The 56,706-nt window shown below is 68.7% G+C and carries 53 protein-coding genes and 1 tRNA gene (2 of these 54 only partly in view); 37 read left to right on the top strand and 17 right to left on the bottom strand.

Annotated features, from left to right (window positions below):
• Positions 1-24: the 5' end (the start) of a YkgJ family cysteine cluster protein gene (locus J2851_RS11060; protein ID WP_209766318.1), read on the bottom strand. It extends 759 nt beyond the left edge of the window; the window shows 24 of its 783 coding nt (coding positions 1-24); it begins with the start codon at positions 22-24; the stop codon falls past the left edge of the window.
• Between the two features lie 3 nt (positions 25-27).
• On the bottom strand, positions 28-1,083 hold the full coding sequence (gene pyrC / locus J2851_RS11055; RefSeq protein WP_209766317.1) for a dihydroorotase: 1,056 nt from the start codon (positions 1,081-1,083) through the stop codon (positions 28-30).
• 117 nt (positions 1,084-1,200) lie between these two features.
• Between pyrC and hisS the strand changes: the two genes are divergently transcribed.
• Together hisS and J2851_RS11045 are read left to right on the top strand one after the other, a co-directional pair.
• Positions 1,201-2,550: a histidine--tRNA ligase gene (gene hisS / locus J2851_RS11050; RefSeq protein ID WP_209766316.1), complete on the top strand. Its 1,350-nt coding sequence runs from the start codon at positions 1,201-1,203 to the stop codon at positions 2,548-2,550.
• Between the two features lie 920 nt (positions 2,551-3,470).
• Positions 3,471-6,521, top strand: coding sequence for a transglycosylase domain-containing protein (locus J2851_RS11045; protein WP_209766315.1), 3,051 nt, complete (start codon positions 3,471-3,473; stop codon positions 6,519-6,521).
• A 264-nt stretch (positions 6,522-6,785) separates the two neighbouring features.
• On the opposite strand, the gene J2851_RS11040 is transcribed toward J2851_RS11045, so the two are convergent.
• Entirely contained in the window at positions 6,786-7,043 is a 258-nt protein-coding gene (locus J2851_RS11040; RefSeq protein ID WP_209766314.1) for a hypothetical protein, read from the bottom strand.
• Between the two features lie 240 nt (positions 7,044-7,283).
• Between J2851_RS11040 and J2851_RS11035 the strand changes: the two genes are divergently transcribed.
• Positions 7,284-7,508, top strand: a complete 225-nt coding sequence (locus J2851_RS11035; RefSeq protein ID WP_209766313.1) for a hypothetical protein — start codon at positions 7,284-7,286, stop codon at positions 7,506-7,508.
• A gap of 299 nt (positions 7,509-7,807) precedes the next feature.
• On the top strand, positions 7,808-7,969 hold the full coding sequence (locus tag J2851_RS11030; RefSeq protein WP_209766312.1) for a hypothetical protein: 162 nt from the start codon (positions 7,808-7,810) through the stop codon (positions 7,967-7,969).
• Between the two features lie 80 nt (positions 7,970-8,049).
• Here J2851_RS11030 and J2851_RS11025 read toward each other — a convergent pair.
• Positions 8,050-8,134 (bottom strand) — tRNA-Leu (locus tag J2851_RS11025).
• 190 nt (positions 8,135-8,324) lie between these two features.
• Here J2851_RS11025 and J2851_RS11020 point away from each other — a divergent pair.
• Entirely contained in the window at positions 8,325-8,492 is a 168-nt protein-coding gene (locus J2851_RS11020) for a hypothetical protein (RefSeq protein ID WP_209766311.1), read from the top strand.
• Between the two features lie 24 nt (positions 8,493-8,516).
• Here the strand turns inward: J2851_RS11020 and J2851_RS11015 are convergent, their stop codons facing one another.
• Both J2851_RS11015 and J2851_RS11010 read right to left on the bottom strand, forming a co-directional pair.
• Entirely contained in the window at positions 8,517-8,762 is a 246-nt protein-coding gene (locus tag J2851_RS11015) for a hypothetical protein (RefSeq protein WP_209766310.1), read from the bottom strand.
• Positions 8,763-8,864: 102 nt separating this feature from the next.
• Positions 8,865-9,647, bottom strand: coding sequence for a competence/damage-inducible protein A (locus J2851_RS11010; RefSeq protein WP_209766309.1), 783 nt, complete (start codon positions 9,645-9,647; stop codon positions 8,865-8,867).
• Positions 9,648-9,735: 88 nt separating this feature from the next.
• Between J2851_RS11010 and sfsA the strand changes: the two genes are divergently transcribed.
• From sfsA to J2851_RS10990, 4 genes are all read left to right on the top strand, one after another.
• Complete coding sequence (sfsA, locus tag J2851_RS11005) at positions 9,736-10,461, top strand: DNA/RNA nuclease SfsA (RefSeq protein WP_209766308.1); 726 nt, start codon at positions 9,736-9,738, stop codon at positions 10,459-10,461.
• Between the two features lie 66 nt (positions 10,462-10,527).
• Complete coding sequence (gene map / locus J2851_RS11000; RefSeq protein WP_209766307.1) at positions 10,528-11,361, top strand: type I methionyl aminopeptidase; 834 nt, start codon at positions 10,528-10,530, stop codon at positions 11,359-11,361.
• Positions 11,362-11,444: 83 nt separating this feature from the next.
• Positions 11,445-12,251: a RadC family protein gene (gene radC, locus J2851_RS10995; RefSeq protein WP_209766306.1), complete on the top strand. Its 807-nt coding sequence runs from the start codon at positions 11,445-11,447 to the stop codon at positions 12,249-12,251.
• 264 nt (positions 12,252-12,515) lie between these two features.
• Positions 12,516-12,941 carry a tellurite resistance TerB family protein gene (locus J2851_RS10990; RefSeq protein ID WP_209766305.1) on the top strand — a complete coding sequence of 142 codons (426 nt, stop codon included), beginning with the start codon at positions 12,516-12,518 and terminating at the stop codon, positions 12,939-12,941.
• 210 nt (positions 12,942-13,151) lie between these two features.
• Here the strand turns inward: J2851_RS10990 and J2851_RS10985 are convergent, their stop codons facing one another.
• Positions 13,152-16,442: a bifunctional diguanylate cyclase/phosphodiesterase gene (locus J2851_RS10985; protein ID WP_209766304.1), complete on the bottom strand. Its 3,291-nt coding sequence runs from the start codon at positions 16,440-16,442 to the stop codon at positions 13,152-13,154.
• Positions 16,443-16,812: 370 nt separating this feature from the next.
• On the opposite strand from J2851_RS10985, the gene purB reads away from it, so the two are divergent.
• Positions 16,813-18,108, top strand: a complete 1,296-nt coding sequence (purB, locus tag J2851_RS10980) for an adenylosuccinate lyase (RefSeq protein ID WP_209766303.1) — start codon at positions 16,813-16,815, stop codon at positions 18,106-18,108.
• A 77-nt stretch (positions 18,109-18,185) separates the two neighbouring features.
• Here the strand turns inward: purB and J2851_RS10975 are convergent, their stop codons facing one another.
• Positions 18,186-18,506, bottom strand: coding sequence for a DUF1476 domain-containing protein (locus tag J2851_RS10975; protein ID WP_209766302.1), 321 nt, complete (start codon positions 18,504-18,506; stop codon positions 18,186-18,188).
• A 168-nt stretch (positions 18,507-18,674) separates the two neighbouring features.
• Here J2851_RS10975 and J2851_RS10970 point away from each other — a divergent pair, with 168 nt between their 5' ends.
• The 5 genes from J2851_RS10970 (at position 18,675) to J2851_RS10950 (ending at position 22,131) form a co-directional block, all read left to right on the top strand.
• Positions 18,675-19,451 (top strand): NRDE family protein, encoded by a 777-nt coding sequence (locus J2851_RS10970; RefSeq protein ID WP_209766301.1) that lies wholly within the window; start codon positions 18,675-18,677, stop codon positions 19,449-19,451.
• A gap of 146 nt (positions 19,452-19,597) precedes the next feature.
• Positions 19,598-20,362, top strand: coding sequence for a phosphoribosylaminoimidazolesuccinocarboxamide synthase (gene purC, locus J2851_RS10965; protein WP_209766300.1), 765 nt, complete (start codon positions 19,598-19,600; stop codon positions 20,360-20,362).
• Between the two features lie 62 nt (positions 20,363-20,424).
• Entirely contained in the window at positions 20,425-20,667 is a 243-nt protein-coding gene (purS, locus tag J2851_RS10960) for a phosphoribosylformylglycinamidine synthase subunit PurS (protein ID WP_209766299.1), read from the top strand.
• A gap of 136 nt (positions 20,668-20,803) precedes the next feature.
• Positions 20,804-21,439 carry a DNA-3-methyladenine glycosylase family protein gene (locus J2851_RS10955; protein WP_209766298.1) on the top strand — a complete coding sequence of 212 codons (636 nt, stop codon included), beginning with the start codon at positions 20,804-20,806 and terminating at the stop codon, positions 21,437-21,439.
• Positions 21,436-22,131: an MOSC domain-containing protein gene (locus J2851_RS10950; protein WP_209766297.1), complete on the top strand. Its 696-nt coding sequence runs from the start codon at positions 21,436-21,438 to the stop codon at positions 22,129-22,131. Before J2851_RS10955 ends, J2851_RS10950 begins: the two co-directional genes overlap by 4 nt.
• A 63-nt stretch (positions 22,132-22,194) precedes the next feature.
• Here J2851_RS10950 and J2851_RS10945 read toward each other — a convergent pair whose 3' ends face one another.
• The 3 genes from J2851_RS10945 to J2851_RS10935 all read right to left on the bottom strand — a co-directional run bounded on the left by J2851_RS10945 (position 22,195) and on the right by J2851_RS10935 (position 25,471).
• Positions 22,195-23,400, bottom strand: a complete 1,206-nt coding sequence (locus tag J2851_RS10945; RefSeq protein WP_209766296.1) for an MFS transporter — start codon at positions 23,398-23,400, stop codon at positions 22,195-22,197.
• A gap of 147 nt (positions 23,401-23,547) precedes the next feature.
• On the bottom strand, positions 23,548-24,732 hold the full coding sequence (locus J2851_RS10940) for a hypothetical protein (RefSeq protein WP_209766295.1): 1,185 nt from the start codon (positions 24,730-24,732) through the stop codon (positions 23,548-23,550).
• Positions 24,725-25,471 (bottom strand): hypothetical protein, encoded by a 747-nt coding sequence (locus J2851_RS10935; RefSeq protein ID WP_209766294.1) that lies wholly within the window; start codon positions 25,469-25,471, stop codon positions 24,725-24,727. The genes J2851_RS10940 and J2851_RS10935 overlap by 8 nt, the downstream gene beginning before the upstream one ends.
• A gap of 358 nt (positions 25,472-25,829) precedes the next feature.
• Between J2851_RS10935 and J2851_RS10930 the strand changes: the two genes are divergently transcribed.
• From J2851_RS10930 to J2851_RS10850, 17 genes are all read left to right on the top strand, one after another.
• The gene (locus J2851_RS10930; RefSeq protein WP_209766293.1) at positions 25,830-27,074 is read left to right on the top strand and encodes an ammonium transporter; all 1,245 of its coding nucleotides are present in this window, start codon (positions 25,830-25,832) and stop codon (positions 27,072-27,074) included.
• Between the two features lie 231 nt (positions 27,075-27,305).
• The gene (gene purQ, locus J2851_RS10925; protein WP_209766292.1) at positions 27,306-27,995 is read left to right on the top strand and encodes a phosphoribosylformylglycinamidine synthase subunit PurQ; all 690 of its coding nucleotides are present in this window, start codon (positions 27,306-27,308) and stop codon (positions 27,993-27,995) included.
• A 32-nt stretch (positions 27,996-28,027) separates the two neighbouring features.
• Positions 28,028-30,208 carry a phosphoribosylformylglycinamidine synthase subunit PurL gene (purL, locus tag J2851_RS10920; RefSeq protein WP_209766357.1) on the top strand — a complete coding sequence of 727 codons (2,181 nt, stop codon included), beginning with the start codon at positions 28,028-28,030 and terminating at the stop codon, positions 30,206-30,208.
• A 244-nt stretch (positions 30,209-30,452) separates the two neighbouring features.
• Positions 30,453-30,764 carry an STAS domain-containing protein gene (locus J2851_RS10915; RefSeq protein ID WP_209766291.1) on the top strand — a complete coding sequence of 104 codons (312 nt, stop codon included), beginning with the start codon at positions 30,453-30,455 and terminating at the stop codon, positions 30,762-30,764.
• A complete protein-coding gene (locus J2851_RS10910; RefSeq protein WP_211114285.1) occupies positions 30,749-31,126 on the top strand; it encodes a response regulator in 378 nt (125 codons plus the stop codon). The genes J2851_RS10915 and J2851_RS10910 overlap by 16 nt, the downstream gene beginning before the upstream one ends.
• Positions 31,127-31,157: 31 nt before the next feature.
• A complete protein-coding gene (locus J2851_RS10905; protein ID WP_209766289.1) occupies positions 31,158-33,422 on the top strand; it encodes a chemotaxis protein CheA in 2,265 nt (754 codons plus the stop codon).
• 9 nt (positions 33,423-33,431) lie between these two features.
• Positions 33,432-33,983: a chemotaxis protein CheW gene (locus J2851_RS10900; RefSeq protein WP_209766288.1), complete on the top strand. Its 552-nt coding sequence runs from the start codon at positions 33,432-33,434 to the stop codon at positions 33,981-33,983.
• A gap of 130 nt (positions 33,984-34,113) precedes the next feature.
• The gene (locus J2851_RS36305; RefSeq protein ID WP_209766287.1) at positions 34,114-37,041 is read left to right on the top strand and encodes a methyl-accepting chemotaxis protein; all 2,928 of its coding nucleotides are present in this window, start codon (positions 34,114-34,116) and stop codon (positions 37,039-37,041) included.
• A gap of 34 nt (positions 37,042-37,075) precedes the next feature.
• Positions 37,076-37,972, top strand: a complete 897-nt coding sequence (locus tag J2851_RS10890; protein ID WP_209766286.1) for a CheR family methyltransferase — start codon at positions 37,076-37,078, stop codon at positions 37,970-37,972.
• Positions 37,969-38,640 (top strand): chemotaxis protein, encoded by a 672-nt coding sequence (locus J2851_RS10885; RefSeq protein WP_209766285.1) that lies wholly within the window; start codon positions 37,969-37,971, stop codon positions 38,638-38,640. The genes J2851_RS10890 and J2851_RS10885 overlap by 4 nt, the downstream gene beginning before the upstream one ends.
• Positions 38,641-38,643: 3 nt before the next feature.
• Entirely contained in the window at positions 38,644-39,723 is a 1,080-nt protein-coding gene (locus J2851_RS10880) for a protein-glutamate methylesterase/protein-glutamine glutaminase (RefSeq protein WP_209766284.1), read from the top strand.
• A gap of 11 nt (positions 39,724-39,734) precedes the next feature.
• Positions 39,735-40,913 carry a methyl-accepting chemotaxis protein gene (locus J2851_RS10875; protein WP_209766283.1) on the top strand — a complete coding sequence of 393 codons (1,179 nt, stop codon included), beginning with the start codon at positions 39,735-39,737 and terminating at the stop codon, positions 40,911-40,913.
• A 63-nt stretch (positions 40,914-40,976) separates the two neighbouring features.
• The gene (locus J2851_RS10870) at positions 40,977-41,282 is read left to right on the top strand and encodes an STAS domain-containing protein (RefSeq protein ID WP_209766282.1); all 306 of its coding nucleotides are present in this window, start codon (positions 40,977-40,979) and stop codon (positions 41,280-41,282) included.
• Between the two features lie 41 nt (positions 41,283-41,323).
• Positions 41,324-42,088: an ATP-binding protein gene (locus J2851_RS10865; protein WP_209766281.1), complete on the top strand. Its 765-nt coding sequence runs from the start codon at positions 41,324-41,326 to the stop codon at positions 42,086-42,088.
• A gap of 32 nt (positions 42,089-42,120) precedes the next feature.
• Complete coding sequence (locus J2851_RS10860) at positions 42,121-43,314, top strand: fused response regulator/phosphatase (protein WP_209766280.1); 1,194 nt, start codon at positions 42,121-42,123, stop codon at positions 43,312-43,314.
• Positions 43,311-44,486, top strand: a complete 1,176-nt coding sequence (locus tag J2851_RS10855; protein WP_209766279.1) for a PP2C family protein-serine/threonine phosphatase — start codon at positions 43,311-43,313, stop codon at positions 44,484-44,486. The genes J2851_RS10860 and J2851_RS10855 overlap by 4 nt, the downstream gene beginning before the upstream one ends.
• Positions 44,487-44,490: 4 nt before the next feature.
• A complete protein-coding gene (locus tag J2851_RS10850; RefSeq protein WP_209766278.1) occupies positions 44,491-45,129 on the top strand; it encodes a DUF3800 domain-containing protein in 639 nt (212 codons plus the stop codon).
• A gap of 198 nt (positions 45,130-45,327) precedes the next feature.
• Here the strand turns inward: J2851_RS10850 and J2851_RS10845 are convergent, their stop codons facing one another.
• Together J2851_RS10845 and J2851_RS10840 are read right to left on the bottom strand one after the other, a co-directional pair.
• Entirely contained in the window at positions 45,328-45,945 is a 618-nt protein-coding gene (locus tag J2851_RS10845) for a chemotaxis protein CheC (protein WP_209766277.1), read from the bottom strand.
• Positions 45,946-45,950: 5 nt separating this feature from the next.
• A complete protein-coding gene (locus J2851_RS10840; protein WP_209766276.1) occupies positions 45,951-46,310 on the bottom strand; it encodes a response regulator in 360 nt (119 codons plus the stop codon).
• 117 nt (positions 46,311-46,427) lie between these two features.
• On the opposite strand from J2851_RS10840, the gene J2851_RS10835 reads away from it, so the two are divergent.
• The 3 genes from J2851_RS10835 to J2851_RS10825 all read left to right on the top strand — a co-directional run bounded on the left by J2851_RS10835 (position 46,428) and on the right by J2851_RS10825 (position 48,339).
• A complete protein-coding gene (locus J2851_RS10835) occupies positions 46,428-46,901 on the top strand; it encodes a putative toxin-antitoxin system toxin component, PIN family (protein WP_209766275.1) in 474 nt (157 codons plus the stop codon).
• Between the two features lie 156 nt (positions 46,902-47,057).
• Positions 47,058-47,498, top strand: coding sequence for a hypothetical protein (locus J2851_RS10830; protein ID WP_209766274.1), 441 nt, complete (start codon positions 47,058-47,060; stop codon positions 47,496-47,498).
• A gap of 256 nt (positions 47,499-47,754) precedes the next feature.
• Positions 47,755-48,339, top strand: a complete 585-nt coding sequence (locus J2851_RS10825; protein WP_211114284.1) for a DedA family protein — start codon at positions 47,755-47,757, stop codon at positions 48,337-48,339.
• Positions 48,340-48,411: 72 nt separating this feature from the next.
• On the opposite strand, the gene J2851_RS10820 is transcribed toward J2851_RS10825, so the two are convergent.
• From J2851_RS10820 to J2851_RS10805, 4 genes are read right to left on the bottom strand one after another with little or no spacing between them, the layout of a single operon-like run.
• Positions 48,412-50,079 (bottom strand): FliM/FliN family flagellar motor switch protein, encoded by a 1,668-nt coding sequence (locus tag J2851_RS10820; protein WP_209766273.1) that lies wholly within the window; start codon positions 50,077-50,079, stop codon positions 48,412-48,414.
• A gap of 34 nt (positions 50,080-50,113) precedes the next feature.
• Complete coding sequence (locus J2851_RS10815) at positions 50,114-51,271, bottom strand: PP2C family protein-serine/threonine phosphatase (protein ID WP_209766272.1); 1,158 nt, start codon at positions 51,269-51,271, stop codon at positions 50,114-50,116.
• Between the two features lie 9 nt (positions 51,272-51,280).
• Positions 51,281-52,045 carry an ATP-binding protein gene (locus J2851_RS10810; RefSeq protein WP_211114283.1) on the bottom strand — a complete coding sequence of 255 codons (765 nt, stop codon included), beginning with the start codon at positions 52,043-52,045 and terminating at the stop codon, positions 51,281-51,283.
• Positions 52,035-52,340, bottom strand: coding sequence for an STAS domain-containing protein (locus J2851_RS10805; protein ID WP_209766271.1), 306 nt, complete (start codon positions 52,338-52,340; stop codon positions 52,035-52,037). Before J2851_RS10805 ends, J2851_RS10810 begins: the two co-directional genes overlap by 11 nt.
• A gap of 260 nt (positions 52,341-52,600) precedes the next feature.
• Between J2851_RS10805 and J2851_RS10800 the strand changes: the two genes are divergently transcribed.
• Together J2851_RS10800 and J2851_RS10795 are read left to right on the top strand one after the other, a co-directional pair.
• Positions 52,601-54,970 carry a PAS-domain containing protein gene (locus tag J2851_RS10800; protein ID WP_209766270.1) on the top strand — a complete coding sequence of 790 codons (2,370 nt, stop codon included), beginning with the start codon at positions 52,601-52,603 and terminating at the stop codon, positions 54,968-54,970.
• On the top strand, positions 54,967-56,706 hold the 5' portion of the coding sequence (locus J2851_RS10795; RefSeq protein WP_209766269.1) for a hybrid sensor histidine kinase/response regulator. The gene runs 1,227 nt beyond the window's last position; the window shows 1,740 of its 2,967 coding nt (coding positions 1-1,740); the start codon lies at positions 54,967-54,969; its stop codon lies beyond the right edge, outside the window. The genes J2851_RS10800 and J2851_RS10795 overlap by 4 nt, the downstream gene beginning before the upstream one ends.

Here is a 56,706-nt window from a genome sequence, read left to right as displayed (position 1 = left end):
GAGGGCGTCGAGGCCGCCCGCCACCGGTCAGGCCGCCCCGGCGAAGGACCAGCGCATGGTCTCGCCGCTGCGGAAGGGCAGCACGGCGTCGCCGTCGGCGGTCAGCACGATGTCCGGCGTGGTGGACTCCCGGCGCTCCAGCACGACCTTGTCCTCGGCGACCGGCAGGCCGTAGAAACGCGGGCCGTTCAGGCTGGCGAAGGCCTCCAGCTTGTCCAGCGCGCCGGCCTGCTCGAAGGCCTCGGCGTACAGTTCCAGCGCGTTGGCGGCGGTGAAGCAGCCGGCGCAGCCGCAGGCGCTCTCCTTCGCGGTGACGGCGTGCGGGGCGGTGTCGGTGCCCAGGAAGAACGGCCCTTCGCCGGAGGTCGCGGCCTCCAGCAGCGCCACGCGGTGAGTCTCACGCTTGGCGATCGGCAGGCAGTAGAGGTGCGGGCGGATGCCACCCTGGAAGATGTGGCTGCGGTTGATCAGCAGGTGGTGCGCCGTGATGGTCGCCCCGACGCGGCGAGAGGCGGCGTGGTCGCGCACGAAGGCCACGGCCTCGGCCGTGGTGCAGTGCTCCAGCACCACGCGCAGGGTCTTGTGCCGCTCCAGCAGCGGAGAAAGCACCTTGTCGATGAACACGGCCTCGCGGTCGAAGATGTCGACGTGGGCGTCGGTGACCTCGCCGTGGATCAGCAGCGGCATGCCGATCTCGGCCATGCGCTCCAGCACCCCGGCGATCTTGCCGAGGTCGGTGACGCCGTGCGCGCTGTTGGTGGTGGCGTTGGCCGGGTAGAGCTTCGCCGCGGTGAAGACGCCGTCCTGGAAGCCCTGCGCCAGGTCGTCGGCGTCGGTGCCGTCGGTCAGGTAGGCGGTCATCAGCGGCGTGAAGGCCATCCCGTCCGGCAGGGCCGCCAGGATGCGCTCCCGATAGGCCACGGCGTCGGCGGTGCGGGTCACCGGCGGCTTCAGGTTCGGCATGATGATGGCGCGGCCGAACTGGCGGGCGGTGAAGGGCAGCACGGCCTTCAGCATGGCGCCGTCGCGCAGGTGCACGTGCCAGTCGTCGGGACGGCGAAGGACGAGACGATCGGTGGGCATGGCGGCTCCGGCGCGGACAAGAACTGGGGTTGCCGGTGTTCTAGCCCCTTCCGGCCTTCACGGAAAGCCGCTAAAACCGTGCCCTTCCGTGAGATCTTCGAAGCCGGACCCGCGCCGATGAGCCTGATCACCCCCCGCACCCCGCCCGGAACGATGGAGCTGCTGCCGCGCCAGCAGGTGGCCTTCCAGCGTCTGCTCGACACCATCCGCCGCGGCTACGAGCGGTTCGGCTTCGTCCCGGTCGAGACTCCGGTCTTCGAGACGGTGGAGACGCTGCTGACCAAGTCCGGCGGCGAGACGGAGAAGCAGGTCTATTTCGTGCAGTCCACCGGCGCGATCCAGCAGGGCCACAAGCCGGACATCGCGCTGCGCTTCGACCTGACCGTGCCGCTCGCCCGCTATGTGGCGGAGCATGAGCGCGACCTCGCCTTCCCCTTCCGCCGCTACCAGATCCAGCGCGTCTACCGCGGGGAGCGCGCGCAGCGCGGCCGGTTCCGCGAATTCTACCAGTGCGACATCGACGTGATCGGCAAGGACAGCCTGTCGCCGCACTACGACGCGGAAATCCCGGCGGTCATCTACCACGTCTTCAGCGAGCTGGACTTTGGCGGCTTCACCATCAACGTGAACAACCGCAAGGTGCTGCTGGGCCTGCTCGACGGCCTCGGCGTCGACGACGCGGAGAAGCGCGTCCTGGTCCTGCGCGAGATCGACAAGCTGGACAAGATCGGCCGCGACAAGGTGCGCGACAGCCTGACCGGCCTCGGCATGGCGCCGGACGCGGCGGAGAAGATTCTGTCGCTGATCGACGCCAAGGACACGAACGAGGAGACGCTGGCCGCGCTGAACGCGCTGGGCATCGACAACGAGACCTTCCGCCAGGGCGTGTCGGAGCTGACCACGGTCATCGAGGGGCTGAAGGCCTTCCAGGTGCCGGACGGCGTGGTGCGCATCAACCTCGCCATCGCGCGCGGGCTCGACTACTACACCGGCACGGTCTACGAGACCTTCCTGAACGACCATCCGGGCATTGGCAGCGTCTGCTCCGGCGGGCGCTACGACAACCTGGCGAGCCACTACACCAAGTCGAAGCTGCCGGGTGTGGGCATCTCCATCGGCGCCACCCGCCTGTTCTACCAGCTGATGGAAGCCGGCATCATCAAGGACGGCGGCGCCACGGCCGAGGTGCTGGTGACCCAGATGGACCCGGCGCTGTCGGCCGATTACTACCGTCTGGCAACGGAACTGCGCGCGGCCGGCATCAACACGGAAATCCAGCTGGACGGCGGCAAGATCGCCAAGCAGATGAAGTACGCGGACCGCGCAGGGATCCCGGTCGTGGTCTTGATGGGCTCGGACGAGAAGGCCCGCGGCACGGCGACGCTGAAGCATCTGGTGAAGGGCGAGCAGGTCGAAGTGCCGTTGGCGGAGATTGCGGAGAAGGCGAAGGAGCTGTTGGGGCGGTGATCGCTTAGGTCGTCGCGTTGGGCCCCCACCCAACCCTCCCCCACTTCGCGGGGGAGGGAACTCCGCAGCACACCCCTTAAAGCCCTCCCCCGCCGAAGGTCTACGGTATGCACACATCTCGCGGATGCGATAATGCATTGAGCAGCAAGGAAAAAGCCCCTCTCCCCTTGGGGGAGAGGGGTTGGGGTGAGGGGTCGTTACGGGCGGCAGCCCGGAGAAAATCTCAGACCCGGCCGCGGTGGATGGTTCCGGCCGGCCTGTGGCCGGCGCCACCCTCACCCCAAACCCCTCTCCCCTCAAGGGAGAGGGGCTTTTCCTCCACTGTATCAGGCACTTACCGCAATGGCGAAACGTGTGCATACCGTAGCGCCGAAGGTGGGGGAGGGTTGGGTGGGGGCCCAACGCAACCACTTCACCACCCGCCCCTCACACCTTCCCCACCAGCGCCGCCTTCGTGATCGGCCTCTGCGAGGCCAGCGCTTCCAGCAGCATCGGGCCGGCGATGCCTGCGGCCAGCGCCGCGACGAACAGGGCATCCACGAATGGGCAGGACTTCCGGAGAATGCGGAGTCACACCCGTCCGGCCAAGGTCGCCATTCGGAATTTGAGCGAAACTCGGACGAACCCCGTTCGACTGTCCCGAACGACGAAGCGGTGCCGCGCACGCAAACCGTAAGGGTTCGGCAGTCTTAACAACACCACCCAGAAGAGAAACCGTGGCATCGGCGCCACGACGCGCCACAAATTGGTGTTACGCCGATTTCGAGGTGGTATCGACAGCCTTAACGGGAAAGAGTTACACAGGTTGTTAACCAACCGACCCCTACATTTCGGCCGTAACGCTTGGCGAAGTTCGCCGGGATTTTAACGAATTCGCGGTGGTTTTCGTAGCAATCCGCGAAGGACAGGCTGGAGCCGACATGACTCGGGTGTGGTGGCGCCGTGCAATCTGGGGTTTAGCCTTCGCGGCGACGGCGGCCGGCGTCGGCTATGCCGCGCGGGAGGAGATGAACTCCTCGCGGTTGCAGGCCCGGCTGCTCTCCGCCTACGCCCGCGACATGACCTACACCCTGCGCGAGGGGCCGAACCCGGCCGCGCGCACCCCCACCCAGGGCCCCTACAACGAGCGGCTCGGCTACATCGGCCTGCCGGGCTACCTGAAGTCGCTGACCGACGACATGTACGCAATCGAGATGCAGGCGCAGATCTCGCCGAAGCTCGATTCCTTCATGGCCGCGGGCGGCTTCCCCATCTACCACGAGAAGACTCGGGCCGGCTTCACTCTGCTGGACCGCAGCGGCGCCACCATGTTCTCCGCCCGCTACCCGGAGCGGACCTTCGCCAGCTTCGAGGACGTGCCGCCGCTGGTCGCCAAGACCCTGCTGTTCATCGAAAACCGCGAGCTGCTGAACGAGGACGAGCCGCGCCGCAACCCGGCGGTGGAGTGGGACCGCTTCGCCGGCGCCGTGCTGATGCTGCCGGTGCAGTGGCTGAAGCCCGGCTCGCGCTCCCCCGGCGGCTCCACGCTCGCCACGCAGATCGAGAAGTACCGGCATTCCCCCGACGGCCAGACCACCGGCGTGACGGAGAAGCTGCGCCAGATGCTGTCGGCCAGCGTGCGCTCCTACCTCGACGGGGAGGAGACGGGCGCGCACCGCCGCCGCATCCTGGTGGACTACCTGAACTCCACGCCGCTGACCGCGCGGGCCGGGTTCGGCGAGGTGAACGGGCTGGGCGACGGGCTGTGGGCCTGGTTCGGCACCGACCTCGCCATCGCCGAGAAGGTGCTGTCGGAGGAGCCGGCGGACGCCCGCGCATTGCAGCTGAAGGCCTTGGCCTACAAGCAGGTGCTCAGTCTGCTGCTGGCCCAGCGCCGCCCCTCCTACTACCTGATCCAGGACCGGCAGGCGCTGGAGCGGCTGGCGAACAGCCACCTGCGCGTGCTCCAGCAGGCCGGCGTCATCGACGAGGCGCTGCGCGACGCCGCCCTTGGCCTGACGCTGAAGTTCCGGGAGGAGCCGCCGCAGCCGCAAAGCGCCAACTTCGTGGAGCAGAAGGCGACCAACGCCATCCGCGCGCGCCTGCTGTCCATGCTGGGCGTACCCAGCCTCTACCAGCTCGACCGCACCGACCTGACGGCGGAGAGCACGCTGGACGCCCCCACCCAGCAGCGCGTGGTGGAGGTGCTGGCCAAGCTGAACGAGCCGGCCTTCGCCGCGCAGATGGGCCTGACCGGCGAGCGGCTGCTGGACGTCAAGAACAGCGACCTGTCGAAGATCATCTACTCCGTCACGCTGTACGAGCGCGGGCCGGACGCCAACTATCTGCGCGTCCAGGCCGACAACCTGGACCAGCCGCTGGACATCAACGAGGGCGCCAAGCTCGACCTGGGGTCCACCGCGAAGCTGCGCACGCTGTCCACCTACCTGGAGATCGTCGCGGAGCTGCACACCCGCTACGCCCACCTGCCCAAGGACTTCCTGGCCGACGTGGAGGAGGAGGCGTCCGACAACCTGACGCGCTGGGCGGCGAACTGGCTGGCCGCCAGCCCCAGCCGCAGCCTCGGCGCCATGCTCGACGCCGCCATGGAGCGCCGCTATTCGGCGAGCCCGGGGGAGGCCTTCTTCACCGGCGGCGGCGTCCACACCTTCGTGAACTTCAACCCCAGGGACAACGGCAGCATCATGCCGCTGACGGAGGCGCTGCGGAACTCCGTCAACCTGCCCTTCATCCGCCTGATGCGCGACATCGTGCAGTTCTACATGGCGGAGGGCGGCGACGATTCGACCGACATCCTGCACAACCCCGACCATCCGGCCCGCCAGGCCTACCTCGCCCGCTTCGCGGACAAGGAGGGCAGCGACTTCCTGAACCGCTTCTACAACAGCTACCGCAAGCGCACGCCGGACGAGGCGCTGACCATGCTGGCCAGCCGGTCCCGCCCCATGCCGCACCGGCTGGCGGTGATCCACCGGTTCGTGCGGCCGCAGGCGAGTGTGAAGGAGTTCGGCGCCTTCCTGCGCGCCCGCCTGCCCGAGGCCAAGCTGGACGACGGCGACATCGCGTCGCTCCATGCCAAGTACGGGCCGGACAAGTTCCCGCTGAACGACCTTGGCTACCTCGCGCGCGTCCACCCGCTGGAGCTGTGGCTGGTCGCCTACCTGCAAAAGCACCCCGAGGCCAAGCGGCAGGAGGTGCTGGAGGCCAGCGCCCAGCAGCGGCAGGAAAGCTACAAGTGGCTGTTCAAGAAGGGCCAGGCCGCGCAGAACACGCGCATCCGCATCGGCCTGGAGGAAGAGGCGTTCCAGCGCATCACCGAGCAGTGGCGCAAGCTGGGATACCCCTTCGAAACGCTGGTGCCGTCCTTCGCCACCGCCATCGGCAGCTCCGCCGACCGGCCGGCGGCGCTGGCGGAGCTGGTGGGCATCATCCAGAACGATGGCGTCCGCCAGCCGACCGTGCGAGTGAAGAAGCTGCATTTCGCCGCTGGCACACCGTATGAGGCGATCGTCGGGCTGGGCGAAATGCGCGGCCAGCGCGTGATGAAGCCGGAGGTGGCGGCGACTCTGCGCAAGGCGCTGATGGACGTGGCGCAGAACGGCACGGCCAAGCGGGTCTGGGGCTCCTTCAAGGACGCGTCGGGGCAGGTCATCCCGATGGGCGGCAAGACCGGCACGGGCGACCACCGGCTCGACCGCTACGGCCCCGGCGGCCACCTGATCGAATCGCGCGCGGTGAACCGCACGGCGACCTTCGCCTTTTACATCGGCGACCGCTTCTTCGGCACCATGACCGCCTTCGTGCACGGGCCGGAGGCCGACAACTACCACTTCACCAGCGCCCTGCCCGCCCAGCTGCTGAAGAGCATCGCCCCGGCGCTCCAGCCGCTGATCGATCCGGGCGTGACCAAGACGGCTGACAAGACCACCGACACGGCGACCGACCGGGCCAAGCCGCGGACGGGGCTGTAGGGAGCGGGGTGACCGACGGCTGGCCGGACGCGCTGAAGACGGCGCTCGGCGGGTCGTTGCTCGGCCACAGCATGGGAGTGATCCTGCGCGACGGCCATGATCGCGCGCGGGTCCTCCTGGACGCGCGGGCGGAGATCAACACGCCGGTCACCGCCGGCCCGTCGGTGTCGCGAGGCGCGCACCTGGACACCATGAACCGGCTGTTCAAAAAAGGAAAAGGCCCTGCCCCGTGGTTCGGGGACAGGGCCTTTTCCTTTGGGTGGCTTACGCCAGGGCGACGGAGTCGCGCGGCAAGGTCGTCGCCTGCGCCGCGATCGGCGGCAGTTCGGCGAGCAGCATTTCCAGCTCCGCGGCGGCCACGTTCAGCGGCAGCTGCGGCCGGCAGGCGCGCAGGGCGTCCAGGGCCACGTCGAACGCCGTTTCGTGCTCGCCCTCATCAAGCGCCGCGAGGTAGGCGTGCGCGATGGTGGCGACTTCCTCCGACGTCAGGTCGTCAACCCGCAGGGACGTATCGGACAGCATGGCGGCGATTCTCGTACGGAAAAGGACGGAAAGTCGCAGGATACGCAGACATGGTTAACAGACGGTTTCCAAAACCACCCTTCCGGATCAGGCCGGCTGGGTGGACGGCTTGGGCGCGGCCTTTCGTTCGGGCAGCGGCGCGCTGTCATCACCGGTGACAGCGCTGGCGGGCGGCCGTATCGTCGCGCCAGGATTTGCTGAACAGGCGGAGCGGGCGTGAGCGTTTCGGCAGAACAATCAATGCGTGACAGATTGGCGCGGTGGATCAAAACGGCGGCCCCTTCGGTCGCGTCCGGCGCCTCGTCGCCGGAGGAGGTGCTGGACGCGCTTCTCGATGTCATGCAATCCGCCCCGGACGGCGCGCTGGTCTATGAGGCTGGGCGGGCCGAGTTGCCATCCCGGAGCGCCGCGGAGGCGAAGGCCGTCTTCACCGCCATGGTCGAGGCGATCAAGGCCGGGGCGTGACGATCGATCCAGTGCGGGCCGGGGCGGGCGCGGGTAAGCAGAACGCCTTCGGCATCCAGAAGTAACCCCGCCCTCGCTTCGTCCTTTCCCGAAGCCCTGACCGGACATCCCCGCCGGTCAGGGCTTTTGCGTTTGATCACGAATGGCGCCGGTAGAACCGCAAGCCAGTGGCGTGGCTCATAGCCCGGGATTTTCCGGTGGCGGTAAGACACAATTGCCCGCCTCCGTTGCCCTCAACTTCAATCGCCGTTAACGGGTCCCCGGGCATCCTACCGCCACAAACAGACCGGCAGGCAATCATGTCCCAGTACATCCCGACCCTCGATCCGATCGACTCCACCTCGTCTCGCGATGAGCGGACGGTGAAAAAGCTGACTGGAATGCCGTTGGTCGCCACCTGGGCGGTGTTGATTGCCGCACCGTGGGTCGTGATCTATCAGGTGGTGCAGTTCGTGCTGTAAGCGCGACGGCAACGCTGGTCGGCACCGAATTGAAGCGCTTCGAGCCATCGCTTTGCCGGCCAGTCTTTTGTTGGCCAGTCTGGTGCGGGCGGCGGGACTCGAACCCGCATACCAAAGGGTGAGGGATTTTAAGTCCCTTGCGTCTACCAATTCCGCCACGCCCGCGCACCGTCGGCGGATCGGTGTGGGGGCGTGAGTAAACGCGCCCGCCGGGGTTGCATATTATTGTATGCAGCCGTCCGTTCCGCCCGATTGACTTAGACAATCGGGAGGCGTTTGGTCAAGAACCGTGCGCGCTTGGGACGGAATCACCATATTTTTCCCACGCAACCTCAACGATTACCGGAGGGTCGGGATGGAGTCGTTCAACTGGCTGGGGCTGGTCAGTCTGCTGATGGTGGCGGTGCTCGTCGTGCCGGCGGCACTGAGCCGGAACCGGCGCACATGGATGCCCTACGCGGCCGCCTGGACCGCCGCCATCGTAATTCTGGTCTGGGCCTACCAGACCTTTGGTCCCTTTTAGGCCGGCCGCAGCGCGGCCCGCGCGTCAGGGACGCGTGTCCTCGTTCAGGGTCATCACGCCGATCCCCATCGCCACGCTGCCGAAGGTGACGATCAGCCCGGCGTACAGCATCACCGCGGCGATGATGCCGTGATCGCTGCTGCCCATCAGCGTCGCCAGGTTGGCGACGTCTAACACGAGGAGACCGGTGCCGAGCACGACGGCCCCGGCGGCCCCCGACAGCAGGTGCTTCAACAGGAACAGGATGGCCGCTTTTTCGAAAGGCTTCATGGCACGACGCTTCACATCGTCACTCACTCTCGTCCCAACATAGTTTTGTATAGTGTCGCGACAATATGCCGCACCGAGCAACTTCCGAACTATACCCGATGCCTATCCTTTCGCACCGACCGTGACGTTTGGCGTGCCGCCCAGCCGGCGCACGATGCCCGCCAGCTCCTCCGTCGCAGCTTCCAGCCGGGGTTCGTCGGTGCCGCGCAGGACGAGGCTGACGCCGAAATAGCCGTTCCGGAAATAGGGGTAGCTGCCGATCTCCAGCTCCGGATACCGGTCCTGGAGCGCGCCCAGGTCGGCGGCGATCACGCCTTCCGCCAGTTCGCAGGCCACGGTGCGGGCGTGCAGGGCCGGGCCGCCCTTCAGGCGCGGCAGGACGCCGTCGAGCATCGCCTGCATGATGTTCGGCACGCCGGCCATGACGAAGACGTTGCCGATGCGGAAACCCGGCGCCGCGCTGATCGGGTTGTCGATCAGCTCGCCCCCGGCCGGGATGTTGGCCATGCGCAGCCGCGCCTCGTTCAGCTTGGACGGGTCGCCGTAGTGCCGTTCCAGCCGGGCGACGGCCTCCGGGTTGCGCTCCAGCGCCACGCCGAAGGCCTTGGCGACGCAGGCCGAGGTGATGTCGTCGTGGGTCGGGCCGATGCCGCCGGTGGTGAAGACGTAGCTGTAGCGGGCGCGCAGCGCGTCCAGCGCCGCGATGATCTCCTCCTCCACGTCCGGGACGACACGGGCTTCGCGCAGGCGGACGCCGATCCCGCCCAGCTTTTCCGCGATGTGCGGCAGGTTGGCATCCTTGGTGCGGCCGGACAGGATCTCGTTGCCGATGATCAGGATGGCGGCGGTCGGGTTGGACGCGGGATTCGATTCAGGCGTGGTCATGCGCGGACGGCTCCGGTCTCGGATGGCGCGGGGGTTGGTCCGGCGGGCTTGCCGGAAGGAGGGGGTCGGCTTTAACCTAGCCCACAAGATGCGCTTCCCCACCCCCCTCCTTCAAGGCCGCCTCGTCCGCCGCTACAAACGCTTCCTTGCCGATGTCGAGCTGGGTGGCGAGCCAGGCGGCGAAATCGTGACCGCCCACGTTCCCAACTCCGGCAGCATGATCGGCGTGGACGCGCCGGGCTCCGCCGTCTGGCTGTCGCGGTCGGACAACCCGAACCGCAAGCTCGCCCACACGCTGGAGCTGGTGGAGGCCGACGGCACGCTTGTGGGGGTCAACACCGCGCACCCCAACGGGCTGGTCGCCACGGCGATCGCCGCCGGCACGATCCCGGAGCTGGCCGGCTACCCCCGGCTGCGGCGCGAGGTGAAGTACGGCAAGAACTCCCGGATCGACGTGCTGCTGGAAGAGGATGGCCGCCCGCCGGTCTATGTGGAGGTGAAGAACGTCCACCTGCGCCGGCCGCACATTGGTGATGGTCTGGGCGCCGAGTTCCCGGACTGCGTCACCGCCCGCGGCGCCAAGCACCTGGAGGAGATGACCGAGATGGTGCGCCAGGGCGCGCGGGCCGTGATGGTGTACCTTGTCCAGCGGAACGACTGCGCCTACTTCCGGGTTACCGCCGACATCGACCCCACCTACGACGCAGGCCTGCGCCGCGCGCGCGAATCGGGGGTGGAAGCCGTGTGCTGGTCCTGTAGGATCACACCCGAGGCGATCGAGCTGGACCGGCCGCTGCCGATCCGCATGGACTGACCGCCGGGACGGGTGCGCGACGTTTTTGCTTACCGGCCGCAGGGCCGATCAACAGGGGCTACTCTCTTGGACCACAACGACCTCGATTCCCATCGCATCCGGATCCACGGGCCGGAGGACTTCGAGGGCATGCGCAAGGCCGGACGGCTGGCCGCCGCGACGCTCGACTTCATCACGCCCTACGTGCAGCCGGGCGTCACCACCGGCGAGCTGGACCGGCTGCTGGAGCAGTACATCCGCGACCACGGCGGCGTGCCGGCGCCGCTCGGCTACCGCGGCTTCCCGAAGGCGAACTGCATCTCCGTGAACCACGTCGTCTGCCACGGCATTCCGGGCGAGAAGCGGCTGATGAACGGCGACATCCTGAACATCGACGTCACGCCGATCCTTGAGGGATGGTACGGCGACAGCAGCCGCATGTACCTGTGCGGCGACGTCGGCGTGAAGGCGAAGAAGCTGGTGGAGGTCACCTACGACGCGCTGATGATCGGCATTGCCCAGGTGAAGCCGGGCGCCACGCTGGGCGACGTCGGCCACGCGATCCAGACCTTCGCGGAAGGCCACCGCTTCTCCGTCGTGCGCGACTTCTGCGGCCACGGGCTGGGGCGCGTCTTCCACGAGCCGCCGTCGGTCCTGCATTTCGGCAACCCCGGCACCGGCGTGGTGCTGAGGGAAGGCATGATCTTCACCATCGAGCCGATGATCAACGCCGGTCGCTACGACGTGAAGATCCTGGGCGACGGCTGGACCGCCGTGACCAAGGACAAGTCCCTGTCGGCCCAGTTCGAGCATTCCATCGGCGTGACCAAGGACGGCTGCGAGATCTTCACCCTCTCCCCCGCCGGCTACACCAAGCCGCCCTACGAGCTTCCCGCGGAAGGCGCCAAGGCCGCGGTGTGAGCGGGCATTTCCTCGCAGTTCCGCTGCGATTTTCCCGCGGAAGAGGTATAGTCCGGCGCACACCTATGTAGGACGGCGCCGGAATGGCCGAACGCAAAACCAGGAAGGGCATGGGGGACGCGGGCGCGTCGGCGGGCATCGCGGGCGCGGATCTCTTCGGGTTGGAGCTGGACCCTCCCCCCGCCTCCCCCGCGAAAGAGGACGATGCCCATTACCAGGGGCACCGGGGGCGGCTCTACACCCGCTTCCTGGAGGGCGGGCCGGACGCGCTCCAGGACCATGAGCTGCTGGAGATGATCCTCTTCGCGGTCAACCCGCGCCGCGACGTGAAGCCGCTCGCCAAGGCCCTGATCCGGGAGTTCGGGGACCTGTGGAGCGTCGTCAACGCGCCGCCGGAACGGCTGCGCGGCTACAACGTGGACGGCGTGTCGCTGGCGTCGGACAAGGCCGTCGCCATGATCCGGGTGGTCGGGGCGGCGGGGCTGCGCGGCATGCGGCAGCGGGTGATGAACCGGCCGGTGCTGGCCTCCTGGCAGGCGCTGCTGGACTATTGCACCGCCGCCATGGCGCACAAGCCGACGGAGCAGTTCCGCCTGCTGTTCCTCGACCGCAAGAACAAGCTGATCGCCGACGAGGTGCAGCAGACCGGCACCGTGGACCACACGCCGGTCTACCCGCGCGAGGTCGTGAAGCGCGCGCTGGAGCTGTCGGCCAGCGCCATCATCCTGGTGCACAATCATCCCTCCGGCGACCCGACGCCCAGCCGCGCCGACATCGAAATGACCAAGGAGATCGTGCGCGCCGCCCACGCCGTCGGCGTCACGGTGCACGACCACGTCATCGTCGGCCGGGGCAAGCACGCGAGCTTCAAGGCGCAGGGGCTGATGTAAGGCCAAGTCTCGATGAGGATAACTCATCGAGACTTGGTAACGGCGGCGACCGCCGCCGCGCGGGCCCATGCCCGCGGAGCCAAGCGGGCGGAGGCCCGCGCCGGCGACTGAGGCCCAGTGATCGGTTGCGATCACTGGGTTCTGCTACAAGGGAGGCGCCTTCCGGTGCCGCCGGCATGAGGCGAGCGGCCGCAGGCCCCCATCTTGAGACCGAAGGCGTCACCCCCATATGTGCGCCGAACGTAACTTTGGGGGGATGGTTCAATGGGTCTTTTCGACCGTTTCAAGGGTTCGGCTCCGCTCGACCTCAACCCGCGGCGCGCGCTGGTCGTGTCCCTGATCTACTGCATGGGGTCCGACGGCGAGATCGATCCGGAGGAGGTGGGGCACCTCATCTCCGTCCTGGGCCGCAACGCGACGCGTGAGGAACTGGACCGCTGCTTCAAATACGCGCGCAGCACGCCGGCCGAGCGGTTTCTTGAGGATGCCGCGCCGAACCTCAACGAACAGCAGCGCCTGTGCATCCTGCTGAACATGATCGACAGCGCCATGGCCGATGGGGAGGCCGAACAGGGGGAACGCGACCTCATCGCGCGGTTCCAGCAGGCCTTCGGGTTCGATGACGCGAAGCTCGGCCCGTACTTCCAGGCGCTGATGGCGAAGAACGACCGCAGCGTCCTGGGCGCCTGACCGCCCACCGACGCGGGCCGCCCAAGCGACCCAAGGGTTCAGAAAGTCCCGACACGGGTCGGGACTTTCTGAAAGCGGCATGTCGAACCGGAGCTTCAGCCGGAAGTCCTCGCCCAGGTCCGTCGTGCAGACCGGCTCCGGCCCGGGAAGAAAACGGCACGATCTCCATGAAGGTGCCGCTGAACGCACTGCGAGGAGATGGGGGGCGCCTCACCCCACGGGTTCGTCCAACGCTGGCAGCGCCGGCTCCACCATGTCCTTGTGCTCGGCGATGAAGGTGACCAGCTCGCGGAAGGGCATGGGGCGGGCGAGCAGGTAGCCCTGGATCTGGTCGCAGCCGAGGCGGGCGAGGAAGCCGAACTGCTCCTCCGTCTCCACGCCCTCGGCGATGGTCTGCATGTTCAGCGAGCGGGCCATGCCGATGATCGCCTCGGTGATGGCGCCGCCGTCCGAGCCGTCGGTCAGGCCCAGCACGAAGGACCGGTCAATCTTCAGCTTGTCCACGCGGAAGCGCTTCAGGTAGCTGAGGCTGGAGTAGCCGGTCCCGAAATCGTCGATGGCCAGCGCCACCCCCATCTCGCGCAGGCGGGCGAAGGCGGTGGTGACCATGTCGGAATCGTCCATCAGGACGCTTTCCGTCACCTCCAGCTCCAGGCACTCCGGCGGCAGGTTGTAGGCGGCCAGCCAGAAGGCGACCCGGTCGGCCAGGCCGGGACGGCGCATCTGCACCGCCGACAGGTTGATGGCGATCAGCAGCCGGTGGCCCTGGGCGTGCAGCTCCGCCGCGCGGCGGCAGGCCTCGCCCAGCACCCAGTCGCCGAGCTGGACGATCAGGCCGGTGTCCTCCGCCACCGGGATGAACTGGACGGGCGGCACCAGCTGCCCGTCCGGGCGGCGCCAGCGGACCAGCGCCTCCGCCCCGACCAGCCGGCGCCCGTCCACGGAGAACTGCGGCTGGAAATGCAGCTCCATCTCGTTGTCGGCCAGCGCGTGGCGCAGGTTGCTTTCCAGCCACAGCCGCTCCGACGCCCGCTTGTTCAGGTCGGGCGTGAAGAACTGGTGGTTGGCGCGACCCGATTCCTTGGCGGCGTACATGGCCATGTCGGCGCTCTTGAACAGCGCGTCGATGCTGTCCCCATCGTCCGGATACATGGCGATGCCGATGGAGGGGGAGATCTGCAGCTCGTGCCCGTCGATCGCGAAGGGCTCCGACATGGCGCGCAGGACCTTGCGGGCCACGGCGCTGGCGCCGTCGGGATGGTCCAGGTCGTTCAGCAGGATGACGAACTCGTCGCCGCCCTGGCGGCTGACCGTGTCGCTCGCCCGCACCGTCTCGCACAGCCGCCCCGCCACCGCGCGCAGCAGCTTGTCGCCGATGGCGTGGCCCAGGCTGTCGTTGATGGTCTTGAAGCGGTCCAGGTCGACGAACAGCAGGCCGACCTTGGTGCCGTGGCGGACGGCGGCGGCCATGGCGCGCTCCAGCCGGTCGCGCAGCAGGAAACGGTTGGGCAGGTCGGTCAGGAAGTCGTACTGCGCCAGGTGGCGGATGCGTTCCTCCTGCGCGCGCTTTTCCGTGATGTCGGAGAAGGCGGCGATGTGGTTCACCACCTCCCCGGCCTCGTTGCGCACGACCTGGACGCTCAGCCACTCGGGGAAGACCTCGCCGGACTTGCGCACGGTCCAGATCTCGCCCGACCAGTGCCCGACCTCGTGCAGCCGCTCCCACATCTCGTCGTGGAAGGCCCCCTGGTAGGCCCCCTGATGCGCATCATCCTGTCCGCCCGCCGCGAGCATGGCCGGCACCTCGCCCATCACCTCCTCGCGGCTGAAGCCGGTGATGCGGCAGAAGGCGTCGTTCACCGCCACGATGCGGTTGCGCTCGTTGGTGACGACCATGCCTTCGGCGGCGTTGTCGAACACCTTGGCGGACAGCCGCAGCTCCCACTCCGCCCGCTTGCGCTCGGAGATGTCGCGGGCGATCGCGCAGTAGAAGTCCTCGCCCTCGTAGGTGACGCGGCTGGCGGTCACCTCCAGCTCCAGCACGCGCCCGTCGCGCGTCCGGTACTGCGTCTCGTAATGCTCGGACGCCGCGGCACCGTTTTCGCGGAAGGCGACCAGCAGGTCGGCGTGGCTGCCGGCCAGCTCGTCGGCGGGCGCCCCCAGCGCGGCGCAGCCGAACGGGTTGACGTAGGCGATGTGGAGCCCGGCATCGGCCAGCACCACGATTTCCGAGACATGGTCGACGAAGAAGTTGGCGAGGTAGAGCTGGCGCGCGCGTTCGCGCAGGATGCTGTCGCTCTGCCGCATGCTGCGGCGGTAGGTGCCGACGATGCGCCGGATCCAGCCGGTGACCAGCCAGGACAGCGCCACCGACGCGGCCAGCGCGATGCCGAGCGCGCCGAGCGTGGTGAGGATGCGCAGGCGGACGCCGCGCCCCACCTCCGTCCGGCGGTTCTCCATCTCCGCGGCGAGGTCGTCGACGGTGAAGCTGGCGACGACGATCCAGCCCCACGCGTCCGGCCTGGACACCAGCGCGATCTTGGAGGCCGGGCGCCCGGTGTCCGGGTTCACCCAGTCGTAGTGCAGCTCCCCGCCCCCGCCGCGCCCGAGGGCGAGCAGCCGGCCCACCAGGTCGCGCTCCGCCGCGTCCGGGATCGTTTCCGCCCGCAGCCCCTCCACCGCCGACGTGGTCGGCGACAGCAGGATGCGGCTGTCGTCGCGCAGCACGGCGATGGTGCCCGTATCGCCGAAGCGGACGGCGCGGAGCCGGTCCAGCGCCTCCCGCTTCAGCTTGTCCTCCAGCGCCTCCACATACTCGCCGGCGCCGATCAGCCAGTCGTAGGGCTCGAACCGCCGCACGTAGGAGAACTTGTCCTGCTTCACGTGCGGCGTCGCCGGCGCGTACCAACGGTAGCGGACCGAGGCGTAGCTGCCGTAGTCGCCCGCGGCCTCCAGCAGGCGGCGCACGAAGCGGTCGCCGGTGTCGTCCTGCAGGTCGCGCAGCGACGTGCCCTCCCGCTGCGGTTCGATGGGCAGCAGGACGCCGTCGCCGGCCGTGTCGATGATGAAGTAATAGCCCCGCCCATCGAAGAAGCGCAGCGGGCGCAACGCCTCCTTGATCATCGGCTTCAACAGCTGGTCGGGCAGGTGGCTCTTCTCGCGTTCGTAGATGGTCCGCGCGATGTAGTAGGCGTCGTCCACCTGGGCGCGCAGTTGCTCCCGCAGCAGCGGCTCGATCCGGGAGCGGATGTAGGCGACGTAGGATCCGGCGTTGTCCACCTCCCGCACCAGCGTGTCGCGCTGTTCCGCGACGTAGCGCGCCTCGGACTGGCGCAGGTCCGCCTCGAAGTCCTGCCAGTGCTGCCAGATGAAGTAGGCGCCAAGCCCGATCACGAGCGCCGCAACCAAAGACAGCGACGCCAGGAACTGGAGACGGTAAAGTCGTGCCTCGTCGGAGGAATGGGATGTTTCGCCCATCAACTCGGCAACTGGGTCGGACAAAGACGGCTCTCCCCCGAACCGCACCCCAAGCACATCACCGGATGCGTTTAAAACTATCCATTAAGGCGTATGACACCGTATCCGCAAGCTGATCAGGGTCACCAAGGCGCGACGAATTGACCGTATTCCTCTCTTGGACCGATCCATAGGCCGTGAACAACCGATTTACGCACGAGAATACCCGCGCAATCAAACCGAAAAAGCGAAATTCGCGAACGGCCCGACGAGGTTTGCCCGAAGAGGCTTTGCAGCGATGCCGCGCGCGGCTATGGTCCCGCGCGCGATCCGGACCCGCCCGGCCGCCCGCCGAATCGCCCGCCAAATCGTTCGATCGAACACCCGCACCAGATCCGCCACCCGGAGAGAGCCGATGATCCCCCGCTACACCCGCCCCGAAATGGCCCGCATCTGGGAACCGGAGAACCGGTTCCGCATCTGGTTCGAGATCGAGGCGCACGCCTGCGACGCGCAGGCCCAGCTGGGCGTCATCCCCAAGGAGGCGGCCGCCGCCGTCTGGGCGCGCGGCAAGTGGGAGATCGACCGCATCGACGAGATCGAGCGCGAGACCCGGCACGACGTCATCGCCTTCCTGACCAACCTGGCCGAGCATGTCGGGCCGGAGGCGCGCTTCGTCCACCAGGGCATGACCTCGTCCGACGTGCTGGACACCTGCCTCGCCGTGCAGATGACCCAGGCCGCCGACCTGCTGCTGGAGGATCTGGACAAGCTGCTGGCCGTGCTGAAGCGCCGCGCCTATGAGCACAAGGACACGGTCACCATCGGCCGCAGCCACGGCATCCACGCGGAGCCGACGACCTTCGGCGTGAAGCTGGCCGGCCACTACGCCGCCTTCGCCCGCAACCGGGAGCGTCTGGTCGAGGCGCGCAAGGACATCGCCACCTGCGCCATCTCCGGCGCCGTCGGCACCTTCGCCAACATCGACCCGCGCGTGGAGGAGTATGTCGCCGCCAAGCTGGGCCTGACGCCGGAGCCGGTGTCGACCCAGGTGATCCCGCGCGACCGCCACGCCTTCTACTTCTCGGTGCTGGGCGTCATCGCCTCCTCCATCGAGAACCTGGCCGTGGAGATCCGCCACCTGCAGCGCACCGAGGTGCGCGAGGCGGAGGAGTATTTCCACCCGGGCCAGAAGGGCTCGTCCGCCATGCCGCACAAGCGCAACCCGGTCCTGTCGGAGAACCTGACGGGCCTCGCCCGCATCGTCCGCTCCGCCGTCGTCCCGGCGCTGGAGAACGTGGCGCTGTGGCACGAGCGCGACATCTCCCACAGCTCGGTGGAGCGGATGATCGGCCCCGACGCCACGGTGACGCTGGACTTCGCGCTGGCCCGCCTGATCGGCATGATGGACAAGCTGGTCGTCTATCCGGAGCGCATGCAGAAGAACCTGGACGACCTGGGCGGGCTGGTCTTCTCGCAGCGCGTCCTGCTGGCCCTCACCCAGGCCGGGATGAGCCGCGAGGACAGCTACAAGGCGGTGCAGCGCAACGCCATGCAGGTGTGGGAAAAGGGCGGCAGCTTCCTCGACCTGCTGGCCGCCGACGCCGATGTGGCCAAGCACATCTCCCGCGACACGCTGGCCCCGATGTTCGACATGAGCTACCACACGAAGAACGTCGACACGATCTTCAAGCGCGTGTTCGGGGAGTAAGCGCCCCGCGCACCGCAAACGCAAAAGGCCCGGCGCTCCCCAGCGCCGGGCCTTTCGCATTCCATCAGGCCGCCGTCTTACTCGGCGTGGACCTGCTGGCGGGCGACCTCCAGGAGGGTGACCAGCTCGCGCTCCACCCGGTGGTCGGAGATGTCGATGCCCTTGGCATGCAGGTCGGCCGCCAGACGGTCACGGATGTCGTGCGGGCCGACGGCGCCGATGTCGGCCTCGATGATCTGCCGGACGTAGGCGTCCGCCTCCGCACCCGTCAGCCCGAGCAGGTTCGCGGCCCACAGGCCGGCCAGCCGGTCGCGGCGGGTCCGAATCCTGAAGAGCAGGTCCTGGTCGTGCTGGAACTTGTTCTCGAAGGCCCGCTCGCGCTCGTCGAAGGTCGTCATGGGGACCCAGGCTCCTTGGATTGGTTTTCGCTCCCAGATACAAGATTATATAGCCGGTGCCCCGGGCATCGTCATCGGTGCATCACCAACGGCCCAGCCGCACCGGCCAATCGGCGAATCCGGCGTGCGGCGACATACCTCTCAGGGACGCGGAAGGCAAGATTCCCCATGTGCAGCGTGATCCTCCTGCGACGACCGGACGCAACGTGGCCCCTGGTCGTGGCCGCCAACCGGGACGAGATGCAGGGCCGGCCCTGGAAGGCGCCCGGCCGCCATTGGCCCGACCGGCCCAACGTCGTGGCCGGGCTGGACGAACTGGCCGGCGGCTCCTGGATGGGGCTGAACGACGAGGGCGTGGTCGCCGCCATCCTGAACCGCATGGGCACGCTGGGGCCGGAGGCCGGCAAGCGGTCGCGGGGCGAGCTGGTGCTGGACGCGCTCGACCACGCCGACGCCGCCGACGCGGCGCTGGCCCTGTCGCAGCTCGACACGCGGGCCTACCGGCCGTTCAACCTGCTGGTCGCCGACAACCGGGACGCCAAGCTGATCGTCCACCGCGGCAGCTCCGCCCGCAACCGGCCGGAGGTCATCGACATCCCCGCGGGCGTCCACATGGTCACCGCCCACGACCTGGACGACACCGACGACCCGCGCCAGGCGCAGTACCTGCCGCTGTTCCGCACGGCTGCCCCGCCGGATCCTGAGAAAGCGGGCCCTGAAAAGACGGATTGGGGCGGCTGGCCGGAGCTGCTGGCGAGCCGCATCTGGGACGGCGGGCGCGGGGAGCGCGGCGCCATGAACTTCCTGCTGCCGACGGGCTTCGGCACGGTGTCCAGCTCGCTGCTGGCGCTGCCGTCGGCGGAGCGGCCGGAACTGGACCCGATCTGGCACTTCGCCGCCGGCCGGCCGCACGAGGCGCCGTGGGAACCCGTGGATCTGGGGTGAGGCGGCGCCCGTAGGGTCACCCCAGCGCCGTCCGCCCGGGCCCTGGCCCCGCGCATTGTGTTCCCTGGGCCAGCTTGCTATATCACTCGTGCATAACCCTGGACCGGTCCCCCGTGCCCGGGCCACACGTTTTTGGACGATCTCTCATGACACGACGCCGGCGCATCTATGAAGGAAAGGCGAAGGTCCTGTTCGAAGGGCCGGAGCCGGGCACCCTGGTGCAGTACTTCAAGGACGACGCGACCGCCTTCAACAACCAGAAGAAGGGCATCATCACCGGCAAAGGGGTGCTGAACAACCGCATCTCCGAGTATCTGATGAGCCGCCTGTCGGAAATCGGCGTTCCCACGCACTTCGTCCGCCGCCTGAACATGCGCGAGCAGCTGGTGCGCGAGGTGGAGATCATCCCGATCGAGCTGGTGGTGCGCAACGTCGCCGCCGGGTCGCTGTCCAAGCGTTTCGGCATCCCGGAAGGCACGCCGCTGCCGCGCTCGATCATCGAGTACTACTACAAGTCGGACGAGCTGAACGACCCGATGGTCACGGAGGAGCACATCACGGCCTTCGGCTGGGCGGCTCCGCAGGATCTCGACGACATGGTCGCGCTGTCGCTCCGCGTGAACGACTATCTGTCGGGCCTCTTCCTCGGCATCGGCCTGCGGCTGGTGGACTTCAAGCTGGAGTTCGGCCGGCTGTGGGAGAACGAGGAGATGCGCATCGTCCTCGCCGACGAGATCAGCCCCGACAACTGCCGCCTGTGGGACATCAAAACCAACGAGAAGCTGGACAAGGACCGCTTCCGCCAGGATCTCGGCAAGGTCGAGGAGGCCTACCAGGAGGTCGCCCGGCGCCTGGGCATCCTGCCCGAGGGCGGCCCGGTGGACGTCAAGGGCCCCAAGACGGTTCAATGACCACGGTCCAGTAACCCCGTCATTCCCCCATCATCAGCACCATCAAGCGAACGGACATTCCGATGAAGGCGAAGGTTCACGTCACCCTCAAGCGCGGCGTTCTCGACCCCCAGGGCAAGGCCATCGCGCACGCGCTGCACACGCTGGGCTTCGACGGCGTCGAGGACGTCCGCGCCGGCAAGGTCATCGAGCTTCAGCTGAAGAGCACCGACGAGGCCACCGCCCGCCAGGAGGTGGAGGCGATGTGCAACAAGCTGCTCGCCAACACCGTCATCGAGGACTACGCGATCGAACTGGTGGCGTAAGGTCTTTTATCCCCTCTCCCCCCTGGGGAGAGGGTCAGGGTGAGGGGGCCCTGGCATCTGCCGCGCTCAACGGTCCCCCGACATCCCCCTCACCCTAGCCCTCTCCCCAGAGGGGAGAGGGAACGGGGGCACATCCATGTCCGTTGATCACCTCACCTCCCTCGACCCGATCTTCGCCGAATCGCTGCGCGTCGGCGGGGCGGAGATCCGCGACTTCACGCGGCCGGACGGCTTTCCCGGCCTGCTGCGCCTGATCATCGAGCAGCAGCTCTCCACCAAGGTTGCCGTGGCCCTGTGGGAGAAGCTGCTGGGCATGGTCGGGACCGTCACGCCCGACGCCATCCTCGCCCTGCCGGACGAGGATCTGCGCGCCTGCGGCCTGTCGCGCCAGAAGATCGGCTACGCCCGCGGCCTCGCCCAAACCGTGGCCGACGGGCGGCTGGACATCACCGCCATCCACGGCATGGACGATGAGGAAGCCATCGCCGCGCTGGTCGCGCTGAAGGGCATCGGGCGCTGGACCGCGGAGGTCTACCTGATGATGGCGCTCGGCCGGCCGGACATCTGGCCGGTGGGCGACCTCGCCATCCAGCTGGGCGTGCAGCGCCTGAAGGGATGGGCGGAGAAACCGACCCAGGCCCAACTTTTGGCTGTGGCGGAACCCTGGCGCCCGCACCGCAGCCTTGCGGCGAAGCTGGTGTGGCACCACTATGTGGCCCTTCAGGAACAGGCCGCCCGGAAACAGGCCATAAGGGCAAGGAAGAAACCGTGACTGAGACCACGATCCGCGCCGTCCTCGTCGGCAAGGCCGTCCCCTTCGGCCCGCCGGGGCGCGCCGGGACGAGCGCCATCGCCAAGACGCCCGTGGACGGCCCGCGCGCCGTTGGGCCGGAAGGCTTCCTCGACGACGAGCAGGGCGACCGCCGCGTCCATGGCGGCCCGGACAAGGCCATCCACCACTACCCGCTCGACCACCACCCGGCCTGGACGGCCGACCTCGGCCCCGACGTGCCGTTGCTGGGCCAGCCCGGCGCCTTCGGCGAGAACCTCTCCACCCTCGGCCTGACCGAGGTGGACATCTGCGTCGGCGACCGTTTCCGCGCCGGCACCGCCCTGTTGGAGGTGGCGCAGGGCCGCCAGCCCTGCTGGAAGCTGAACCACCGCTTCGGCGTGCCGGACATGGCCCGGCGAGTCCAGACCACCGGGCGCACCGGCTGGTACTATCGCGTGCCGGAGCCCGGCGTGATCGGCCCCGGCGACCGGCTGGCGCTGGTGGAGCGCCCCTACCCGCAATGGACGCTGACGCGGCTGCTGCACGTCCTCTACGTCGACACGATGAACCGGGAGGCGCTGGCCGAGATGGCGGCCCTGCCGGTCCTGGCCCAGGCTTGGCGCACGCTCGCCGAACGCCGCCTCGACCGCGGCGCCGTCGAGGACTGGGATGGCCGCCTGAAAGGCAAATAAATCCGTAGGTTGGGTGGAGCGTCAGCGCAACCCAACACACCCGGCACCGGGAAGGATGTTGGGTTACGCTGACGCTCCACCCAACCTACGGCCGGCCCGGCGGAAGGACAGCCACAGCACCGCCGTCGCCCCCACCGCCACCAACTCCAGCGCCGCGGAGAGCAGAAGCGCCGCCCCCTCCCCCGCCCGCTCGATGACCACGGCGTAGGCGAGCGGGGCCAGGGCCGAGACGTAGAAGCTCGGCGCGACGAGGCGGCCCACCGTGCTGCCGTAGGTGCGCGGATCGAACAGCACCAGCGGCAGCGTGCCGCGCACGATGGTTGCCAGCCCGTTGCCCGCCCCGAACAGCAGGGCGAAGGCGATGCCGGCGGCGACCCATTGCCCGCTCGCCATCCCGGCCAGGAAGCCCGGCACCGGCAGAGCCGCCGCGATCAGGGCGAGGCTGGTCGGGTGCAACCGCGCGCCGAACAGCACCTCGCACAGCCGGGCGGAGGACTGGCCGATCCCGCGCAGGGTGGAGATCCACACCGCCGCGACCGGAGCCACGCCCAGCCCGCCGAGAATGCCGATCATGTGCGCCGACAGGCCGGAGGCGAGCAGCCCGGTCGCCGCCACGATCAGCGCGAAGAGCAGCGGCGCCCCGGGGACCGGGTGCGGCCGTTCCGCGGCAGCGTCCGCCGGAGCGCTTCCCGGCTCCACGCGCCGCTCGTAGCGTTCGGCCGGGATGGCGGCGTGCAGGGGGATGGTCAGCAATGCCAGCACCGCGTAGCCGACCAGCGCCCCGCGCCAGCCGAAGGCGTCGGCCAGCGCCTGCCCGACCGGCCACAGCGTGGTGGAGGCCAGCCCGCCCAGCAGCGTGATCTGCGAGATCGGCTTGCGCGCCTGCGGCCCGCCCAGCCGGGCCAGCGCCGCGAAGGCCGCGTCGTACAGAGTCGCCCGCATGGCGAGGCCGAGCACCAGCCAGGACGCGTAATAGCCCACCACCTCCGTGGAGGCCGCCAGCCCCAGGCAGCCGGCCGCCGACAGCAGCGACCCCGCCACCATCACCGGCCGCCCGCCCCAGCGGTCGATGGCCTTGCCGATCGCCGTGGAGGTCAGCCCCATGACCAGCAGCGCCGCGGTGAAGCCGCCGAAGGCGACCGCGAGGCTCAGCCCCAGGTCGGCGGCCATGACCTTCCCGAACAGGCCGATCAGGTAATAGGAGATGCCCCAGCACACGAGCTGCGAGACGCCGAGCAACAGGACCAGCTTTCGTGTGATGTGCGACATGGGACCATTCGGGGATGACAGGGCGAGCGGAGCGGTTCACCCGCGCACGGTCTGGACTATAGGACCCGATCGCGGCGGCGCTCAACGGGCATGGTCATGGCTGCCGCGACTCCACCGCGTCAGCCGCTTCGGCACAGGGCACCTCGATCAATATACGTCGGTCCCCATGAAGCCGTTCAGGGGCAAGCCCGACCGTCGTCCGATCTCGGTCGGCAAACCTCCAGCAGTCAGAATCGTGGCGAGCGCGCGAACCTCGTCGCGGCCGAGCGGCAGACCCTCATTCCTAACTCCATGGCCTGAATACCATATGATGTGTGTATCCACGACGTGGGCACCACCCGACGTGCCACCGACCACGGCACCAGCCAGGACACTGGTTTTCGCGCGTCGGTCATAAGCTCCGACGATCGCCCCGGCGACGGCACCGCCCGCGGACGCCTCCGCCACGCCACGCGTTTGCAAGTCGGCTTCACGGGATACCTGCGAAAGGCTATACAGTTCTGTGATCGAGGACCGCGACAAGGCCGGGACATCCGGCGCCTCCATCGCCCGCGTCTTCAGTTCCCTGAGGTTCGCACGGTACTCCTGCTCCGAGTCGCCCGGCATGAAATTCCCGCGGCTCACCGCGCTGATGCGTCGCCCGACCGCCGCGATTATGGCGTTGGCCGAGGCATAGGCGATCGTCTCGAATCGCTTCCTATCGCCAGCCATGTCGCTGTCCCGCAGGATGTCCACCGCTTCCACCGCCGACGTGGCAACCGTCGCCAGCGCTGCCCGCCCTTCCTTCGTCCCGTCCAGCCCGGAAAGCGCCAGGGAGAGCTGGACACCGTCGATCACGTTTCCTGCACGCGTGATCTCGGCCAGGGCCGGGTAGGCGGCGAACACGGCGCCGATGCGGTCGACGTTCTCGGCGTAGCTCCTGGCGCGGTAATATTCGTATTCGACGACGGCCCTGTCCGGCCGGAACGTGCAGCCGGCGACAGCGACCCGTTGCCGGCGCACGGCGTTGTAGTTCGTCTGCTCCTTCAATTCGAATTCGTAGTGCTGGCGGATCCGGGCAGGATCCGGTTCGCAGCGAACCTCGCAACGAATGATGCCGCGATCGTCACTCAACGCTTCGCATTGGAAATCGTCGTTCCGCGCTGGCGGCAACGCCTTCACCCAGAGAACCGGCACACCCGGCTTCGGCCGGGGCACCGGGTTCTCCAGGTCGATCTGCCGCACCTCGATTTCGTAAGATCGGGTTTCCCCGGCGTTCGCCGCGCCGGACAGCAACAGCCCACAGAGGCAGAAACTCGCACATGCATCAAAGAGAGCGGATGTCTTACGCATTTCCCCACCTCTTGAAGACGCCGACGAGAACACTTCCTCCTGCGACAAAGAACATGAGAAAAATAAATTTTGTGGCGTTGTTGGACCCAACCAGCGTGTTGAAAAAGTCCGCTCGATGTACTCGGCACAAGCCGCCCGCCTTCACGACATCGTCAGGATACATTACATAAGAGCCGAACTCCTCGGTATTCAGCTTTTTCATGGTTCCAATTGGACTGCCGATGAAGCGGTAGGAAAACAGTTCATTGAAGTTGTCGATATTTACGGAAATTGACGCCAGACCGATTTCGTCCTGCGAGGCTCCGCGTGGCGGATTGTCCCGAACACGATTGAGGGCCGCGATCTGGTCGGCGGAGCACAGGTCCGAGTTGCTCGCGCAGGATGATCCCGACAGCGCGTGAAACAGCAGATTGTGTTGCTTCAGGTCACGCTCCCAGCTGACGTCGCGCAAGATGGCGTCCCGTGCTTCGAAACCGAGGTTGATGCGGGCGGGGACTTTTCCGTTCGCAGTCAAATCCACCCGGTAAACCTCCCGACCGTTTCGTTGATCGACGTTGACGTCGACGACGATCAGGCAACTGTCCAACCACCCCGAAACGAGGCTTTTCAAGGAAGCATCGCTGGCCGCAAGGAAGGACGGAAGCACCGCAAGAACGGCGATTCCGAGGTTGAACTTCAAAGACTTGAGCGCTGACAGCACCGCGTTGCCCGACTGCGGCCCGTTGCCCTCCTCAGACATCGCATTTCCCCGTCGCACAGGTTCCGCCAGGGAGACGGGCGGCGCCTCCCGGTTGCGGACGAATATTGTATTGAAATACGGCGCGCGCCCAAAGCCTTTCTCTCGCGACCAAGTAGCGAGTGATATTCATGGTATTCGCGTTACGAAACTGAGCCGTCCGCGTTGTGACGTGGACGCTCATCGCGATGCGGCACACCCCTTGCACACGAAAAAGCAGCGTCACACGCGCCCTGCCCGCCTTTTGGGCGGTTCACCCGCTGTTTGCTCCCGGAGCGGGCGATTCATAGCTTGCGTAAATTTGCCCAATAACGTATCAATTTGCCCTCTTATTGGGCATAATGCTGAAGGTTTGGGCAAAATGGGTGCAGCGAAGACCGGCGGAGACGTCCTCTTTGTCCTTATCGGCGCCGTGATGGTGCTGGCCATGCATTGCGGCTTCGCGCTGCTGGAGGTCGGGACCGTCCGGGAGAAAAATCAGGTGAACGCGCTGGTGAAGATCCTGTCGGACTTCGCCATGTCCATCATCGCCTACTTCTTCGTCGGCTACGCGGTGGCCTACGGCGTGGATTTCTTCGCCGACGCCAAGACGCTGGTCGGGAAAGGAGCCGCCCTTGAAAATGGTGGGGGCTTCGCGGCCTACGGCTACGACCTCGTGAAGTTCTTTTTCCTGGCGACCTTCGCCGCCGCCGTGCCGGCCATCGTGTCGGGCGGCATCGCGGAGCGGGCGAAGTTCTGGCCGCAGGCCTGCGCCACGCTTCTGCTGATCGCGTTCTTCTACCCCGCGCTGGAAGGCATGGTCTGGGGCACGCGGCTGGGCCTGCAGGACTGGATGACCGCGACCTTCGGGCAGCCCTTCCACGACTTCGCCGGCTCCGTCGTCGTGCACGCCTTCGGCGGCTGGGTGGCGCTGGGCGCCGTGCTGATGCTGGGCAACCGGCGCGGCCGCTACCGCCACAACGGCACGCTGGTCGCCATCCCGCCGTCCAACATCCCCTTCCTGGCACTGGGCGCCTGGGTGCTGGCCGTGGGCTGGTTCGGCTTCAACGTGATGAGCGCGCAGACGCTGGACGGCGTGTCCGGCCTCGTCGCCATCAACTCCCTGATGGCGATGGTCGGCGGCATCGTCACCTCGCTGATGATCAGCCGCAACGACCCGGGCTTCGTCCACAACGGCGCGCTGGCCGGGCTGGTGGCGGTCTGCGCGGGGTCCGACGTCATGCACCCGCTGGGCGCGCTGATCACCGGTGGGCTGGCCGGGCTGCTGTTCGTCTGGGCCTTCAACAAGTGCCAGATCGGCTGGAAGATCGACGACGTGCTGGGCGTCTGGCCGCTGCACGGGCTGTGCGGCCTGACCGGCGGCTTGCTCGCCGGCGTCTTCGGGCAGGAAAGCCTGGGCGGCATGGGCGGCGTGTCGCTGCCGGCGCAAGCCGTGGGCACGCTGGGCGGTGCCGCCTTCGGCCTGCTGTCCGGTCTGCTCGTCTATGGTGCATTGAAGATGACCGTCGGCATCCGCCTGGACGCGGAGGAGGAGCACCGTGGTGCGGACCTCTCCCTGCACCAGATCACCGCCTATCCCGAGGCGGACGCCCCTGCCCTGCGCTAGCCACCTTCCCCTCTCCACCCCTGGTGGGAGGGTGAGGGCAAGGTCCTTCCGAGAATCCTGGCCCGAAAAACCAAGCCCTCACCCTCCCAAGCCAGAGGCTTGGGCCCCTCCCTCTCCCGCCGGAGGCGAGAGAGGGGCATTTCAGGGTTGCGCCCCTTGCTTTGCCGGGGCCGGGCCATTAGTGTCCGGCCTCGAACCGTTCCCCCCACGACGCCGGATTTCCCAAGCCCCATGAAGGCCGCCGTCATCGTTTTCCCCGGCTCCAACCGCGAACGCGACGCCGTCGCCGCGCTGGAGGCCGCCAGCGGGACCAAGCCGCATCTGGTCTGGCACCGCGACACCGAACTGCCCAAGGTCGACTTGATCCTCGTGCCGGGCGGCTTCTCCTATGGCGATTACCTGCGCTCCGGCGCCATGGCGGCGCACTCGCCGATCATGCGCGAGGTGAAGGCGCGGGCCGATCAGGGCGTGCGGGTGCTCGGCATCTGCAACGGCTTCCAGATCATCACGGAGGCGGGGCTGCTGCCCGGCGCCCTGATGCGCAACGCCAAGCTGAAGTTCGTCTGCCGCACCGTGCACCTGCGCGTGGAGAACACGGACAGCGCGTTCACGGCCAAGTACCGCAAGGGTCAGATCGTCCGCTATCCCGTGGCGCACGGCGACGGCAACTACTGGACCGACGCGGAAGCGGTGAAGCGGCTGGACGGCGAGGGCCAGGTGGCCTTCCGCTACGTCAGCGACGAGAGCCGCGACGATGGGGCTTGGAACCCGAACGGTTCGCTGGACGACATCGCCGGCATCTTCAACGCCAAGCGCACCGTGCTTGGCCTGATGCCGCACCCCGAGGACGCGGTGTCCGCCTTCCACGGCAACACCGACGGCAAGCCCTTGTTCGACGGTCTGGTGGAGGCCCTGTCGTGACCACCGCGCAGCAGCCCGAAGTCTCCCTGGAGATGGCCCGCGAGTTCGGCCTGTCCGAAGGGGAATACAACAGCGCCCTGGAAATCCTGGGCCGCAAGCCGACCTACACGGAACTGGGCATCATCTCGGTGATGTGGTCGGAGCACTGCTCCTACAAGTCGTCCAAGAAGTGGCTGATGACGCTGCCGACCACCGGCCCGCAGGTCATCTGCGGCCCCGGCGAGAATGCCGGCGTGGTCGATGCCGGCGACGGCGACGCCATCATCTTCAAGATGGAGAGCCACAACCACCCCTCCTACATCGAGCCCTTCCAGGGTGCGGCGACCGGCGTGGGCGGCATCCTGCGCGACGTGTTCACCATGGGCGCCCGGCCCATCGCCAACATGAACGCGCTGCGCTTCGGCGCGCCCGACCATCCGAAGACCCGCCATCTGGTGTCGGGCGTGGTCGCCGGCATCGCCCATTACGGCAACTGCGTCGGCGTGCCGACCATCGGCGGCGAGACGAACTTCCACCCGGCCTACAACGGCAACATCCTGGTCAACGCGATGACCGTGGGCGTCGCCAAGGCCGACCGGATCTTCTATTCGGCCGCCGCCGGTGTCGGCAACCCGGTGGTCTATGTGGGATCCAAGACCGGCCGCGACGGCATCCACGGCGCGACCATGGCGTCGGCCGAGTTCAGCGAGGATTCCGAGGAGAAGCGCCCGACCGTGCAGGTCGGTGACCCCTTCACCGAAAAGCTGCTGATCGAGGCCTGCCTGGAGCTGATGGAGACGGACGCCATCGTCGCCATCCAGGACATGGGTGCCGCCGGCCTCACCTCCTCCTCGGTCGAGATGGCCGGCAAGGGCGGCCTGGGCATCGAGCTGGTGCTCGACGACGTGCCGATGCGCGAGGAGGGGATGACCCCCTACGAGATCATGCTCTCCGAAAGCCAGGAGCGCATGCTGATCATCCTGAAGCCCGGCCGCGAGGACGTCGCCCGCGCGATCTTCGAGAAGTGGGAGCTGGACTTCGCCGTCATCGGCCACTTGACCGACAACGGCAAGCTGGTCATCAAGATGCATGGCCAGACTTGGTGCGACATGCCGATCGCGCCGGTGTCCAACGCCTCCCCGCTCTACGACCGCCCGTGGGAGCCGACGCCGGCCGCCGCGGAGCTTGAGGAGTCGGTGCGCGCCCTGCCGTCCGACAAGACGCTGGGCGACATCCTAGAAAAGATCGTCGCCTGCCCCGACCAGGCCTCCAAGCGCTGGATCTGGGAGCAGTACGACAGCCTGGTCAACGGCGACACCCGCTTCATGTCCGGCCAGGCCGACGCGGGCGTGGTGCGTCTGCCCGGCCAGACCAAGGGCATCGCCGTCACCACCGACTGCACCCCGCGCTACTGCCTCGCCGACCCGGTCCGCGGCGGCGCCCAGGCGGTGGCCGAGGCGTACCGCAACCTGTCCGCCGTCGGCGCCCTGCCGCTGGCCGTCACCGACAACATGAACTTCGGCAACCCCGAGAAGCCGCGGATCATGGGCCAGTTCGTGGGCGCCATCCAGGGCATGGCCGACGCCTGCCGCGCGCTGGACTTCCCGGTCGTGTCGGGCAACGTCTCGCTCTACAACGAGACCAACGGCGAGGCCATCCTGCCGACCCCGGCCATCGGCGCCGTCGGCCTGCTGCCGGACGCCATGATGGCCGTGGGCATCGCCTTCAAGAACGAAGGCGACACGATCCTCCTCATTGGTGAAACGAAGGGCCACCTCGGCCAGTCGCTCTACCTGCGGGAGATCCTGGGCCGCGAGGACGGCCCGCCGCCGCCGGTCGATCTGGATGTCGAGCGCCGCAACGGCGACTTCGTCCGCGGCATCGTCCGCGAAGGGCTGGCGGTGTCGAGCCACGACATCCAGGACGGCGGCCTGCTGGTGACCGTGGCCGAGATGGCCATGGCCGGTGGAATCGGCGCCAACCTGTCGGGCCTGGATGGAGCGGACGCCGGCGTGCTGTTCGGCGAGGACCAGGGCCGCTACGTCCTGGCCGTCCGTCCGGAGAACGCCGCGGCGGTGCAGGAGAAGGCCAAGGCTGCCGGCGTGCCGGTGACGGTGCTCGGCAAGACCAACGGCACGGCCCTGACCGGCCGCGGCGGCGAGGCGATCACCATCGCCCGCCTGAAGAAGGCCAACGAGGCCTGGCTGCCGGGCTACATGGCCGCCGCCGAATAAACAGCCGTGATTGACCGAAAAGGCCGGGCGACGGAAACGTCGTCCGGCCTTTTTCTTTGCGCGTCCCTGGGGCGCTGCCCCGCGTCCGAAAAAGATCGCCGTCTCCGCACGGCTGTGCACGCCGGTTGATTCAGGTCAGTCCGGCTGGCTTAACGAATCCTTATACGTGCAGCGGGCATGGTTTTTCCCCGAAACACCGGGACCGGCCCGATCCACCCGCGTGGTGGGTGGCAAGGAGGATGAGGTGACACTGATCAAGTGGAGCGACGAGGGCGGGCAGGTCCGCCTTGGCCTGCCGAGCGACCTCGACCTCGCCATGGCGCAGCCGCTTCTGGAAGGCTTGCGCGCCGGATTCGGCGCGTCCGACACCGTGGTCGCCGACGCGGCCGCGGTGGAGCGCGTCAGCACCGCCTGCATCCAGGCCCTGCTGGCCGCGGCGCGCCACGCCGCCGAACACAACCGCACATTCGCCATCCTGCAGCCGTCCGAGGTCCTGACGGAGGCGTGCGAGGATCTGGGTCTCGCCCCCTGGCTGAAGCAATGGAGCCGAGCGTGAAGAAGAAGGTTCTCACCGTCGACGATTCGCGGACCATGCGGGACATGGTCGCCTTCACGCTGAAGGGCGCGGGCTACGACGTGGTGGAGGCCGGCGACGGGCAGCAGGCGCTGACCCTGATCGGCGCCAACAAGGTGGACCTCGTCATCACCGACCTGAACATGCCGGTGATGGACGGCCTGACGCTGATCCGCCGCCTGCGCGCGACGCCGGCCCACCGCACCCTGCCGATCTTGATGCTGACCACCGAGGCCGACGAATCGAAGAAGGCGGAAGGCCGTTCCGCCGGGGCGACGGGCTGGATCGTGAAGCCCTTCAACCCCGACAAGCTGATCTCCGTCGTGCAGAAGGTCTGCGGCTGACGCAGCGTATCTGGCTTTTGAGGGCACGCCCGTGGAAGACCTGAGCCGGTTCAAGCAAACCTACTTCGACGAGAGCGCGGAGCTGCTGGCGGTGGCCGAATCCGGCCTGCTGCGCCTGACGCCCGGCGAGGTGGACTCCGACGAGGTCAACGCCATCTTCCGCGCCGTCCATTCCATCAAGGGCGGCGGCGGCGCTTTCGGCTTCACCGAGCTGGTCGCCTTCGCGCACGAGTTCGAGACGGTGATGGACGGGGTGCGCAACACCAGCATCCCGGTCACGACGGAGCTGGTGGACACGCTGATCCGCGCCAACGACGTGCTGGGCCAGATGCTGGCCTACGCGCGCGAGGAGGCGGCCGCCCCGCCCGGCACCACCGACGACACCGTCGCCGCGCTGCGCCGCCATCTGGCCGGCGGGCCGGCCGAGGCGGCCGCGCCGGAGCCCGCGCCGACCGCCCAGCCAGCCGCCTATCCGGACGACGAGGACGACGAGGCCGGCATCTTCGGCGACGCCATGGTCGCCATCAGCGCGGCCCGCGAAGCGGAGGAGGGCACGGCGGGTGCCGCCGCCCCGGTTCCCGAGGGCAAGCTGCGCTGGACCATCACCTTCCGGCCGAAGCCCGACCTGCTGCTGTCCGGCAACGAGCCGACCTTCATGCTGCGCGCGCTGCGCCGGCTCGGCGACGCCACCATCGACTGCGACCTGCGGAGCCTGCCGCCCCTCCAGGCGCTGGAGGCGGAGCTTCTGTACCTGTCCTGGACGGTCACGCTGATCGCCGATCCCGACGTGGATCAGGAGAAGATCAACGACGTCTTCGAGTTCGTCGCCGACGAATGCGACATCCGCATCGCCGTCGAGGCCCCGGTCCCCGCGGTCGCGGCCCCGCCCGCGGTGCAGACGTCCACCGATCCGGTGCCGGTGTCGGCCGCCCCTCCGCCGGTGCCGGCCGCCGCGGCCAAGCCGCCAGAGGCCGCGAAGGGCGAACCCGCCAAGCCCCGCGCCAACGGCGGCGGCGGCGGTGGCGGCGAGCACGCCGGCCTGACCAGCCACACCATCCGCGTGGACCTCGACAAGATCGACCGGCTGGTCAACATGGTCGGCGAGATGGTCATCACCCAGGCGATGATCGCGGAGCATGTGCGCGACCTGCCGCCCGGCGAGTTCCAGGAGCTTCTGGAAGGGCTGGAGCAGCTGGCCCAGCACACGCGCGAGCTGCGCGAGAGCGTGATGTCCATCCGCGCCCAGCCGGTGTCCAGCGTCTTCTCCCGCATGCCGCGGCTGGTGCGCGAATGCGCCGCCGCGACGGGAAAGGAGGTGCAGCTGGTCACCTCCGGCGAGACGACCGAGGTGGACAAGACGGTGGTGGAGAACCTCGTCGACCCGCTGACCCACATGATCCGCAACTCCATCGACCACGGGCTGGAAGGCCCGGAGGAGCGGGAGCGCATCGGCAAGCCGCGCGCCGGCACCGTGCACCTGTCGGCGCAGCACCGGTCGGGCCGCATCGTCATCGAGATCACCGACGACGGGCGCGGCATCAACCGGCCAAAGGTGCTGTCCAAGGCCATCGAGAAGGGCCTGGTCCAGCCGGGCGCCAGCCTGTCCGACGAGGAGATCGACAACCTCATCTTCCTGCCGGGCTTCTCCACCGCCGACCAGGTGTCGAACCTGTCCGGCCGCGGCGTCGGCATGGACGTGGTGCGGCGGAACATCTCGTCGCTGGGCGGGCGAATCGGCGTCTATTCGGCGCCGGGCGAGGGCTCCCGCTTCGTGCTGTCGCTGCCGCTGACGCTCGCCGTGCTGGACGGCATGGTGATTTCCGTGGGCGAGGAGCGCTTCGTCCTGCCGCTGACCAACATCGTGGAGAGCCTGCGCCCGAAGGCCGCGGACCTGCACGGGCTGGTCGGCAAGTGCGACGTCATGATGGCGCGCGGCGAGTATGTCCGGCTCGTCTACCTGCACCAGCTGTTCGGCATCCCCAAGGCGGTCACCGACCCCACCCGCGCGCTGGTCGTGCTGGTGGAGACGGAGGACGGCGCGCGCCTCGGCCTCGTCGTCGACGAGGTGCTGGGCCAGCAGCAGGTCGTCATCAAGAGCCTGGAGGCCAACTTCCGCCGCCTGGACGGCGTGGCCGCGGCGACCATCCTGGGCGACGGGCGCGTCGCCCTGATCCTGGACGTCGCCGGCCTGCGCGAGATGAGCCGGCATCACGACTCCGGCTATTCCCGGCCGCCCGACCCGGGACAGGCCGCCCTTCCCGCCGCCCTTCCGTCCCCTGCACTCGAACCGGTCTGAGGCCAAGCGATGACCACCTCCACCGCGCTGACCACCATCGGCAGCACCCGGACCGACGTAATGTCGGTCAACGCCTCCGAAGAGCAGTACGTCACCTTCACCGTCGGCAGCGAGGAATACGGGGTCAACATCCTGTCCGTGCGCGAGATCCGCGGCTGGACGCCGGAAAGCCGGCTGCCCAACCTGCCGGACTATGTGCGCGGCGTGATCAACCTGCGCGGCATCATCATCCCGATCTTCGACCTGCGCGCCCGCTTCGGCGGCGGCGCCACCCAGGTGACCAAGCGCCACGTCGTGGTGGTGATCCAGGTGGGCGAGCGCACGCGCGGCATCCTGGTGGACGCCATCTCCGACATCCTGGCGATCGGCCACGACAGCATCAAGCCGCCGCCCGACGTGGACAGCGGCATGGTCGACGCGGAATACCTGAGCGGCCTCTACACCGCGGAGAACCGCATGGTCACCCTGCTGAACGTGGAGAAGCTGTTCTCCACCGAGGCCGGGGAGGCGGCGGACGCCGCGGCGGCCCGGGTTCCGCTGGCGCTCGACAAGGCGCACTGAGGACGGGCGTCACTGAGAGCGGGTGTCATTGGGGACGGTCGGCGGCGCCGGGGGGAGGCCGCCGACACACGTCGCCAGCACATGATCGACCGCACATGAAAAACGGCAAGCAAACGCGTGGGGGAAGCGCATGTCGGGTCTGAGCATCTCGAAGCGGTTGTGGCTCGCCTTCGGGCTCCTGCTGGCCCTGCTGGTGGCGCAGGTCGGCGCGGGCATGCTCGGCATCCGCAGCCTGAACAACAACGTCGACGCGGTGCTCGCCTCCTCGGACCTGGCGAGCTTCGCCAAGGATTTGTCGGCCCGGCTCGCCAACCAGCGCATCCAGGGCCGCGACTACCTCTTCACCGGCGACCCCAAGGCGCTCGACCGCCAGCGGACGCTCCGCGCCGAGTTCGACCGGGCGATGGCCGGGCATGAGGCCGCCATCAAGGCGTCGCCGCAGGCCGCGAAATTCGCCGAGCTGTCCCGGCTGCACGCCGAGTACCACGCCCAGTTCGAAGCCGTGCGCGCCCACCGCGAACGCTACGACGCGGCGATCCGGCAGCGCATGGACCCGCTGGGTGCCGCCATCACCGACCGGCTGGAGCGGCTGTCGGAGGAAACGCTGGCCTCCGGCGGCAAGGACGCCGCGCTGGCGGTTGGCGAATTGGCGAAGCACTGGGCGCTGGTGCGGCTCTACGCCAACCGGGCCATCGGGATGCGCGACGCCGGCGCGCCGCGCCTGCTCGACGCCAACCTGAAGGAGATGCTGGAGCACGTCCGCGAGGCGCAGACCCTGCTGACCGACGCCACGCTTCTGCAGGGCCTGCGCGAGGTCGAGGCGCGCGCGCCGGACTACCGCGCCGCCTTCGCCGAGGCCGTCGCCGTCGACCAGGACATCGACCGGCTGCGCGCCGAGGTGGTCGCGAAGGTGGTGTCCCGGCTGAACGAGACGCTGGAGGCGGTGGTCGCCGGCGTGCACGCGGAGCAGGACGCGATCGAGCGGCAGGCCGAAGGCGAGGTGACGAAGAACCTGGTCCTGTCGCTGGCCATCGGCGGCCTGTCGCTCCTGCTGGGCGTCCTGGCGGCCCGCGCCATCGCGCGGTCCATCGCGGGGCCGGTCAACGGCATCCGCAAGGTCATGGCCGACCTGACCGACGGGCACCTGTCCGTCACGGTGCCGCACACCGACGGGCGCGACGAGCTGGGCGAGATGGCCCGCGCCGTGGACGCCTTCAAGGACGACGCGGTGTCCGCCGTGCGCTCCCGCATCGCGCTGGACCGGGTGTCGGCCAGCATCATGATGGCGGACGCCGACGGCGCGATCACCTACGCCAACGCCTCCCTGCTGGCCATGTTCAAGGCGGCGGAGGCCGACCTGAAGGCGGTCCTGCCCAACTTCGACAGCGACGGGCTGGTCGGCCGCAACCTCGATTCCCTCCATTCCGATCTTCAGGGCGATACGGCGCAGCCGCGCGCCACCCTGACCGGCCTGACCGCCACCCACCGGGGGACGATCAAGGCCGGGCGCCGCACCTTCCAGGTGATCGCCAACCCGGTCGCCGGCCGCCATGGGGAGCGTCTGGGCACCGTCATCGAATGGCGCGACCTGACCGACGAGCTGTCCATCGAGGCGGAGATCGCCGGCATCGTCGACAGCGCGGTGCGCGGCGACTTCTCCCGCCGCATCGACCTGGCGGGCAAGGCCGGCTTCTTCCGGCTGGTCAGCGAGGGCATCAACCGGCTGGCCGGCAACGTCTCCGACGTGGCGGAGGAGCTGGCCTCGACCCTGGAATCGCTGGCGCAGGGCGACCTGTCGCGCCGCATCGACCGGCCCTACGAGGGCGTGTTCCAGCGCCTGAAGGAGGACTTCAACAACACGGTGGAGAAGCTGTCGGAGATCGTCCGCCGCATCAACGCCGCCGCGGAGTCCATCGCCACCGCCAGCGGCGAGATCGCCGAGGGCAGCCTGGACCTGTCCGAGCGCACGGAGCAGCAGGCCTCCTCGCTGGAGGAGACGGCGGCGAGCATGGAGGAGTTGGCGGCGACCGTGCGCTCCAACGCCGACAACGCCCAGCAGGTGACCAGCGTCGCCAACGACGCCCGGACCGCCGCCGAGCGCGGCGGGCAGGTGGCGGCCAGCGCCGTGGACGCCATGCGCCGGATCGAGCAGTCGTCGCAGAAAATCTCCGACATCATCGGGGTGATCGACGAGATCGCCTTCCAGACCAACCTGCTGGCGCTGAACGCCGCCGTCGAGGCCGCCCGCGCCGGCGACGCGGGCCGCGGCTTCGCGGTGGTGGCGCAGGAGGTGCGCAACCTCGCCCAGCGCTCCGCCCAGGCGTCCAAGGAGATCAAGACGCTGATCCTGGACAGCGGGGCGCAGGTGCGCGACGGCGTGGACCTCGTCCGCTCCGCCGGCGCGACGCTGACCGACATCGTGTCCGGCATCTCCCGCGTCGCCGACCTGGTGTCGGAGATCGCGCGGGCCACGGCGGAGCAGGCCTCCGGCCTGGACGAGGTGAATTCGGCCGTCGCCCAGATGGACGAGATGACCCAGAAGAACGCCGCGCTGGTCGAGGAGAGCACGGCCGCCGCCCGCTCCCTGGAGGAGCAGGCCGGGCAGCTGCGCCAGCAGATGGCCTTCTTCGCGCTGGACCGCGCCGCCGCGCTGGGGCGCAGCGGGGCCGGCGACCTGACGCGCCATGTCCAGCTGATCGAGAACACCAAGATCGACCACCTGACCTTCCGCGAGAACGTGCTGAAGGCCGTGCAGGGCCGCGGCGACGCCACCGCCGACAAGCTGGCCGACCACCATCACTGCCGGCTGGGCAAGTGGTACGACACGGTGGACGACGCGGTCGTGCGCTCCTCCCCCGCCTTCGCCCGGCTGGCCGAGCCGCACGCCCGCTTCCACGAGGCCGGCAAGCGCGCGCTGAAGGCCCACGAACAGGGAGACGACGCGGCCGCCGCCCGGGCGCTGGAGGATCTGGAACGGCTGTCGGGCACGGTGCTCGGGCTGCTCGACACGCTGGCTGCCGATGTCCGGGCCGCCGATGTCCGTGGGCGCGCCGCATGAGCAGCGCCTGGATCGACAGCGGCGGGGACGGTCCATGACCGCCGCCACGCCCGCATCGCAGAGCCCCGCCGCCCCGGCCGCCGCCGGCCGGCGGGAATTTCCGTTCGAGAAGCGGCATTTCGAGTTCATCGCGCGCATGCTCCACCAGCTGGCGGGGATCGCGCTCGCCCCGCACAAGGTGGAAATGGTCTATTCCCGCCTCGCCCGGCGGTTGCGGGAGCTGAACCTGGCGGACTTCGACGCCTACTGCGCGCTGCTGGAGAGCGAGGACGGCGGCAACGAGATCGGCTTCCTGGTCAACGCGCTGACCACCAACCTGACCAGCTTCTTCCGGGAATCGCACCACTTCGACTATCTGGCGAAGACCGTCGTCCCGGACATCCGCGCGCGGCACGGCGGGGAGTCCTCGCACCCGCGGCTGCGCCTGTGGTCGGCCGGCTGCTCCTCGGGGCAGGAGCCCTACACCATCGCCATGGTGCTGGCCGCCGCCTTCGGGCCGGAGCTGCGGCGCTGGGACGCCAAGATCCTCGCCACCGACATCGACACCCACATGATCGACACCGCCCGCCGCGGCGTCTACCCGGCGGAGGTGGCGGCCAGCATCCCCGGCCCCCTGCGCGACCGCTTCACCCGGCGCCTGCGCGAGGACGGCGAGGCGAAGATCGTGGTGGAGGAGGATCTGAAGCGGCTGATCACCTTCAAGCCGCTGAACCTGCTGGAGCATTGGCCCATGAAGGGGCCGTTCGACGCGATCTTCTGCCGCAACGTGCTGATCTATTTCGACCGCGCCGGGCGCACCCAGGTGATCGAGAATTTCGCCCGCCTGCTGGAGCCCGGGGGGTGCCTGTTCCTCGGCCATTCGGAAAGCCTCTACGGCGTGTCCAACCGGTTCCGCCAGACCGGGCCGACCATCTACCGGAGGCTGCCATGACCGGCTTCGCAGGCCGCCGCGCCACCCAGGCCCGGCCGAACACGCTGCGGGAAGGTGGGGCGCGGCAGAGCGGCACCCGGCAGCCCGGCGGCTACTTCAACGCCCAGTTCCAGGCCCACACGCTGAAGGTCTTCCTGGGGCATCACCTGGTCAGCGACCGGTCGGACGTGATGATGGTCACCACGCTCGGCTCCTGCGTGGCCGCCTGCGTCCACGACCCGGCGGCGGCCATCGGCGGCATGAACCATTTCCTGCTGCCCGAGGTGCCGGAGTCGGAAGACGGCGGGACCGGCGCCGCCGCGCGCTACGGCTCGGTCGCCATGGAGCGGCTGATCAACGACCTGCTGTCACGCGGCGCCCGGCGCGACCGTCTTGAGGTGAAGCTGTTCGGCGGCGCCCGCGTCATCGATTCCAGCTTCGACGTCGGCCAGAGCAACGCCCGCTTCGCGCTGGACTATGTGCGGCGCGAGGGGCTGAAGCTGGTCGGGCAGGATCTGGGGGGCGGCTCCGCCCGGCGGGTCCATTACTTCCCGAACACCGGCAAGGCCCTGCGCAAGCTGCTGCGGCCGGAGGCCCTGTCGGAGACGGCGCACCAGGAACTGCATTTCCGCTCCACCCTGCGGCAGCAGCCGATCGAGGGCGACGTGGAACTGTTCGGAGAGGATTGAGCCATGCCCCATCCCATCCGTTCGCGGCCCATCCGCGTGGTCATCGTGGACGACAGCAGCCTGATGCGGGAGATGCTGAAGTCCATCCTGTCCGAGGAGCCCGGCATCGAGGTGGCCGGCGTCGCCCGCGACCCCTACGAGGCGCGCGAGATCATCAAGCACACCAACCCGGACGTGATCACGCTCGACATCGAGATGCCGCGCATGGACGGGCTGTCCTTCCTGGAGAAGATCATGACGCTGCGCCCGACGCCGGTGGTCATGGTCTCCTCCCTGACGCGGGAAGGGTCCGACGCGACCATCCGCGCGCTGGAGATCGGCGCGGTGGACTGCGTCGCCAAGCCCGACGGCGCCGACGGCCACGGCTTCGAGGCGATGACGCAGGAGCTGGTCGGCAAGATCCGCGTCGCGGCCACCGCGCGCCTGTCGATGCGGCGGCCCCACACGACCGCCTCCCCCACCCTGCCGACGCCGCGGCGCGCCGGGTCGGGCACGCGCCTCATCGCCATCGGCGCCTCCACCGGCGGGGTGGAGCGCATCCGCGACGTGCTGGCGGTGATGCCGGCCGACTGCCCGCCCATCGTCATCACCCAGCACATGGGGCCGAGCTACGTGCCGAGCTTCGCCGCCCGGCTCGACCGGCTGTCGGCGCCGTCGGTGCGGCTCGCCACGCAGGGGGCGCGGCTGGAGCAGGGCGTGGTCCACATCGCCCCCGGCGACCGCCACCTGGTCGTCATCCGCGACGCCCATGGCTATTCCTGCCACATCCAGGACGGCCCGCCGGTCAGCGGCCACCGCCCGTCGGTCGACGCGCTGTTCTCCTCCGTCGCCCGCGCGGCGGGGGCCAACGCGGTCGGCGTGATCCTGTCCGGCATGGGCCGCGACGGGGCGACGGGCCTGCTGGCCATGCGCGAGGCCGGGGCCTACACGATCGGCGAGCAGGAATCGAGCTGCGTCGTCTATGGCATGCCGCGTGCCGCCAAGGAGGCCGGCGCCGTCGCCATCGAGCTGCCGCTGGCCCAGATACCGGCCGAAATGCTGCGCGCGTTCGACGCCATCGGCGATCGACCGCGGGCGAACTGAGGAGCACCACCATGTCTTACGACCGGTCTTTCCGCGGATCGCACGGGGGCGGCGGGTCCTACGGCGACCATGTCGCCCTCGCGGAGCCTGAACTGGAATCGCTGGGAACGGTGTCGCCCGCCACGGCGGAAAAGCTCCCCGTCACCGCCGACCTGCTGTCCACCTGGCTGGGCTACGCCGACGTGCAGCGCCGCACGCTGGAGGCCATCCAGCACGAGCTGTCGCGCACGTCGGACACGGTGGAGTCCGCCACGCTCGACCTGTCCTCCCGTTTCCGCGAGCTGGCCGAGAAGGCCATGGAGCAGTCGCTCCGGGTGGAGCAGATCGTCAGCATGGCCGGGTCGGTCGCCATCGACGGCGAGCGGGTGCCGATGGACCAGCTGGTCGTCGGCATGCAGGACATGATCGCGGACATGATCACCAACATCGTGACGCTGTCGCGCCACGCCATGAGCATGGTCTACCTGCTGGACGACGTGCAGAAGGACGTGTCGGAGCTGGAGAAGTCCATCGCCGACATCGACGTCATCAACCGGCAGACCAACTTCCTGGCGCTGAACGCCACCATCGAGGCGAGCCGCGCCGGCGAGGCGGGCCGGACCTTCGCGGTGGTGGCGCAGGAGGTGCGGCACCTGTCCCGCTCCACCGGGGAACTGGCCGACCGCATGCGGTCCAAGGTCACCGCCGTGGTCAAGGGCGTGCGCAACGGCCACGACATCCTGCGCCAGATCGCCAACACCGACATGTCGCCGCAGATGCTCGCCAAGGAGCGGGTGGACAAGACGATGGAGAGCCTGGTCGACCAGACCAACCACTTCCAGACCGTTCTGGAGACCGCGGCGGTGGTGTCGTCCGACATGTCCTCGACCATCGGGCACATGGTCACGGGCATGCAGTTCCAGGACCTGACCAAGCAGCGGCTGGAAGCGATCAATGACAGCCTGGCCATCATGTCCGCCGGCCTGGATGAACTGGAGAACCGCACCCGCGTCGAATTGCCCGCTTCCTTGAACGGCCGCGTTCCGCAGGAATGGCTCGACGAACTACTTGGCCGTTTCACGCTGAGCGAGATGCGGCAGCGGTTCGTGCGGAAGTTGTTGTTGGAAGGGACGGCGCTCGACGAGCACGGCGTGCTTGACGTGGATGCCGGCCACGACGACAGTTCCGGCGGCGACATCGAACTCTTCTGATCACGCTTACGGGTCCGGCCGGCGACGGCCCCCGCCCCACGACCCTGCAGGGACATCCGACCGATGGATTACGGAATAGAGGACAAGGACCAGGAGACCGTCGTTCGGCTGCGCGGCCGCCTGACCTTCAACGACCACGGCAAGCTGCGCGCGCTCATCCGCGAGATGCTGCAGACCAAGGCGAAGCGGCAAGTCCTCGACCTGTCGGCGCTGGAATTCGTCGATTCCGCGGGCATCGGCATGCTTCTGATCGCACGGGAGGAGATGTCCAACGTCGACAAGCTGCTGATCCTGCGGGCCGCCGCCGGGCAGGTCAAACGCGTGCTGACGGTGGCGCAGCTCAACAAGATCGTGGCGATCGAGGACTGATCCCCTTGGCGCCGGACCGCCCCCCCGTGGAACACTCCCCCATGGACCGCCCCCCCATGGAGCAGCCGCGCGTCGCCGCCTTGTGCGGGCTGGGCGTGCCGGCCGAACGGCTGGAGCGCCTGTCCGCGGCGCTGCGCCTTCCCCTGTGGCGGCCCGGCGATTACCCTGACGACTCCCCCAGCGACTCCGCAGATCCGACGCGCGCCGCCGCGACCGTCCTGGCGCTGCTCGACGGCCTCGACACCGCCGAGGCGGCGGAGTCCTGGGCGCGGCCCATTGCCGCATGGATCGAGGTGGGGACCCTGTCCGACGAGGCGTTGGCCGCCGCCGCCGGACGGGCGCGGCGGGCCGACCTGTTCGCCTTCCTGACCACGGCGACGGCGAACCACGTCCACCTCGCCGCGCGGATCGTCCGGGCGATCACCGACCTCCATCCGCTGCCCGACACCCAGCGCGACGACATGGAGCTGGCGCTCCACGAGGCGGTCAGCAACGCGCTGGTGCACGGCAACCTCCAGGTCGAGGGCATGAAGGGGCTGAGCGTCGCGGCGCTGGAGCGCTTCTCCCAGGACTTGGCGGCGCGGATGGCCGACCCGCTCTTCGCCAACCGCCGGATCGAGGTCGCCGTCTGGCTGGACGCCGACGGCATCCTGGTCGAGGTCGCCGACGAAGGCACCGGCTACGCCCGTCCGGAGCACATGGAGTTCGGCGCGTCCGGCCGTGGGCTCGACATGATCGCGGCCATCGCGGAAGAGCTTCAGCTGCTCGACGGCGGCCGGCGCATCCGCATGAGGTTCCCGCTGTGAACGGCGTGTCGGCAGGAGCCGGGCAAGGCGAATTGTTCCAAGGCGACCGGCCGGCCACCGCCGATTGCCACATCCTGGTGGTGGACGACACCGACTTCAACCGCACCCTGATCGGGGCGCTGCTGACCGAGGCGGGCTTCCACGACATCGCCTACGCCAAGGACGGCTTCGACGCGCTGTCGCAGATCGCGGCGCGCACGCCGGACCTGGTGATCCTGGACATCATGATGCCGGGCATGGACGGGTTCGAGGTGTGCCGGCGGCTGCGCGCCGACCACGCCTACGCCGACCTGCCGGTGCTGGTGCAGACCGCCCTGTCGTCCAGCGACGACCGCAACAAGGCCTTCGCCTCCGGCACCACCGACCTGATCTCCAAGCCGCTGGACCGGGCGGAGCTGCTGGCCCGCGTGCGCATCCACCTGGAAAACCGCGTCCTGATCCGCGACCTGCAATGCTACCGCGCGCGCGTGGAGGGGGAACTGGCGATGGCGCGGTCCATGTACGACCACCTGCTGCCCTCCCCCGCTCTGCGCGCCTCGCTGAAGGACAGCGCCGGGGTGGATCTGCGCTCCCACATCCTGCTGTCGTCCGACATGGGCGGGAACATCTGGGGCGTCCTGCCGCTGGACGGCGGGCGCTTCGGCGTGTTCCTGCTGGACATGGCCGGGCGCGGCGTGTCGGCGGCGCTGAACGCCTTCCGCATGCACACGCTGATCCACGAGCTGGCGCCGACGCTGGGCGACCGGCCGGACGCCTTCCTGGCGGAGCTGAACGACCGCGCCGTCACGCTGCTGGAGCTGGGGGAGCACGCGACGGTCATCTACGGCGTCGTGGACGGCGCGGCCGGCCGCTTCACTTACGCGGCGGCGGCGGCGACCCATCCCCTGGTGATCCGCCCCGACGGGGCGGCGCTGCTGTTCGGCGACGCGACCGGCCGGCCGGTGGGCATCACCGCGGGCAACCGCTACGACGCCTGCACGCTGCCCTTCCCGCCCGGCGCCCGGCTCGCGCTCTACTCGAACGGCGTGCTGGAGGCCCTTGATGGCGGCGGGGAGGACGGCGGGGATGGCCAAGCCTTCGACCGCAACGTCGCCGCCGCGGTGAGCGCCGCGGGGGACGACGGCGACGCCTTCGCGACCCTCACCGCGGCCTTGGCCGCAGCGCTGGGGGAAACGCCGCCGGACGACCACACGCTCGTCTGGATCGAGCGCGGGAGGGCGGCATGAACGACCAACCCGATTCCCCCCAGGTCCTGGAAAACGCGCGGGTGATGGTGGTCGACGACAACCGCGTCAACCGCCACCTGCTGCTGGCCCTGCTGGAACGCGGCGGCGTCCGGCACATCGAAATGGCCGAGGACGGCAACGACGCGCTGGCCCGCATGGACCAGTTCCGGCCGGACATGATCCTGCTGGACCTGATGATGCCGAACCTGGACGGGTTCGAGATGTGCCGGCTCCTGCGCGCCGACCCGGCCTGGAAGGATCTTCCGGTGCTGGTGCAGTCCAGCCTGAACCGGGCGGAGGACCGCGCCAAGGCCTTCGCCGCCGGGGCGACCGACTACGTCACCAAGCCGATCAACGCCGTGGAGCTTCTGGCCCGCGTGCGCATCCACCTGCAGAACCGGGCGCTGCTGCACGACCTCCGGCTGTTCCGCGAGCGCACGGAGACCGAACTGGCGCTCGCCCGCAAGATGCAGGAGCGGCTGCTGCCGACGCCGGACCGCCTCGCGGAACTGGAAGCCGCCACCGGGGTGCGCATCCACGCCCATTTCGCGCCGTCGTCGGAGCTGGGAGGGGACTTCTGGGACCTGAGGATCGACGGCCGGGGCCGGGCCGTGGTGACGATGGTGGACTTTTCCGGCCATGGCGTCGGGGCGGCGCTGAACACCTTCCGCCTGCACGCCATCGGCCAGCAGATGGATTTCACCGACTTCTCACCCGCCGCCTTCCTGGCGACGGTGAACAAGCGCCTCTGCGCGCTGCTGCCCAGCGGGCAGTTCGCGACGATGCTGGCGGGCGTCGTCGACCTTGCGGAGAACCGCTTCGTCTACGCGTCGGCCGGCTCGACGCGGCCGATGCTGTGGGCGCCGGGCGACGCCGAGCCGACGCTGGCCGAAAGCGCCGGCCTGCCGCTCGGCCTGCTGCCCTCCGCGACGTATGAGGAGCGCTCCGCCCCGCTGCCGGAGGGCGGGCGGCTGTTCCTCTATTCCGACGGCGCCATCGAGATCCCGGTCGGCGGCGACGTGCTGGACGAGCCCGGCCTCGCCTCCATGGTCGCCGCGCGGATCGGCGAGACGGACGACCGGCGCTTCCTCGACGGCCTCCTCGACGCGTTGCGCGCCACCGGGCCCATCGACGACGACCTCACCGCCCTGGTGCTGACGCGGACCGGGTGAGCGGATGCACGTTTTTTGCGACGAATCCGGAGGGACCGGCCGGGACGACAGCTTGTTCTTAACGGCAGCCGCTCCGCTTTCGGCTGACGAAGCCGCGCGCGTCATGAAGAAATTTCGAAAAGCAACCGGCATGCGCGGCGAGATAAAAGGCAGCCGACTGACGTTCAATCAACGCGATTTATTCTTTGATCTTCTGAATAGCAGCACCGACACTCCGATCGGAGTTGCGTATTGTGACGGACATAGTCCACTCGGAAACTGGGCACTTGGATCGATCAAAGAGCAAGATCTGTGGGCAGAATTGCTCATTGAAAGCGTTCTGCTGATCGGAGAAGGCAACTTTATTACAGTTTCCGCAGACCGCCGTTATCATGGCTCACAGGCCAGAAGGCTGCAAGACCATGTCAGCTCGAGCATAGCGAACAATGTCGGAGCCAACAGGGTGCAAGTTCAATTTGTTGATAGCGAAAACAGCAATGGCGTACAAATTGCCGATATTGTCGCAAACACAGTTTACAGAATGCTCAGGGGAGGAAATTTTTCAGCTGATATTTTAAGGTGGATGCCTGAGCAAAAATTTGCGATCAGACCTTTGGAGCTGAAGACAAAACGTCCACATTGGCTGGAACCGGCAATGGCCTGAAACCAAAAGAGCCGCCCCGAAGGGCGGCTCTTGATTGGGGGTCGGCACACCGCCGAGTGGTCCTGCCTCAAGTCACTAGCGGGGCCATACAGCCCCTCCTTAGCGGGCGACGGTTGCGGTGCTTGCGCACGCTTACCACGACACCCCCAAAAGGTATTCCTTGGCTCGTGGTCCGTCAAGGCAAACCCAGGGCCCGCCTTAAAGATTCGCCAGCGCCTTGCGGATGGCCTCGCGGAAGCCGTCGAGGGAGGCGATGTTCAGCAGGAACAGCACTTGGCCGCAGGCGTCGCCGGAGGCCAGCGCGACGTCGATGCGCACGAACAGGATCGGGTCGGTGTCGGCGGCGCCGATGATCTCCGCCGGCTGGCCGGTGCTGCAGCAGGGCAGCGCGCCGGCGACCTCGCTCTCCACAAGGTTCGACAGGCTGGCAAGGCAGCCGTTCAGGATGATGTTGCCGATCTCCGTCAGCGCGTCCAGTTCGACCTCGCCCGGCGCGCTGGCGGCCGGATCCACGGGCATCAGGCGGCCGACCAGGGCGAGCGTCCCGCGTTCCGGGAAGATCAGCATCGCCTGGCCGGTGAAGGGACCGCTGAAGTCCCCCTGCACCGCGCAGACGCGGGCGGCGGAGTCGGCGTCGAACTCCCGGGCGATCTGATGGGCGATGCGGGAACGGCTGGACACCGACAGGGAGGGCACCGACAGGTGGACCTCCTCGCCGAGCATGTCGCCGAGGGCTGCGGCCGATTGTCCCATGCCAATGTTGAACAGCTCGGCGATCGCGTCGGCCTCGCCGGGGTCGAGGGAGAGCAGCGGCATGGCGGTCACTGCCCCGCCGCGGCCAGGAACTCCCGAATCTTGTCGGAGGTGATGGGCTTCGGAATGAACCGGCAGCCGAGCGCCTCCGCCTTCTTCCTCAGCGCGTCCTGCACGTTGGCGGTCAGGATGCCGATGGTCAGGCCGGGATACAGCTCCTTCAGCTTCGCGGACAGGGTCAGCCCGTCCATACCCGGCATGTTGTAGTCCACGATCGCCGCCACCGGGACGGTTCCGTCCAGCTTGCCCAGCGCTTCGTCGCCACCGGCCGCCGACAGGATGGTCCAGTCCGGCCGAAGCGAGGCGATCACGCTGCCGACCATGTCCCTGGCGAGACGGCTGTCGTCGACGATCAAAACAGTGGTCATTCCGGGCCCGGTCCGTGAAGAGTGCGTGCGGTGCGGAATCCTTTTTACCCCAAATGGATTTGCCGCCTCAAGCCACGGCTTCCCGCAGCGGCGGCCCGGCCCTATGCTGGCGGCGCCATGACCGCACCGCTCCAAGCCACGCAACGGAACGAGCCGTTCCGTGTCGTGCTCGACACCAACATCCTCGTCGCCTACGCGCTGCTCGATGACGAGGTTCCGCGGCGCAACCTCGCGGTCCGGGACTGCGTTGCGGCGGTGCGGACGCGGGGCCGGCTGTACGCCTCGGACGCCACGCTGGCGGAGTTGCACGCCGTGCTGATGCGGCCGACGTTCGACCGGTACAAGCCGCCGGAGCAGCGCGAGGCCTTCCTGGCGGCCCTGGCGACGGACATTTGCCGGCTGGAGTCCGTGCCCGACGTCCGGCTGTGCCGCGATCCGGACGACGACATGTTCCTCGCCGTGGCGCTGGCCGCGGACGCCGATTGGCTGGTCACGGTGGACCGGCAGCTCCTGTCCGTGCGCCGCGTCGGCCGCACGCGCATCCTCCGCCCGGAGCGCTTTCTGGAACAGCTGTCGGCGCCGGCCACCTGATCGGGCCAAGAACGGGCAAGCGGGCGGGTTCGCACTTTGTGCTCGACAAGCGGGACTCGTTCCTTAGAATGAACCGAGAACACTTCGCAAACCGCGGGTGAACAGCCTCGCGTGAACCGTTTCGTGTGAATGGTGGGTAATCGGCGGGTGAGTCGGATGAGCACGCAACCCCTTCTGTTTGACAGCCTGCCCGAGACGGAACGGGCGCGCAAACCGGCCCGCCGGTCGCGTGCCACCACGGTCGCCGAGCCGATGGCCGTCGACGTGGTGCGCGAAGCCGTGCCGGCATCGCCGGCGACCGGCCGTTCTGCGGTTCCGGCCACCACGATTCCCATGGCGCTCGTTCCGCCCACCGCTCCGGTCCCGCCGTCCTTCGACCCCGCCGCCCTGACCAACGCGGAGCTGCGCGCGCTTGTCCAGGCCCTGCCCGACCAGAAGCTCGCCCATCTCCTGGCCGAGTCGGCCCGCGAACTGAAGCGGCGCGTCGCCCCGGACGGGTGGGAGGAGGACGCCGACTCCGGCCCCTTCGAGCCGAACCCCATCCTGCTGCGCGCGGCGCGCCAGACGGTCGGGGAGCTGTCCGGAGATGATAGTTAGCCCATCCAACATTTCCGCTTTCATGACCTTCGGCATGGGAAAGTTTACGCGACAAGACACGCCCAAATGTGCAATCATGTGTCGGTAACCTAGCCTGGGCCGTGCCCCTTGAGGGAGCCGCCATCGGGCTGGGCAGGGGGCCGCTCCGGAGCCGCCTTTCGCGAGCCATTCCGCGCGGTCCACTGGTCGGATCCGTCGTGACTCCGCCTCGACGGGCGGGGACGGTCGGGCCGCACAGGCTGCGGGGGAGGAAGCGTTGGATTGGATCACCTGGCTGCAGGATTGGGGCAACGCCTTTTATCCACTGGCCTTCGCGTGGGCGTTCTTCGAAGGCGAAACCTTCGTCATTTTCGGCGGCATGGGTGCACACCTCGGCATCGTCAACCTGTACTGGCTGGTTGGCGCGGTCTGGATCGGCAGCTTCCTCGGTGACCAGTGTTATTTCTGGCTCGGCCGCAAATGGGGCACCAAGGCGCTGGCCCGCTTTCCGGCGTGCGAAGCGCGCGCCGCACGCGTGCTTCAATGGCTGGAAGACTACGGAGTCGGGTTCATACTAGTATTCCGTTTCCTGTACGGCGTGCGGAACATCGCGTCCGTCGCCGTCGGCACCTCGCGCATGCCCTGGCGCAAGTTCCTGTTCTGGAACTTCCTCGCCGCCGGCATCTGGGCGTGGAGCTTCGCCGGGGCCGGCTACCTGTTCGGCGAGGCCGCCGCCGCGATCGGCGAGAATGGCCCGAAGATCCTGCTGCTCATCGCGCTCGGCATCGGCGCCCTGTTCTTCACGCTGAAGAGCGTTATGTGGGTGCGGCGCCGTGTCGCGGCGTCCGAGACCCAGGCCTGAACCGACGTCGGAAAGGCGATCAACACGACGGCGGCTTCTTCCGGGAAGCCGCCGTCTTCACGCCGTTTGCGCCTAAACCGGCGATGGCGCGGCCCCGGCGGGAAGGACGGCGGTGAGGCGAACGGCCACACGGCCGGACCGGACAACCCGTTCCCCACGGGCGACGACCCGATCCTCGGCGATGAGGTCGACCGGGTCCCCGACCTCGCGGTCCAGCGCGATGGTTCCACCCGCCGTCAGTTCCTGAACCGCGGCGAGACTCAGGTCGGCCGCGCCGACCACCACCGACACGCGCACCGGAATGTCCTGAAACGGCAGCGCGCCCCGGCCCGCGGGAGACGGTTCCGGCCCGACCTCCGATCCGATGTCCGGCAGGGGAACGGCGGCCAGCGACGGCGATCCGACGCCGATGCCGACGGCCCAACGCGTTCCTTGCTGGCCGAGCACCCCGCGGGCCACCACAAGTCCGTCCACCGTCAGGGCAACCTTGTCCCCCGGCTGGTCATCAAAACGCACGACCGCACCGGGGCGCCAGGACAGCAGCTCGCCAAGCGGCACATCCGCCGTGCCGGCCACCGCCTGCACGCGAACGGCGGCCCGCGCCACCTCGGCCCGCAGGTGCGCTTCCCACCGGGGATCCCGGCCGAAGCGCTCCCCCATGAACATCCGGCCGAGCGCCGCGCGCACCGGTTCCAGCGTTCCATAGGGGATCAGCAGTTCGAACCGGCCCGCACGGCACGGCGCGGTCAGGACGAGGTCGGCGACGAAGCACGCGTTGTGCGGGCGGGTGATGCAGGCGTGGCGCGAGGAGTCCTCCAGCCGGTCCAGCGGAAAGGCAACCGTGCCGATGGGTTCGAAGGCGACGGCGAGCTCACCCAACGCCGCGCGCACGAACGCCTCGGCAAAGGCGCGGTCGAGGCTGTTCGGCTGCCGCCGCGCAAGGCGCAGGCCGGCCGCTTCCGGGCTTCCCCCAAGCCCGATTTCCACAAGGCTGTCCAGCAGGTCGCCGTGCAGGACGAGCAGGGCGTAACCGTCCCACGGCTCCGCCCGGAACACCGCCAGCAGCAGCGCGTCGGTGGCGTTCATCCAATCGCCGAACCGCACGGAGCGGAGGGCCTCCAGCCCAACCTCCGCCAAACCACCCCCTGCTTGGCCGGAGTTGGGCCGCAGGCTGCTGGACAGAAGGCGCACGAACCGGTCCATGACCACTTCGAGCATGGGAAGCCGGTCCACCCGGACCTCCCGCGTGTTCAGCATCGCCGCAAGGCCGGGCGCCAGCGGCGGCAGGACCGGAGCGGCGTCGGAACCGGAAACGGGACCGGGCGCAACCGGAGGCGGGGGCGGCACCTGACTCTGCAACGCCGCCGCTGCGCTGTCCCGCTGGTCCGGCGGCAGATGCCCGATGATCCGCGCGACCTCGGCTGTGCGGTCACCACCCACCGGTTCGGGCCGGTCCAGCAGGTCGGCGCGGAGGACCCGCTCCAGCATCGCCAAGGCTTCCGGCTCCGCCGGGCGGGTCACGGCCATGCCGCGCAGCGCGCGGGCGCGCATTTCGTCGGACAGCCCGGACAGCAGCTCCGCAGCCCGGTCGGGCGGTAGCAGAAGAAGCAGCGCCGCGACGGTCTGCGGCGCCTGCGGCTCCAGCCAGCGGACCAGGCGCGCCGCCGGCACATCGGCCAGCCACGCCCACACAGTATCCTCGCTGACTCTGTTTTCGCTGGCCCCGTTCGCTCCGCCCATGCTGTCCTCCGGGGCTTCGTTATGGACGCTGGAGTTATGGACGCCGGGCGATCCACACGGTCGTCAGGTCGTCGCGCAGCGGCTGCTTCGTGCGGGCGTAGAAGTGGTCGAGCAGCGGGATCAGCGGCTGCGTCCGGTTGATCGCCAGGGCCCCGCGCAGGACGTCCGGCACGCCGTCCTGGCCGATCGGGCCGTTGCCCTCGCCGCTGCATTCGATCAGCGCGTCGCTGTAGAGGAACAGGAAGCCCCCGCGCGGCAGGCGCAGGCTGCGGTCCACATACTTCGCCCGCCGCGAGGCGCCGAGCACCAGGCCCGCGGAGTCGAGCAGCCGGATGTCGCCGCCCACCCCCAGCACCGGATTCGGCGCGCCGGCCGACGCGTAGGTCAGCGTGTCGGTGTGCAGGTCGAGGATGCCGAAGAAGGCGGTGGCGAACTGCCCCGTCGGCAACACGTCCTTCAAGGCGCCGTTCAGGTTCGCCAGCCATTCCGACGGCGGCACGTGCTGCATGGGGAAACGGTCGATCAGCGTGTGCAGGCGGAAGGCGTTGATGGCCGCGGTGATGCCGTGGCCCGCGAAGTCGGCGATCAGGAAGGCAACGCGGTTGTCGTCCAGCGGGTAGACGTTCCAGAAGTCGCCGCCCAGCTCCGACGAGGTCTCGAAATGGGCGTCCAGCACCAGCTCGTACCGCTCCGCGATGGCCTGCAGCCGCTTCGGCTCGGGCAGCAGGGACAGCTGCATCGCCTGGGCGTGCTTCAGCTCCCGCTCCACCCGCTCCCGGAAGTTGGCGAGGTCGTTGAACAGCTTGCGCTTTTCCAGCTGGTGGCGGACGCGGGCGACGCATTCGCCGGGCTTGATCGGCTTGGAGATGAGGTCGCTGCCCCCCGCCTCGAAGCAGCGGACCTGCTCCTCGTCGCTGTCCAGCGCGGTCTGGAACAGCACGGGCAGCTCCTCGTGCGTCGCGCTGCGGCGCAGCTGGCGGCACATCTCCAGCCCGTCCATCACCGGCATGTTGACGTCGAGCAGCACGAGGTCCGGCCGGAAGGACGCGACCTTGCGCAGCCCCTCCACGCCATTCTCCGCGAATTCGATCTGCGTCAGCCCCGCGCGACGGATGATCAGCGCCAGCGACTTCCGGTTGAACTCGTTGTCGTCAACGATGAGGACGCGGCTGGCGGCGAGCGAAATGGCCATGGGAACCGGTCACAGATCGAAGTGCAGGACGGTGCAGCGGCCGCCGTCGGTCACGCTGACCCGCTTGGCCAGCGCCCGCATGAACAGGAAGCCGCGGCCGGAATGGGCGTTGCCGTCGGCCTGCTCCGGCAGGGCCGAGGTGTCGAAGCCGCCGCCCTGGTCGACGACGGCGATGTTCAGGCTGTCGCCGGCCCAGCGCGCGAAGATGTCGAGCCGGCGCTGCCGCACGTCGTGGTCGCCCAGCCGTTCCTTCAGAAGCTGGCCGAACAGCCGGTAGCCCTCCGGCTGTTCCTTGGCGGAGCTGGGGATGCCCATGTTGCCGTGGACGATGGCGTTGGCGATGGCCTCGTGCAGGCACAGCTCGATGTTGCCGCGCCGCTCCGGCCGCAGAACGCCGCGGCGCGCCAGCTCGTCGCAGACCAGGACGGCGCACTGCATGCCGTAGGCGGTGCCGGTGGTCAGCGACAGGTAGAAGCCGTGTTCGACCGGCGGCGCGCCCAGCCAGTCGCCGTCGATGGCGCCGGTGGTGTCCTCCAGCTCCGTCAGCTCGACGGTGAGGAAGCTGTTCTGGTCGAGCGCCCGGCGGACCGTGTCGCGGCTCGCCTCGGCCACCAGCATCGCGGCGGTGGAGCGCGACGCCCCCGCCCCTTCCTTCGCGAGCCCAAAGCGCGCCGCCGCCCGGGCGGCGATGTCGGCCGGCACGCGGTCGCGCACCACGCAGAAGGCCCGCGCGGGGGGGAGCGTCGGCGCGGTCAGGGCCGGCTCAATATTCAATCGTGAGGATGTCACCGATCCGAGCCAAGTCCAGGGAACGCCGGACGTCGTCGCGCGGCCCGCGGACGACCAGCTTCGCGTTGCGCTGTTCCGCCTCCTCCTGAAGGATCAGGAGCATGCCGAGACCGGCGGAATCGATGAAGGCGAGGTCCGACAGGTCGAGCACGAACTGTCCCAAGCCCGGCTGGTCCAAAAGCTCGACGATGTCCGGCAGGCGGTCATGGTCGGTGAATTCCAACCGGCCGGACATGCGCACCTCGACGAGCTGGAGGCTTTGGCGCGCTTCGAATTCCATGGACATCCTCGCTGTTGCCGCAAGCGCAGCGTTTTCGCGCGGCGATGCGCACGCAGAGTAGTGCATAGGGTGCGGGAATCTCAAGGTGGTTGCCGGGGTTGCGGCACTTTTGCCGCGCTCTCGCCGCCGGCCGCCCTTCCTGCACCATGGACGGGCGGCGCCCGATGATAGTACAACCCCGTGACGGAAAGGGACCGGGGCCGCGCGCCGGCATACCCTTGGAACGGACCGGGTTTGGAATGCCCCGATGACGGTGCCCGATGACGGTGATTGAGCAGGCCTGGAAGAAGGTGCCGACGGTGTCGGCCAAGTTCCTGCTGATCCTGTTCCCGATTCTGACCCTGACCACGCTGGGCTTCTCGGCGATCTTCTTCTACAGCAAGTACAACGACCTGCGCGGCGCGCTGCGCGACCGGATCGAGGCGGTCGCGGAGATCAACGCGGTCGCCCTGTCGTCCAGCCTGTGGACGGTGGACGTCCCGGCCATCCGCAACAACATCCAGGCGATCTCCGTCAACCGCGAGCTTCTGTGCATCGAGGTCGAGGACGAGCTGGCCGACGGCTATTTCGCCTGGCCGGGGGCGGATTGCCGGGTCTTCGCCGGGCACGAGGCGGTGCGCCGCGTCATCCAGGTGCAGGCGCGCCGGCTGGGCACCCTGACGCTCCATTTCAGCTACGCCACGGTGGACGAGCAGATCCGGCAGGAGGTGGTGAACACCCTGTGGCTGCTGTCGCTGATGCTGTTCGGCACGGTGGTCACGGCGCTGGCCGCGCACCGGCTGACCATCGGCGTGCCTCTGGGCCGGCTCATCGATTCGATCCGCGCGGCCGAGCAGGACCATGTGCGCCGGCCGGTGCAGTGGGTGTCCGCCGACGAGCTGGGCCGCGTCATCGCCGCCTACAACGGCATGCTCGTCCGCCTGGACGAGGAGGAGGCGGCGCTGCGCCAGAGCGAGGAGCGGCTGGGGCTGGCCATCGCCGCCACGCGCTCCTCCGTGTGGGACTACGACCTGCGCACCGGCCAGTACTGGTGGTCGAAGGAGTTCCCGGCCCTGCTCGGCTACGGCCCCAACGAGCTGGCCATGACGGCGGAGACCTGGGCGGCCCTGATCCACCCCGACGAGATGCGGCGCGTGGTCGCGGAATCCCGCCGCCGCCTGCGCGACAAGGCGGTGGCCTACACCTCCATCTACCGCATGCGGCGGCGCGACGGGCGCTGGGCCTGGATCGAGGACCGGTCCACCGCGCTGCGCAACGTCGAGGGCACGGCCATCCGCCTGACCGGCACCATGTCCGACGTGACCGAGCGGATGCAGGCGGAGCGGGACCTCGCCCGCGAACGCAACGTGCTGCAGATCACGCTCGACAACACCGACCAGGGCATCATCATGGTGGACCGCAACCTGCGGGTCGTGATGTCCAACCGGCGCGCGGCGGAGCTGCTGGACGTCCCGGCGGAGTTCCTGGCGACCAACCCGCTGTTCCCGGACATCGTGCGCATCCAGCGCGACCGCGGCGCCTTCGAGGAGTTCAGCATCGACCCCGACCTGGAGCTGGAGCAGGTCGCCGCCATCCCCGACCAGCCCTTCGCCTTCAAGCGGCGGCGCCCGGACGGCACGATCATCGAGGTGCGCTCCAACCCCCTGCCGGAGGGTGGCTTCGTCCGCACCTTCACCGACGTGACGGTGGAGGCACGGTCCGCCGAGGAGGTCTTCAACGCCATGGAGGCACTGGAAACCGCCTACGCCGACCTGAAGGAGACGCAGGACAGCCTGGTGCAGGCGGAGAAGATGGCCTCGCTGGCGCTGCTGGTCGCCGGCGTCGCGCACGAGATCAACACGCCGGTCGGCATCGCCTACGGCTGCTCCACGCACCTGGCGTCCAAGACGCGCGCGCTGACCGAAGCCTTCGAGAAGGGCGCCATGAAGAAGTCCGACCTCGTCGCCTACGTCGCGGCGGCGGGCGAATCGTCGCGCCTGATCGAGCAGAACCTGACCCGCGCCGCCGAGCTGATCCAGAGCTTCAAGCGCGTCGCCGTGGACCAGACCAGCCAGGAGCGCCGGCGGTTCGAGCTGCGCGCCTATCTGGAGGAGATCATCACCTCGCTGGGTCCCCGCCTGCGCAAGAGCCCGCACAAGGTCGCCATCGAGTGCCCGGACGACATCAAGATGGACAGCTACCCCGGCGCGCTCAGCCAGATCATCACAAACCTGGTCATCAACGCGCTGACCCACGCCTTCCACGACCAGGCGGAAGGGCGCATGGTGCTGACGGTGGAGGAGACGCCGGAGGAGGAGGTGGAGATCCGCTTCTCCGACGACGGGGCGGGCATCCCCCCCGACAACCTGTCCCGCGTCTTCGAGCCCTTCTTCACCACCAAACGGGGCACCGGGGGCAGCGGGCTCGGCCTCCACATCGTGTTCAATCTGGTGACGCAGTCGCTCGGCGGGCGAATCTCCGTTGACAGCACACCCCAAAGGGGTACCACCTTTATCGTGCGCATCCCCAAGTCGGCGCCGCGGATGACCGACGCCGCAGAGGCGCCGGCTGGGGCGCCGGCCGGGGCACCGGACGAAACGCCCGGCGAAACACCGGCGGGGATGGAAGCGGCAGGGACGGTGATGGCATGACGGGCGACACGCTCGCGCTGGACAGCGACGACGAGATCCTGTTCGCCGAGGAAGACGGCGAGGCGGTGTCCACACGGCCGCCCTGGCCCATCCTGGTCGTCGACGACGAGCAGGACGTCCATTCCATGACCAGCCTGCTGCTGGCCGACGTGCAGTTCCAGGGCCGGCGGCTCGACCTGCTCGGCGCCATGACGGCGGCCGAGGCGCGCAGCATCCTGTCCGACCGGCGCGACATCGCCGTCATCCTGCTGGACGTGGTGATGGAGGAGGACGATGCCGGCCTGAAGCTGGTCCACTGGATCCGCAACGATCTGGGCAACCGCGACGTCCGCATCATCCTGCGCACCGGCCAGCCCGGCCAGGCGCCCCAGCGCGACGTCATCGTCGACTACGACATCAACGACTACAAGTCCAAGGCCGACCTGTCGGCGGAAGGGCTGTTCACCGCGGTCATCGCGGCGCTGCGCGCCTACGACTACATCATGTCGATCGAGACCAAGGTGGCGGAGCGCACGCACGAGCTGCGGCAGAGCCGCGAGCAGATGCGCGCCATCCTGGAATCGAGCCCGGTCGGCGTCTGCGCCTACGACGCAAACGGCGCCATCGCGGTGTGCAACGACCGGCTGGTGAACCTGCTGGGCGTCCCGAAGGACCGGCTGAACGGCGCCAGCATCGCCGACCTGTTCGTCGACGCCGGCGACGAGGAGATGCAGGAGACGCACTGGACCTTCTTCCGCCGCCAGCTGCGCGACGCGGAGGTGCGGCTGCGCCGGGCCGACGGTTCCACCTTCTGGGCGCTGGTGTCGGTCGACCCGACGCAGCTCGACGGCCGCCCGGTCTTCCTGGCCTGGGTCTACGACATCACCCGGCGCAAGCTGGCCGAGCGCCAGATGGAGATCGCCAAGGAGCAGGCGGAGCAGGCGACCTCGGCCAAATCCGCCTTCCTCGCCACCATGAGCCACGAAATCCGCACGCCGATGAACGGCGTCCTGGGCATGCTGGAGCTGCTGGAGCGCACGCAGCTCGACGCCGGGCAGCAGGACACGCTGGCGACGATGCGCGAGTCGGCGACCTCGCTGCTGCGCATCATCGACGACATCCTCGACTTCTCAAAGATCGAGGCCGGCAAGATGGACCTGGAGCAGGTGCCCATCTCCGTCCCCGCCCTGATCGAGGGCGTGGCCGACACGCTGGCCCCGGCCGCGCGCAACAAGGGGCTGGTGCTCCTGACCTACGTCGACCCGGCGATCCCGCAGACGCTGCTCGGCGACCCCGTCCGGCTGCGCCAGATCCTGTTCAACCTGGGCGGCAACGCCATCAAGTTCACCGAGGCCGGGCGCATCGTCGTGCAGGCCTCGCTGGCCGGGAAGGAGGACGGCTGGACGCGCCTGCGCATCGACGTGACGGACACCGGCATCGGCATCACCGAGGCCGCGCGCAAGCGCCTGTTCCAGCCCTTCACCCAGGCGGAAAGCTCCACCACGCGGCGCTTCGGCGGCACCGGGCTCGGCCTGTCGATCTGCCGGCGGCTGGTGTCGCTGATGGGGGGCGAGATCGGCGTGGACAGCACGCCCGGCTGCGGCTCCACCTTCTGGGTCGACCTGACCCTGGGCGAGACGACCGCGGCCACGCCGCTGTCCGAGGCGCCGCAGCCCGACGCCGACCTGTCCGGCCTGACCGTCCTGATCGGCCTGCCGGAGGACATGGAGCGCAGCTTCGTCTCCTGCTACCTGGAA

The organism is Azospirillum rugosum, from assembly GCF_017876155.1.
Taxonomy (GTDB): domain Bacteria; phylum Pseudomonadota; class Alphaproteobacteria; order Azospirillales; family Azospirillaceae; genus Azospirillum; species Azospirillum rugosum.
This window is presented reverse-complemented; position numbering and strand designations above follow the sequence as displayed.

Excerpts from the sequence above, each read along its gene's own strand:
- pyrC (WP_209766317.1), bottom strand. The coding sequence starts at position 1,083 with ATGCCCACCGATCGTCTCGTCCTTCGCCGTCCCGACGACTGGCACGTG.
- hisS (WP_209766316.1), top strand. The coding sequence starts at position 1,201 with ATGAGCCTGATCACCCCCCGCACCCCGCCCGGAACGATGGAGCTGCTG.
- J2851_RS11045 (WP_209766315.1), top strand. The coding sequence starts at position 3,471 with ATGACTCGGGTGTGGTGGCGCCGTGCAATCTGGGGTTTAGCCTTCGCG.
- J2851_RS11040 (WP_209766314.1), bottom strand. The coding sequence starts at position 7,043 with ATGCTGTCCGATACGTCCCTGCGGGTTGACGACCTGACGTCGGAGGAA.
- J2851_RS11035 (WP_209766313.1), top strand. The coding sequence starts at position 7,284 with ATGCGTGACAGATTGGCGCGGTGGATCAAAACGGCGGCCCCTTCGGTC.
- J2851_RS11030 (WP_209766312.1), top strand. The coding sequence starts at position 7,808 with ATGTCCCAGTACATCCCGACCCTCGATCCGATCGACTCCACCTCGTCT.
- J2851_RS11020 (WP_209766311.1), top strand. The coding sequence starts at position 8,325 with ATGGAGTCGTTCAACTGGCTGGGGCTGGTCAGTCTGCTGATGGTGGCG.
- J2851_RS11015 (WP_209766310.1), bottom strand. The coding sequence starts at position 8,762 with ATGAAGCCTTTCGAAAAAGCGGCCATCCTGTTCCTGTTGAAGCACCTG.
- J2851_RS11010 (WP_209766309.1), bottom strand. The coding sequence starts at position 9,647 with ATGACCACGCCTGAATCGAATCCCGCGTCCAACCCGACCGCCGCCATC.
- sfsA (WP_209766308.1), top strand. The coding sequence starts at position 9,736 with ATGCGCTTCCCCACCCCCCTCCTTCAAGGCCGCCTCGTCCGCCGCTAC.
- radC (WP_209766306.1), top strand. The coding sequence starts at position 11,445 with ATGGCCGAACGCAAAACCAGGAAGGGCATGGGGGACGCGGGCGCGTCG.
- J2851_RS10990 (WP_209766305.1), top strand. The coding sequence starts at position 12,516 with ATGGGTCTTTTCGACCGTTTCAAGGGTTCGGCTCCGCTCGACCTCAAC.
- purB (WP_209766303.1), top strand. The coding sequence starts at position 16,813 with ATGATCCCCCGCTACACCCGCCCCGAAATGGCCCGCATCTGGGAACCG.
- J2851_RS10975 (WP_209766302.1), bottom strand. The coding sequence starts at position 18,506 with ATGACGACCTTCGACGAGCGCGAGCGGGCCTTCGAGAACAAGTTCCAG.
- J2851_RS10970 (WP_209766301.1), top strand. The coding sequence starts at position 18,675 with ATGTGCAGCGTGATCCTCCTGCGACGACCGGACGCAACGTGGCCCCTG.
- purC (WP_209766300.1), top strand. The coding sequence starts at position 19,598 with ATGACACGACGCCGGCGCATCTATGAAGGAAAGGCGAAGGTCCTGTTC.
- purS (WP_209766299.1), top strand. The coding sequence starts at position 20,425 with ATGAAGGCGAAGGTTCACGTCACCCTCAAGCGCGGCGTTCTCGACCCC.
- J2851_RS10955 (WP_209766298.1), top strand. The coding sequence starts at position 20,804 with ATGTCCGTTGATCACCTCACCTCCCTCGACCCGATCTTCGCCGAATCG.
- J2851_RS10945 (WP_209766296.1), bottom strand. The coding sequence starts at position 23,400 with ATGTCGCACATCACACGAAAGCTGGTCCTGTTGCTCGGCGTCTCGCAG.
- J2851_RS10940 (WP_209766295.1), bottom strand. The coding sequence starts at position 24,732 with ATGCGTAAGACATCCGCTCTCTTTGATGCATGTGCGAGTTTCTGCCTC.
- J2851_RS10935 (WP_209766294.1), bottom strand. The coding sequence starts at position 25,471 with ATGTCTGAGGAGGGCAACGGGCCGCAGTCGGGCAACGCGGTGCTGTCA.
- J2851_RS10930 (WP_209766293.1), top strand. The coding sequence starts at position 25,830 with ATGGGTGCAGCGAAGACCGGCGGAGACGTCCTCTTTGTCCTTATCGGC.
- purQ (WP_209766292.1), top strand. The coding sequence starts at position 27,306 with ATGAAGGCCGCCGTCATCGTTTTCCCCGGCTCCAACCGCGAACGCGAC.
- purL (WP_209766357.1), top strand. The coding sequence starts at position 28,028 with ATGGCCCGCGAGTTCGGCCTGTCCGAAGGGGAATACAACAGCGCCCTG.
- J2851_RS10910 (WP_211114285.1), top strand. The coding sequence starts at position 30,749 with ATGGAGCCGAGCGTGAAGAAGAAGGTTCTCACCGTCGACGATTCGCGG.
- J2851_RS10900 (WP_209766288.1), top strand. The coding sequence starts at position 33,432 with ATGACCACCTCCACCGCGCTGACCACCATCGGCAGCACCCGGACCGAC.
- J2851_RS36305 (WP_209766287.1), top strand. The coding sequence starts at position 34,114 with ATGTCGGGTCTGAGCATCTCGAAGCGGTTGTGGCTCGCCTTCGGGCTC.
- J2851_RS10890 (WP_209766286.1), top strand. The coding sequence starts at position 37,076 with ATGACCGCCGCCACGCCCGCATCGCAGAGCCCCGCCGCCCCGGCCGCC.
- J2851_RS10885 (WP_209766285.1), top strand. The coding sequence starts at position 37,969 with ATGACCGGCTTCGCAGGCCGCCGCGCCACCCAGGCCCGGCCGAACACG.
- J2851_RS10880 (WP_209766284.1), top strand. The coding sequence starts at position 38,644 with ATGCCCCATCCCATCCGTTCGCGGCCCATCCGCGTGGTCATCGTGGAC.
- J2851_RS10875 (WP_209766283.1), top strand. The coding sequence starts at position 39,735 with ATGTCTTACGACCGGTCTTTCCGCGGATCGCACGGGGGCGGCGGGTCC.
- J2851_RS10870 (WP_209766282.1), top strand. The coding sequence starts at position 40,977 with ATGGATTACGGAATAGAGGACAAGGACCAGGAGACCGTCGTTCGGCTG.
- J2851_RS10865 (WP_209766281.1), top strand. The coding sequence starts at position 41,324 with ATGGACCGCCCCCCCATGGAGCAGCCGCGCGTCGCCGCCTTGTGCGGG.
- J2851_RS10855 (WP_209766279.1), top strand. The coding sequence starts at position 43,311 with ATGAACGACCAACCCGATTCCCCCCAGGTCCTGGAAAACGCGCGGGTG.
- J2851_RS10850 (WP_209766278.1), top strand. The coding sequence starts at position 44,491 with ATGCACGTTTTTTGCGACGAATCCGGAGGGACCGGCCGGGACGACAGC.
- J2851_RS10845 (WP_209766277.1), bottom strand. The coding sequence starts at position 45,945 with ATGCCGCTGCTCTCCCTCGACCCCGGCGAGGCCGACGCGATCGCCGAG.
- J2851_RS10840 (WP_209766276.1), bottom strand. The coding sequence starts at position 46,310 with ATGACCACTGTTTTGATCGTCGACGACAGCCGTCTCGCCAGGGACATG.
- J2851_RS10835 (WP_209766275.1), top strand. The coding sequence starts at position 46,428 with ATGACCGCACCGCTCCAAGCCACGCAACGGAACGAGCCGTTCCGTGTC.
- J2851_RS10830 (WP_209766274.1), top strand. The coding sequence starts at position 47,058 with ATGAGCACGCAACCCCTTCTGTTTGACAGCCTGCCCGAGACGGAACGG.
- J2851_RS10820 (WP_209766273.1), bottom strand. The coding sequence starts at position 50,079 with ATGGGCGGAGCGAACGGGGCCAGCGAAAACAGAGTCAGCGAGGATACT.
- J2851_RS10815 (WP_209766272.1), bottom strand. The coding sequence starts at position 51,271 with ATGGCCATTTCGCTCGCCGCCAGCCGCGTCCTCATCGTTGACGACAAC.
- J2851_RS10805 (WP_209766271.1), bottom strand. The coding sequence starts at position 52,340 with ATGGAATTCGAAGCGCGCCAAAGCCTCCAGCTCGTCGAGGTGCGCATG.
- J2851_RS10800 (WP_209766270.1), top strand. The coding sequence starts at position 52,601 with ATGACGGTGATTGAGCAGGCCTGGAAGAAGGTGCCGACGGTGTCGGCC.